This window comes from Shewanella frigidimarina (genome assembly GCF_003797125.1).
GTDB lineage: Bacteria > Pseudomonadota > Gammaproteobacteria > Enterobacterales > Shewanellaceae > Shewanella > Shewanella frigidimarina.
This window is the reverse complement of the sequence record NZ_RKKE01000001.1, coordinates 115,344-173,014: the sequence shown is the minus strand read 5'-3', so window position 1 is coordinate 173,014 and position 57,671 is coordinate 115,344. Positions and strand designations below refer to the sequence as shown.

Sequence of the window (57,671 nt, the reverse complement as noted above, 5' to 3'; positions counted from 1 at the left end):
TTGTTGATTAATGGAAGTTTCAATTATTGGTTCTGGCACAATGGCTACAGGCATTACACAGGTGTTATGTGTTAATGACCAAGTAACTAAAATTAACCTTATAGCAAGAAATGATAATAAAGCCTTATTGGCTAAAGCTGTTTGTGAAAAAAGTATCTCCCGTTTGGTTAGGAAAGGTAAGTTAACTGAAGCACAATCAATAAATGCGTTGGAAAAAATTTATCCTAGTTCATTGTTATCGAGTGTAATAGCTTCTGATTTAGTAATTGAAGCAGTTGCTGAGGATTTCATTATTAAAATGGAGTTGTTCTCTGAGCTGTACAATTACGTTAAAGGTTCAACAATTATTGCATCTAATACATCGTCTTTGTCTATAACTGCATTTGGTAGTGTTTTACCTAATTCCAAGAATGTAGTTGGTTTACACTTTTTTAACCCTGCACCTGTAATGGAGTTGGTGGAAATTGTCGTTGGGCATGAGACATCAGAAGACGTTGTTCAATACCTCAAAGTTTTCACTCAAAATTTAGGTAAATCCCCCGTGGTAGTTCAAGAAGCCCCTGGTTTTGTCGTTAACAGAATGCTTATTCCAATGATTAACGAGGCCGTAAGTATTTTAGCTGAAGGCATCGCTACCGCTGTTGATATAGATAAAGCCATGAAATTTGGTGCTCACCACCCTATGGGGCCACTAGCACTAGCAGATCTAATTGGTAATGATGTAAATCTTTCTATTATGGAAACGCTTTATTCTGAAACTGGAGATCCTAAATATAGAGCTCACCCTCTTTTAAGAAAAATGGTAAGAGCAAATCATTTAGGTCGTAAAACTAAAAAAGGTTTTTTTGAGTATTAATATATGTTAAACACCCCATTTTCTCCATGGCCTAGCTTTACACAGCAAGAGGCTGATGCGGTTAGCCGTGTTGTATTATCGAACAAAGTAAATTATTGGACCGGCTTAGAAGGTAGAGAGTTTGAAAAAGAGTTCGCTCTATGGGCCGGAACGGATTACGCCGTTGCATTAAGTAATGGCACTCTTGCTCTTGATGTTGCACTCAAGGCGCTCAAAGTAGGTATTGGTGATGAAGTCATTACTACTCCGCGAACTTTTTTAGCATCAGCTTCTTCTATTGTTACTGCTGGCGCTGTTCCTGTATTTGCGGATGTTGATTTAAATAGCCAAGCAATTACGGCAGAAACTATTAAGGCAGTACTCACACCTAAAACTAAAGCTGTCATAGTTGTGCATTTAGCGGGAATGCCTGCTGAAATGGACGAAATAATGGAGCTAAGTAACGAGTATGGTTTTTATGTGGTCGAAGACTGCGCACAGGCCCATGGTGCTAAATATAAAGGTCGTTCAGTAGGCAGTATTGGCCATGTTGGTGCATGGAGTTTTTGCCAAGATAAAATTATGACTACCGGCGGAGAGGGCGGTATGGTAACCACTAATTCAAAAGAATTATGGTCTACTATGTGGAGTTATAAAGACCATGGTAAAAGTTTTGATGCCATATACAACCGTGAACACCCTCCTGGTTTTAGATGGTTGCACGAAAGTTTTGGCACAAACTGGCGTATGACAGAAATGCAAGCCGTACTAGGACGAATTCAACTAACAAGAATGTCTGATTGGGTTCAAAAACGTATTAATAATGCTTTTAAAATCGATAATGCAATTAAAGATTTGCTGCTAGTTCGTTTAGTTAATGTACCTGAATATATCGTCCATGCAGAATACAAACATTATGTATTCATAAATCCTGATAATCTTAAAGAAGGTTGGACACGAGATTTAATTGTTGAACAGATTAATGAACAAGGTGTACCAGCTTTTCAGGGAAGTTGTTCCGAAATATATTTGGAGAAAGCGTTTGATAATACTTCTTGGCGACCGAAGGAACGCTTAAAAAATGCGGTGGAACTCGGAGAAACTAGCCTAATGTTCTTGGTGCATCCGACACTAACATCATTAGAAATAGAACTAACATGCAGTGTAATTAGAGGCGTATTGTTAAGCGCTAGTAAAGTTATAAAATAAATAGTTGTAAAAAGAGATATATAATGAAAATAGCTATTGCAGGTACGGGTTACGTAGGGCTTTCTAATGCCATGCTTTTGGCTCAGAATCATGAAGTTGTTGCAGTGGATATTATTCCTGAAAAAGTTGCAATGTTGAACAATAAAAAGTCTCCGATAGTTGATGCTGAAATTGAAGATTATTTAGCTAATAAAAATCTCGATTTTACAGCTACATTGGATAAAAAATTAGCTTATAGTGATGCAGATTATGTCATAATTTCTACTCCAACAGATTACGATCCACAAACTAATTACTTTAATACATCTTCAGTTGAAGCTGTAATTAAAGATGTTTTAACTATTAGCCCATCAGCTGTAATGGTGATCAAATCGACCGTCCCAGTTGGGTACACCAAAAGTGTACGTGAAAAGTTTAATACCGATAATATTATTTTTTCTCCAGAATTTTTACGTGAAGGTAAAGCGCTTTATGATAATCTTTATCCTTCTCGTATTATTGTCGGTGAGCGTTCTCAGCGTGCTAAAGTATTTGCTAACCTTTTACTTGAAGGTGCTGTAAAAAGTAACATTGAAGTCCTGCTTACTGATTCAACTGAAGCAGAAGCTGTTAAATTGTTCTCTAATACCTATCTTGCGCTTCGTGTTGCATATTTTAATGAGCTTGATACTTATGCAGAAACACATGGTTTAGATGCTCGTCAAGTTATTGAAGGTGTTGGATTAGATCCGCGCATAGGTAAACATTACAACAATCCATCATTTGGTTATGGTGGATATTGTTTGCCTAAAGATACCAAACAATTACGAGCCAACTATGCTGACGTACCAAATAACATTATAAGTGCAATAGTTGATGCTAATACGACTCGTAAAGATTTTATTGCCGAATCGATTGTAAAGCGGAATCCTAAACGTGTTGGGATTTATCGATTAATCATGAAATCTGGTTCTGACAATTTCCGATCGTCTAGTATTCAGGGGATAATGAAGCGTATAAAAGCAAAAGGAATTGAAGTGGTTGTATACGAGCCTGTGCTTCAAGAAGATGAATTTTTTAACTCTAAAGTCATTAAGTCTCTTGAGGAGTTTAAAACTAGTTGTGATGTTATCGTATCAAACCGTATGGTTGACGAAATTCGTGATGTTGCGGATAAAGTCTATACACGTGATTTATTCGGTTCTGATTAATCGCTTTCATCAGCTTTTTAGTATTACATAATTTTTATCAATAACGCATACTCGTGCTAAACTCGATGTTTTAATGGGTCTAGAATACCTTTTAACGCAGTTAATATTTTTATTAGTATGAATGTTATTAATTTGGAGCGCGAAATGGATTTTTTGCAACGTATTTTCTCTTTACCTCGTCCTCAGAAACGTATGGTAAGTCTTTTTGTTGATTCATTTTTTTTAGTTTCTGCTTTTTGGACTGCTCTCTTGGTTCGACTTGATGATATCAGTGTGTTGAACAATGCTACCTTTTGGATGGTCATTTCAGTTGTTCTTCCTATAAGTTTAGTGTTATTTGCCAAATTAGGCCTTTACAGAGCTGTTCTGCGTTACATGGGCTTACAAGCTCTTGTTGCCATTGTCATTGGGGTTGCGGTTTCAACCATTACATTAGTGTTAGTTTCTTTTTATGCTGAAGCTAATATTCCTCGCACAGTCCCGTTAATATATGCTGCATTTTCATTAGTTTTTATTGGAGGTTCACGCACGATTGTTCGATCTATTGTCGGTTCTGGAATGAAACGTACTGGTGAACCTGTGATCATTTATGGTGCAGGTGTGAGTGGCCGCCAATTATTGACTTCGTTGGTTCAAAGCCATGAATATCATCCTTTTGCTTTCGTTGATGACGATGTGTGCTTACATGGTACGGTTATACAAGGGGTTCATGTTCATTCACCTTCAATTATTCGTAAGTTGATTAAGCAAAAATCAGTGACTAAAATTTTACTTGCTATGCCAAGTGCCACCCGCGCTAAACGTCAAGCGATATTGACTCGGTTAGAACCTTTGGCTATTCAGATATTAACCATTCCTGCGATGGCTGATTTAGTTAATGGGACTAAGCTTTACAGTGATATTAAAGAAGTCGAAATCGATGATTTACTGGGGCGTGATGCTGTGAATCCTCGCGAAGATCTTTTGTCTGCCAACATAAAAGATAAAGTGGTTATGGTCACTGGTGCCGGAGGCTCTATTGGTTCTGAGTTATGTCGACAGATTTTGAAACAGTCACCAAAAAAGTTAGTGCTTTTTGAGTTATCTGAGTTTGCTTTGTACGCCATAGATCGTGAATTAAATGCAACGGCTAAAGAGCTCGGTTTAAATGTCAGAATTTTACCTATAATGGGTTCAGTACAGCGCGAAAATCGTGTGCAAGCGGTTATGGAGTCGTTTGGTGTGCAAACGGTTTATCATGCTGCAGCTTATAAGCATGTACCTCTAGTAGAGCATAATGTCGTTGAAGGTGTTCGCAATAACGTATTTGGTACTCTCTATACTGCTAGAGCTGCCATAGCGGCCAAGGTTGAGACATTTGTGTTGGTTTCAACAGACAAAGCGGTACGTCCAACGAATGTAATGGGCACCACTAAACGTATGGCAGAGCTAGTTTTACAGGCATTGTCACGTGAAAATAATAAAACTCGTTTTTGTATGGTTAGATTTGGCAATGTACTTGGTTCATCGGGTTCCGTTGTGCCTTTGTTTAGAACTCAAATTGCTAATGGTGGCCCTGTAACTGTTACCCATCCCGAAATTACCCGCTTTTTTATGACGATACCAGAAGCATCCCAGTTAGTGATTCAAGCAGGGGCTATGGGTAAAGGCGGTGATGTATTTGTGCTAGATATGGGCAAGTCGGTAAAAATTGTTGATTTAGCTAAAAAAATGATTCGTTTAAGTGGTTATGAAGTTCGTAGTGAGAAAAACCCTGAGGGTGATATAGCGATTGAGTTTAGTGGATTGCGCCCTGGTGAGAAATTATATGAAGAACTGCTTATTGGAGATGATGTCACAGGTACTGAACATGAACGCATCATGACAGCAAATGAGCTGTATTTAACATGGGCTGATTATTCTGTAATTTTAGACCGTTTAGATTTAGCTTGTCATCAGTTTAACCATGAAGCCATTCGCGATATTTTACTTAAAACACCTACAGGTTTTGCGCCGACAGATGGTATTTGCGATTTAGTTTATCAGCAAAAAGCTAAAAACTTTGATGCATCTAAGAAAGTCATTAACTTTGTATCATAATTTTTGATTATCAATACTTTTGGGTTTCCTAAATATTTTTCAATTAATCAATGGTCGGCTAAAATCTAATCATAGATTAGGCTCATTTCTACAAGGATTTTAAATGAAAGTAGTTATTCCCGTTGCAGGCCTAGGCACTCGCATGTTGCCTGCCACCAAAGCCATCCCAAAAGAAATGTTACCGTTAGTGGACAAGCCTCTTATTCAATATATCGTCAATGAGTGTGTTGCTGCTGGCGTGAAAGAAATCGTGCTAGTTACTCATGCCAGTAAAAATGCTATTGAAAACCACTTTGATAAATCCTACGAGCTTGAATCCACATTAGAAAAACGTGTAAAGCGTCAGTTATTGGATGAAGTACAAGCTATTTGTCCTAAAGACGTGACTATCATGCATGTGCGTCAAGGCGAAGCTAAAGGTTTAGGTCATGCGGTACTATGTGCTTACCCTTGTATTGGTAATAACCCGTTTGCGGTCGTGCTACCTGATGTTGTGTTAGATGAATATACTGCTAATCAAAAAACAGAAAACTTAGCCGCGATGATAGCGCGTTACAAAGCGACATTTGCTAGCCAGATTATGGTAGCTCCTGTACCTGAATCTGACGTCAATAAATACGGAATAGCCGATTGTAATGGTGTTGAGATAACACCTGGTGATTCAGCTAAAATCAAAAGAATGGTTGAAAAACCTGATGTTGGTGAAGCCCCTTCTAATCTAGCGGTTGTTGGCCGTTATGTGTTATCTGAAAAGATCTGGCGCTTACTGGCTAAAACACCAGCGGGTGCAGGTGATGAGATTCAGTTAACCGACGCAATTGATATGCTGATAGAACAAGATACCGTTGAAGCTTTTAACATGACCGGTAAGTCGCATGATTGTGGTGATAAACTGGGTTATATGAATGCTTTTGTTGAATATGGCTTACGCGATGCTAAGTTAGGCGCGGATTTCAAAAAAAGCATTGAAAAAATTATGCTTGAACAGTAAAAATTCATCTTTTTAACACCCAAACCAACTCTTTGTAGTTGGTTTTTTGCTATAGCCTAAAAGCCTAGAGCGCTGCGCTGCTAGGACGCTACGCGGCTAGAGACTATAAAAGCAAACAGCATAGCGAAGCGACTTTAGCAGGACGAAGTCCGCTCTAGCAGCGAAGCGATCTTAGCAGTGACGAAGTCACGCCCTAGGTACTTAATTTTTAATTTTGGAGTTTTTATGTCTCGTAAGTATTTTGGCACCGATGGTGTGCGTGGAAAAGTAGGGACGTTTCCTATTACGCCTGATTTTGCTATGAAGTTAGGTTGGGCTGCGGGCAAAGTCTTAGCCTCAACCGGTACCCAAGAAGTGTTGATTGGTAAAGATACTCGTAGTAGTGGCTATATGTTGGAGTCGGCTATTGAAGCGGGTTTATCCGCTGCTGGTGTGAATGTGGCATTAATTGGCCCTATGCCAACGCCTGCCGTAGCGTATTTAGCCTCTACGTTCAGAGCCGATGCAGGGGTGGTGATCAGTGCATCGCACAATCCTTTTTATGATAACGGCATTAAGTTTTTCTCAAATTCTGGCACTAAGCTTAATGACGAACAAGAGCTTGAAATTGAAGCATTGTTAGATCAAGCTCTTAATCATAATGCAATGCAGTGTGTTGCTTCTGAAGATTTGGGAAAAGTGCGCCGGATTAATGATGCTGCGGGTCGTTACATTGAGTTTTGCAAAGGCGTATTTGCTAAAGATTTAACCTTAGCAGGCCTTAAAATTGTCGTCGATAGTGCTAACGGTGCGGCGTATCATATTGCACCCAATGTATACCGCGAGTTAGGTGCTGAGGTGATTAGCATTAATGATAAGCCTAATGGCACTAATATTAATGACCATTGCGGTGCGACCCATTTAGACAGTTTGCAAACAGCAGTTATGGTACATGAAGCTGATTTAGGCATTGCGATGGACGGTGACGCTGACCGGGTGATGTTTGTTGACCATAATGGCCATGTAGTGGACGGCGATCAAATTTTGTATATTTTAGCTAAATCGGCCAAACAGCAAGGCACAATGACAGGCGGTGTCGTCGGCACGTTAATGTCTAACCTCGGCCTTGAGATTGCGTTAAAAGAAATGGATATCCCGTTTAAACGCGCCAAAGTGGGTGACCGTTATGTGGTTGAGCAATTAAAACAGACTGGATGGCGCATAGGTGGCGAAGGTTCTGGCCATATTTTACACCTTGACCATGCCTCTACTGGCGATGCTGTTGTGGCATCACTATTAGTATTACAAGCGGTATTACAATCTGGCGAGTCATTAGCTGAGATAGTATCGGGTATGAAAAAGTTACCTCAAGTACTGCTTAATGTGCGTTTAATCGCTAACAATGCTAATGAGATCCTAGCCTCTGCTGCTGTAAAGCAAGCAGTGATTGAAGCAGAAGCTGTTCTAGGTGATAAAGGTCGTGTGTTATTACGTAAATCAGGTACTGAACCACTAATCCGCGTGATGGTTGAATCAATAGATCCTGAAATGTCACAAGCACAAGCAGAGCATATTGCAAAAGCGGTTAGGGCTTAATTCAAAAATGATAACAGGTGAGTATTTACTCTCACCTGTTATCGTGTCAGCCGGACATCACTAAACTACCTCATTCAATTCAGTTACCCCCACTGATTCTGCTTCGACTATTTAGCTCTGTTGCCCAGGCACTTTGTACTCCCTATTCTTATCATTATTAAGATCAATAAAAGTAATAGGCTGTCCATTTTCCATTGTGTTGACTTGATTTTTGATAAATGGAATAACAAACAACTTTTTATGTCTGTCGTCACACATGATCTCAGTCGGATTACTGCTGACCATGTTATTCTCAAGCGTATTGTCATTATGTATTAACAATGGATTATTGTTTGGCTCTTTTAGCCAACTTTCTAATCGACCTAACGCGCTATTTGCCCAACTACCATTAAAAGGCATCGGGGTTGAAATTAACTCCACTTTAGCCTCATTAGCCACAATCTGATGTGAGCGACAATACTCAAATTGACGGTTCATCACAGATTGTGTTAATTCTTCAATTGCGTACTTTTCTGTATCTGTCCAGTCAAAACGACATACCCCAAATTTATAAATAACTTCTCTCGTTTGCGCGGTCTCAATAATGCCACTCCAGACATAAAAGATAATGTGTGTATGGGTAAATTTATGATAAACACGGCTGATCTTCTCTTCTGAAGGCAACAATAATGTGGGCTGCTCGACGCAGGGGATATTAGAAACGTTTCTGAGGTAGCACTGCTGACCATTGTTGTAGGTAATTTTGACATGGATCCGCTGTTTACCGGTGCTTTCTCTTTCACCGCGTTCAACCGTTGCCCATTTTACCGGGAAAGGTTTTAGCTTATTAGGTATTTTGTAAAGATCATTAATGATAAGGATATCGTTGCACATCATGTCTGTCACTTTTCCGCCTGGGTTTCTTTTTTGGAGTGAAGACAGGCATGTTCTGGCAATAAATCGATCTGCGATGACGATATCGATAGGGTATTTGTCTTTTTGCTTATAATCACATCGAAAATTATTGCGCTGTGACTCGGGGAAATATTCAGACGTATACACTTTAATGTCTGTAACAAATTCGCTGTCTCTGAACTTTTGCAGCTCATGGTAAACCTTTGCTTTAAAGTCGGTAATTTTTTCTTCAGTATCCATGTCTTGTAGATCATATGACAAAGCTTGGATGACCTTTGCTCGTTTGAGCAGTTTGTCAGAAGTATTAAAGGTACGCGCTTCGATTTTATTTCGTGCGGCTAAAAATTCTGCACTAAGGATAAAGTTGTAATCAAGCTTTGAGGGAACATAGTCGACTTTTACCTTTAATGACACCAGGTTTTTGTCATGTTCTCTTCTTGCTGCCAAAATATGATTAAGCTTACTTTGAAGCTTGTGTTGCTCCTTTAAGCCTCGATTTATTTTTAGTTGAGTAAAGGAACAAGGGCACAGTGTTAAATGACATTCTTGCATAATGAATTGAGCAAAAAAGCGTAATTGCCGAGCTTGCATTGATTGATAATCAGACAGCTCACCAGTAAACCCCAAAAAAAGTGCAAGCTCTTTATAACAAGCCTGATTTAGGTTAGAAGATGAACAGGGTATGGTTAACGGATATTTTTGAAAAAACTGAATAATGGTTTGAGATGAGATATTGTCATCAAACATATTGAACCATTCATCTTTGTTTAACGATACCGATGGCATTGCAAGTAATTTAGTCAACGAGAATGATGCTATTTCTAAATCAACTGCAAATTGTGCGTTAAAGTGTTCAGTTAATGAGCCCGTTAAGCCGCCATTAAAACAGGTAATACAAATCATAAATAACCCCTTGTTGATACAAGTTATTGTTAAATTAATTGGCCGCGTAAGGCGCGGCACAGATAAAGAGTGCTATTTTTCTGCTACCCCAAGCCTTCACTTCGCATTAACGAATCAAATGCACTGCCGTCAAGGCGTGAAGCGTTAGCGACATAGGGGGCATAGACATCAAACAGCAATCGGGTGTCGCTATGACCGAGCATTTGCGAAATGTACAAGGGGTTTTCGTGAGCAGCGATATGAAGCACCGCTGCGGTATGGCGCGTTTCATAAGGTCGACGTGGTTTTAGACCAGCGGCTTTTAAGGTGGGAAACCACAATTTACGGCTAATAAAATGCGTTGAAGGGGGGAAACCTGTTGGCGCGATGAACACGAAGTTAGAACGCCCTGTTTTAACGGCTTGAATACGTTTAAAAGCATCAAAGATAGTGTCGCACATTTTTAATTCGCGGCGAGATTTTGGTGTTTTCACATCACACACTTCACCATTGACCCAATTTTGACGAATTCGGATTAATTTGTGGTCAAAATCAATATGCTCCCATTCCAAACCATGCACCTCACAACTGCGCATGCCTGTCCAAAATCGGATAATAAAATAATCCTTCCACTTCTGCGGTACTTTATCGAGAAACTTGCGCACCTCATCAATGGTCATGGGATGTGATTCTGCCTTTTCTTCCTTAAGCGATTTATATCGTCTTAGTGGATATTCAAACTTACATTCTTCAGCGGCCAAACTCACCATGGCAACCAGAGGCCAGAGTAAAAAATTAATTCGACGATTAGACAACAAGCGTGAACCGTCTTTTTTCTCGCCTTCTTTCAGTGCCTGACGAAAGTAATCCACCTGTGACAAGGTGATTTCATTGACTAGGGTATTACCAAACTCTGGGATAAGGTATTTATCTAATGCCGCGCGAATAGTGGCTTGGTAACTATTTTTCCATGTCGCTTTCTTACGTTCAAACCATTGGTTGGCAAAGTTATCAAAGAAGGGATATAGGCGGTCTGGGTGAGCTGCGCGTTGCAGTAACTCAAACTTCGCCACTTTTTGGCTGTTAGGGAAGTAGTCACGATATTGAAAGGTGCCTAAGTCAATTTCGGCACTCATTTTTTTGAGTGTGGCTTTGGCGTGTGCAAGGTTTTTGGGGGTGGCCATCAGTTTGGTGCCTTCACGAAAACGGCAGCCATAAAGATGTATGTCGAACTGAATACGCCCATTGGGGCGAATGCGAATTTGAGCCATAAGAGGCCTCCATCAAATAGATCTATCCCTATCCGATGGAATTCGTTAGAATTTGGCCATCGGCTGGGTGCGGTTTAAAGGTCGTCGCAGCCGGTACGGGGGAGAGTGGTTGCCGCCACTCTCTCCCAACTGCTATTTTTAGGGTAACTCAACTTGCCAATCGCGCAAGTTAATCACCACATTGTGTTTCCCAATAGGCTGATGTTTTAGCTTATTAGTTAACCAACACTATTTATACAACTAGTACTGTGTATTTGTCCAGTGTTTTGTTGTACTTATCGTATTCAATTTGTCATTAGTCCTCTTCAAAACCATAAGGATCTTCTACCACCTCTTCAAATGCTAGCTGACCTTGTTTTTCAGAGGGTTCAGGCTGAATGATAAATCGGTTACCATGCGTTTCGTCGTACTTACGCTTGAGTGCTTGGTATTGCTTCAGTTTTGGTTGTTCTGGTTTTAATTCAATGCTGCCGTAAGGAAGGCGATCTTGTAAATCCCTATAAATATTGAGTTTGTATTCTCCTTGTTTGTCTTTTGTTAGCGTGGCTCGCGTCAGTGTCATATTGAGCATATTTTTGATATAAAGTTCAGATAATGCTTTAGGGCAATAGGCAAAGAGCAATGAACCTTTTGTGCTGATATTCGTTGCAATGGGTTTAAATAACTTACTATGGTCTAAAATAGAGCAGATAAACATCTCGTTTTCTTCGATAAACAACATGCATTGGTTCGCGGCTTTGATCTCCTGTTGTTTCCAAAGAGCATCATTTCTCATCTTTAATGCCCATAGATCTCCCTGAAAATCTAAAACCGTTTGAGGTTCGTAGATATCTCGTTGATAAAATAACTCAATATCACTGAGTATGCATGTCATTGACTGTTCGGGTGATTTAAATGAAATGGCATCACCTTCAACGCAGATTTCAATCTCAGAACCCTCAGTATTGTTGCAAATCTGTGTTAACTGCGTGGCGGCATGTTGTGTCAAAGCAAAAGAGAAAGGAGGTTTAATATGTTCAGGCATCATTTTTTCGTTCACTTTGCCATTGCGTTGATAGCGTAACTCTCTTTTTTCACTATTAAACTGAATAAATTCTAAAGGGATATAATGTTGTGTTTCATTCAAAATATATTGAAGTGTCGTAACGGATACAGGATGAAAAGCGCGTTGGCTATTGGCTTTAAAGTACTCAATATGTTTTTGGTGGGCGACGTCAAGATCAAATATATCCATCGGAAGATAGTCTTGGCTTTTCGTTAATGTATCTTTTGTTAAATACAGACAAAACTGAACAGTAGTGTAATGCCCATTCTCGTATGAAAGGTGTAAAATATGGGGTGTTATATATGCTTGACCGTACCCAAATTTGACGCTTTTCATGTTAATAAAGAAATCGCGAGGGATAGCGAATTCGCTGTTTTTTAAACCATGCCCAGGTTCTAATGCTACATCACATAGCATGTATTCTGGATAGATCCCGCCGATATAGGTCGCTTTATTGGCTTTCGCATTAATAAAGACGCTAATGCAGTTGTCACTCTCTTTTTTATTCAGATTATCAACGATGTCTAAAAAAATTTGACTCGATGCTGCCGGTATTATCAGTTGTGTCATAAAAAACCTCTATTTAGTTTGTTGAACGTGTTTGATATACATTTGAATATGTTTAAGGGCGAATTCGATATTGTTAACGCGCAATGCTTTCCTTTGAGTTTTGCTCTTGGACGGGGTGAACGTTGGCGTTAGAGTGATTGTTAAGTGTGAATCCCCCTCTGATTGCTTCTTTACCATGTACTTCTCTTGTGCTTTGACAAAATATTGTTTCAGTCTCGAAAGTTGGACATTTGTATCTGTTTTCCGGTTAATGATGAGTGTGAAACTTGGTCGTAACCATCGCCACTGTGGTTGCCTTAAGACGGTTTCAAAGTGCCGTGAGTTTTTGACATTACAAGCTAATGTCAGTGTTAACGCTTGACCGGTTTCATTTGTGGAAATTGTGGGTGCCGGTAAATTTGACAGTGCTGTCATTTGAGCTTTATTGATATTGGGGTGTAAATGTCGACCTGATTGGTGCCAAATTTGGCTAAGCAGTGGCCAGTTCAATTGCTTTGCTTTTCGCATTTCAAGGAAGAGATAAAATACAAAATTTTTGGGTGCAGTAGAGAAAGAGCCCTGCCAACGTTTGATGAAGTCGAAAGCCACTTCGTCATAGTTCGTGCTCCATACAATATTGTTTGGGATAGCGTTTAACGATGAACGCTTCGAACACAATAGGTGGCGACGTAATTGATTTTCGGTAAGCGATATTGCGCTATTTTGTTTTTGCGCTAGGGTTTTGTCGCGGTACTTAGGGCTTATGAGTGCTAATTGACGAGAAAGATCATTAGAGCTCGGTGTTAAGTTGAGTATGTATTTTAATTCTGCGTGTGAATATTCTCGTGGTTGCAATGCGCCATAACCAAGTCTGTAAAAGGGATACAGCCAGTCAATGCTATGCAGGTAGGACCAACGAGTCGTCGCGTAGTTTTCATGGCCGATTTGTTTACATACCTCATCAAACAGTAAATTGTCGTTGCATTGTGAAAAATGATGACCTTCTAACCAGTAGTCGAAACGAGCGTTGACGACTTCTTCTGTTAGTAATCGCTGAAGTGCAGCAGAAGTCGTTGTCAATTGAGGGGCTAAACCGTAAGCCATATGCAAGGCTTGCTGCATAAAAAGATGTACGCCGCTGTGACGTAAATGATGAAACCGTACATGATGACCAGCGATAGCTTTAATGGCTTTTGTCAGTGGTAAAAGGTAATTCAATTGGCGTGAATGATAACTTTCATCGGTAAAGCCAATCAGTGGCTCACTGACATCACACATTGCTTTATTTGCAAGTACGATGCGCACGAGTTTAGCCAGTTCCTCTGGAATAACCGTGTGTACTGTACGAGCTTTATGCTCTTTAGTCGTCCCTTCTTCTGTTTTTCTGATATAGATGCGAAAGCATTGTGGATGGTTTGGAAGACAATGAATATCTTGGATCCGTAAACGTAAGATCTCTCCGCGCCTTAACATGGCGAAATAAGCTAAAATGCCAGAAACCGCACAAAACAGCCGCTGTAAAGGATGTCCGTCTTGATGAGTGAGCAAGGCATCTGTTATGTCATGTAACTCTTCAAGACTCAGTCGATAGGCATCGACACTTGAACAAGATGTAGGTGCATCAAACTCTGTGAGGTCAATACCATCTGTGATGGCTTGATGGCGCATAAAACGAAAAAAATACAACATATAAAGTCGACTTCTATCATTTTCAAGTGAGTAATAGACCCGGTGTGCCCATAGTTGTAGTGCTTCTTCGTCAATGGCGTTTGCATAAGAGAGGGGGTGAGAGGTTAGCTTTGATTGTAACGTTGTATAATTGTAGATAGTGTTATCAGCCAATACTGACTTATTGACACCGCCGTGTTCAATAAGCTCCTGGGTATAACGGTAGAGCATGGCGGGTAAAATGTTGTGTTGTTCAAATTCACTTAAACGACAATCGAGTTGCTTATCTACATGCTTGTTGCTGAGCAACCGTTTGTGTGGCCAATCATTTTCTTGAGATTGAGACGTTGATGATCCACTGAGTGGTGCTCGCCAATCATATTCATAAATGGATTTTAATTGTTGTCGCGTATCTTTAAGAGTGGTTTCAATTTTAACGAATGCCACATGGCGTTCAGGATAACTAATATCTTTGAGCAACGTGGGTACGACATTATCGCGATAATTCCAAACCGCTTGAAAAAGATGTTGCCAATGCCAAACAGGTTTCGCGGTGAGGTAAAATGGCTCATCTTCGATGAGCTGGTTAAGGCGTTTATGAAGTTTTTGGGTTGTTAAACCTTTTATCGGTTCTTTTTGATAGTCGCATAAAAGGCGATACACAAAGAGAGGTAAATGATAACGAGTAAAAAATACATCGTCATCTTCACCCTTTTGTTTATTCAATCCACCTAAATGATCCACTTTGAGATAGGTTTCAGTATCTTCAATTATGACGCAGTTAGGATCATTAATAATGCTCGTCAGATAATGGATGGAAAATGGAGCCACTTCCATTGCGATCGCCAGAGCGACAAATTCAGCGGATGGCTGGGGACGTTGATTAAACAATGCGACCTTACTTTGTGAATATGCGTCAAGCACTTGAAAAGCTTCGTCAGCACAATGATTGATTTTACTAAACCAGATTAAGTCTTGATCTTCCCAGGGCAATTCTTTCACTTCTGGAAGTTGCCAATGCAGCACATCTCCGAGGTAAGTCACAATATTGACTAAGGCAAGTTTATAGTGTCTTTGTTTTCCCGTTGATACTGTTTTAATGAATTTGTTGATAGCATTTATTTCGTTGAGAGTGAGCGTTTTGATTTGTTCAGATGGCTTAGCGCTATCCATTAATGGAAGCCAACGTTCAAAGACCCATTTTAGGTCATCTTTTGTTGCGCATTTTGTGCTGTTGCGACAAAAATAATCACATATGTCTCGCGAAATGTGATCGATATTAAAACTAAACATATTTGATCTCTTTTAAATTAAAGCGCACAGGAAGTGTGTTTAAAAACGCACTCATCTGTCTTGTGCTGGCGGGAAACAAGTGGTCACTGCCTAAATGTTCGCCATACGAAGAGTGCCCCATGAGTCGATCGATTTGGTGATTCGTTAATTTGACAGGGGTAATACAAGTCAACGCACATTGGCAGAACCGGTGACGCAACATGTAAGGTTCTTTGTTTGGTATTCTTGCATGCATAAAAATTTTAACTGATTGTGCACTTAATGCAGTGGGGTTACCGTTGTGGTCGAGCAGATACCAAAGTAGCTCTGAGTGAACAGCTTTTGGTAGACGCGATATCAATGCTTGTTGAAGGACTAAATAGTGCTCAACTTGTTGCTTGAAGTAGTCACCAAGAAAGAGTGGACGTAATCGCCCTTTGTCCTTTATGCAAACCTGTTGATTGTTAAAGCTACGTCGTTTCTCGATGGAAATCGCATGATGAGGGCGAGCTCCAGACAGTAGAATGAACAATAAGGCGAGATGATTTGTGCAGAGGTTGTAGTAGTCAATGTGGGTTGCGAGTGTCGCACTTTGAGTTGGCTTAGATGCAAGGATTTCTTCGTGCAAACGTTTGAACCCGTCTGCAACCACATGTTCTTCGATCATTCGTATACTGCCTACCGTGATTTCTTCGTTAATGCCAATCTCACGATCTTCGTCATAGCTCGTATGGTGGTATTCATGTCTAATTGACTGACTCTTGAGCGCATCAGGAATACTATTTGAGTCAATGACATTGAGCAGGTGAACTTTACTTTTATAGCGTTGACTTCTTGAAGCGTTATTTTTTTTGATAGAGCGATCAAAAATAAGCAACTCGCTCCAACCGAGTGTGTTTGCCTGTTTAACGAGACGGCTTAAAAACCGCTCCTGTGCTTGAAATATTTGAGCCCGGATTTGACCACTGTCTAGCTCTTGATAAGCACTTGCACTTACATGGTGCAATTTATCAATAGGCAAAAGTACATTTTTAGCAATGTTCCGTAAATAATTATCAATGAGTACACAATGAGTAAAATACTTGAAAAAGCTCTGTTTTACTGCAGAAGGGAAGCCTCTGATAATATCTGGTTTTGACCATTTGGTGTTTATTAGCCCAAATAAGTTATTCTTATCTTTTGGGGTTAACCAAGGGGTGCCATATGACATCTTTGACAAAAAAGGGTTGAAAATATGATGCAGGCTTGGCGGGATGGGCTGCCACCGATAGATCTGATCATCATTTGGGGTATGGTAAAACTGTGCATATTCTGTCCATGACCGATTTCCATATTTCACATTGCGAAAAGTATGTGCTTTACATACAGCCTCTGCGGTGACCTTGATACAATCAGGAATAAAATCACTTTCAGCTTGAGCCTCTCCATCAGGCTTGACTCCAATATCATCAAGCTGATGTGTCAACCACAGATATAAGAACACAATAAAAAGTCTTTCTTGATTGTCGTATTTCGTACGGCTGCTTTTAAGCTGATGGCATAATTTGACTAATGTTGTGATGATTTTGATTTGATCAGGCATCACTCCGCCGGAATTTAGACGACGATTGCGTTTTGCTAATGAAGTTTTTTTAGTCATAGTGTTAAATCCTTATAGCGCTGGGAGACAGTTGTGCGAAATGGGCGAGTTGCTTTTTAGATAAAATGGGTATTTCAGCTTGTTTTGCGGCCTTAATTCGATGACAGAGTAGATTGGGGAGTTGTTTAAAGTCGATATATAACACCGACGGTTTGAGTATATTTAAGGTGCTAATGACGTGTCTAACCTGTTTTGGATCTTTAAAGTTTACGAGCGTCACTTCGAATTTATTGAAAAGCGGGTGCAGCCTTAAGTGATGTAAAAAGGGCATTGGCATAAGTAATAAGGAGTCACCATTCTCATCTTGAAAAACGGGTACAGGAGTTGTATCTAACAAGGTTTGAATATCTCCATAAGATAGGGTCGTGTAGTCTGGGGGCGCTGGTAACTTTCTCTTCTCATTCATTAGCAACGACGTAAGCAGTGGGTGTTGTTGTAATGTGAGTGAGTTGAGGGGCACTTTTTTAAATTTTTGATTTTTCACGATGAACTTCCTATGCAATTAAACTCTGTTTTATTTTTTTAGTCCGTTTCTGGAGCCTATTTTTTTAGTGAATATTACTCGTCTGGGGTAATGCTAAAAAATTTGCGTCACATGTTTTAAACACTCGATATGTCATATCGGTGCTCTGAAAGTTACGATACACTTCAACATTTCAACTTTTTCCCGTTTCAGGTGTCGTTTGGGACGCTGAACTAAATTTATTTTGTAAATCATTGAATTTAAGTTGTTTTATTTTTCTTGAAATCGGGTTTTTCGGCGGAATTTGTGAGCCGAGTCACAAATGTTGCCTTTTTGACGGGGGGAGTCTGAAATTGCCGTATTTCAATATCGGTGTAAGTCGTTACTTGTGTCTGACGAAATAAAAAGGGGTCGTGAATGTTCATTGATTAAAAACTGAGATGAGATGGCATCCTAGGAATCAACTTTCATTTTACTCTACAGTTTCATCTGGCTGATCCAATCTTTTGAGTCTTTCAATTGTTGTGGCACTCATGCTGTTTTACATCATTATCTATGATGAACTCGATAAGATTAGGTCGTTGTGAATGGTATATAAGTGTCCCTAACACAGATTTAATGAAGTTAGCTCCGTTTCAGGTGTCGTTTGGAACATTTAAACGATTATTTTAGTTTTTTGGCTTTGTGAGGAGTTGAGGAGCAAAGTGTCTATAACACAGATTTAATGAAGTTTGCCCCGTTTCAGGTGTCGTTTGGGACGCTGAAACAATTATTTTTCATTTTTTAGAGGTCATGAACAGTGTAAAAGGTGCACCTAACACATATTTTCTGTAGTTTGCCCCGTTTCAGGTGCTATTTGGGACATTGAAACGAATATTTATCATTTTTTAGGGCTGGTTTGCTCTGTTTAGGTAACACAACAAACTATCGACATTAACGATAATTGAATGAAATTGAAGGTTGATGTTATTAAAATAAACTTGTTACTTGAGACGGCGTTACCGTCAGGTGATGACATTGAACGATAAACTGGCAGGGCGAATTTTTGGTCATTTTAGTTGTGAGGGCAACGATGGTCATGAGTGTACAGAAATGGAAAGAATGTCGAAGGAAGTGCTTGGGAGCAATTTACCTAGTGATGCAAGTGACACTATAAATCAGTTAAAAGAAACCTTCGGCCCTAACAAAATAGATTGTTCTGTCTATCCAAGACCAATGATTTACGGCATTAGGAAGTAAGTATCGGTATTTTTGATTTGAAAATAGTTAACTTTTTTCAAATTAACTTTTATTAAATCGTTAAGTGACATCAAGTTCTTAATTTGATTGCTAGGTTTGCCCTAAAAAGTAGTCATTTATTATCTTCATACAGTTCTACAATAATCGCATAATCTTTTTAGTTGAGGTGTAAAAAGTGTAAAGTAGTTTAAGATTCAGTTGTTGTTCGAGGTATGCCATGACTAAATTTAAAAATAAAACCCAAGATTTTGAAAATGAAGTAAAAAACACACCTGAACGTGTTAACGTTCAACATGACGCTCTTACTGGACAAATTGAATTATCGGTAAGTGCAGTGCCTCAGGCTATAGCTTCATTCTATGCACATTCATTTTATACACAAAAGGGTGTCCCTCCGAGTTTTAGTGTTAATGATAATTCTTCCAATAGGCGAGAAAAACAAGTTAGCACTCGAATTGACAATTTAGAGAGAGAAAATCATTCTTTAACCATTCAAATTGAAAAATTGAAGATGAAACTAGAACCTTATGAGCGTGACATGAGTGAGCTAGAGCAGCTAAATGACATAAAAAATGCTTACTTAAAAAATATGGTGCAAAGCACTGTCCTTGGCGGCATGTTGAATTGCACCAGGCAAAATATTAATCGCCTTCGAAGAGAATATAAGTTAATCGCTGTAAATGGTAAAAATGGCCATTATTTCCCTACATGGCAGATAGATCCATCTGGTCAGTTATATGGATTTATTGATAAGGTGATTAGTATCATTGGTGTCGATAATCAATGGACGCAAATCCAGTTTTTTCATACCCCCTCCAACTTGTTAGAAAAAATGTCTCCAATAGCCTATTTGGCAAAAAGTGATGCAAAACATGATTTAGTCGTCAAAGCTGCCGAGCATTATAACGAACAGTCATATTAATCGAGATGATTAAGTTCAGGATTTTAAGTTAGGTTTCCAAGAGCTACATTTATTTCTAAAATATCCCTAAACAATGTTAAAACTGAAGCTTTAGAAGAGGGTGCATGCTTGTTTCGCTGCCATAAATCTGCATATCTATGGGGGTTATAATGATATTAAACTGGAGGTGGATTTAATGGTGGACTTCCAGTGCTTAATAAAAATAGGTACCCAAATATGAGATTAAAAATTTTGGTACATGTTACTTTGCTTTGTCAATTCAAGGCGGGGTGCGCGAACCCATTTTTCGCCATGCTCATTTGAAAACCGTTTTTTTTGTTGAAAAATCAATACTAATCTCTAGGAAAATGACTCTGCAGTGTGTTCCTGTAGGCACTCAATTAAATTGAGTAGATTTAGCAAATAGCGCAACACGGATAGCGTTAGGTACAGGTACACAAATTTTTAGTTCACCCAATTACAAAGCTTGTAACCTAGGAACCGTTATTTTATTTCCACAACGTTGATGGGATATTTTTTGCGTTTTTTATAAAGAAGCCAGTTAAGAACTAACATATTTATGCCCCTTTATTCGCTAAAGTGTAGTAAATACTCATTCACATGTTGTTAATGTGCATTTGCCATACTAAGAGTTATCTGAACTCAGCTCCCGACGAATTAATGCATCTCAGTGTCGTATCGAGATTATTACGCTTTTTATAATCCGTAATCTTTCCGTACAAGTTGAATGTGTTCAATGTTTGAACTATAATCTCTTCGTTACGGAATACGTCCGTACACTGGAGGAGTTATGGCAACAGCACGTTTAGATATCCGTCTTGATGAAGAGATAAAAGCGAAAGCAGAAAAGGCATCAGCATTGCTTGGTCTGAAAAGTTTAACTGAATATGTAGTTAGGCTTATGGACGAAGATGCAACAAACGTAATTGAGAAGCACGAAGGTATCGTGGTTCAAGATAGTGTCTTTGACGCATTTATGGCTGCTTGTAACAAAGCAAAATCGCCAAATCAAGCTTTGTTGAATGCTGCAAAATTCACAGATGAGAGCGGTATCAAGTGAGTTGGGGTAAAGAGTTCGTAGAACTTAGTAAATCATATCACGACCGCAATTCATTCGACTGTGGTGAGCAAGAGCTAAATACATTTATCAAAACTCAAGCAGCAAAGCATATGGAAGCAGGTATTAGTCGAACAATGATTCTCCCTAGTGCTCAGCCATTGCTTAATCAGAAGTTTGCAATATGTGCATTTTACAGTGTTGCGCCTAGCTCAATCAATCGAGAAACCTTACCAGAGCAACTAGCAAAGAAACTTCCTCGATACCCAATTCCAGTGTTTCTTTTAGCTCAGTTAGCTGTGCATAAGGAATTTCACGGCTCTGGGCTAGGAAAAGTCAGTTTAATCCGTGCTCTGAAGTACCTTTGGGAAGTTAACCACCATATGAGGGCTTATGCTATTGTCGTGGACTGTCTCACTGATCCAGCACAGGCATTCTATACAAAATTTGGCTTTGAAGTATTGTGTGAACATAATGGACGCATTCGCATGTTTCTACCAATGAAAACGATAGAAAGACTTTTTAACTAATGAGTTAATAATTAGGCAGTGCTTAATCCTGAACTCGTTGTAGATCAAGGCTGCATGACAGTAAGCTAGCGCGTCCATGTTCTGGTAAGAGCTAGTTAATCCTGTTAGCTCAAAAATGTCCAAAAGTGAGAGGGAAAATGATCAAGCTTTATTATCAAAAAATGACATTCGTTCTCAAATAAATTATCAAAGTTTTGGGTTGTTACCGTTGATGATGACATAAATTTTTATTATGGTCGTTCATAAGTGTCGAATGGCAGGCATCAAGGTCTACAGATTGTCACCTATAAAGTAACTTTGTGTAGACCTCGTGATTCTAGGCAACGCTCTTTTACAATCTCTGTGGTAAATACTGGGTGAAATACAAGGGCATCACGATATTGGTTTGCTCTAACGCTGATGAGCCTTGTGTGCCAGTTAACTTAAAGGTTTTATTTGGATCACATTTCTCAACGTAGGATGCCAATGATTTTGCTCTTGTACGTTTGCCACTTTTGACTTCAACAGGGATGATATTTCCTTCATCGGTTGCCAAAATAAATTCGATTTCGGCGCGGGCGTCATTCCATGAATAACTTGGGTCAACGCCAATGGCAGTGAGCTCTTGTTGTACAAAGTTTTCTGCCACATAGCCTTTGTATTCGTAGTTTTGTTGCTTAATCTCTTTATAACTGCTGCCCAGCATATGATTGAGCAGACCCACATCAAACATAAACAGTTTAACCATATTTACTTTTTTATAGGCCGCCAGAGGTGATTTCGGCAATCCTTCAATAGGGTAGTTTGGCAAGGCTAAGCGGCAACAGTTAAGCCAATGAATTGCGGTTTCAAAATCGCTATAACGAGATTTACGTTCATGCACATGTTTAAATTTAAAGCGTTTAACGGACTCATCGCTCCCAATTGATAACTGAGCTGGAATGCTATTAAACACAGATTCAATCAGTGTGGCATCGACCTTGCCCGCATACTTACCAAAATCTCGGCGATAACCTTCAACTAAATCGGCATGAATTTTAGTGACTTTTTCAACACGCTCTAAAATGCTTGAATCTTTTAACTGATACCAAGCCGAAACGGCTTCCGGCATACCACCGGTAAAAAAGTAGTCTGTTAGTTTATCCATCAATTTCGTGTGCACTGCCGGTGTGCTTGCTTGACTATCAAACGCTTTGATCAGTGCTTGCTCGCTTGATGCGTAAATAAACTCTTGGAAGGTCAGTGGTCGTAAATTGTATTGTTCAACCTTGCCCACAGGGAAGGCGTTGAGCAAACCAATGTTCGAGCCGCTAGCTGCGACAAAGTAGGACGGTGCTTTTTCGGCAAAATACTTAAGCGAAGTAACGGCACGTTCACATTCGCCAATTTCATCTAATATTAGTAGATCGGTTTCTGGGTTGAACACCTGATTGGTCAACAGCTCAATGTTCATTAATAGCTCATCAGGTGACAGTGAGCCATCGAACGCTTCTTTGTAGGCGGGATTTTCAAGAAAGTCGATACGCAGGATGTTGGCAAAGGTGTTACCAAACAACTCTTGCAGCAGATAGGTTTTACCCGTTTGTCTTGCGCCATCGATCAATAGTGGCTTGCGCACAGGTTGTTTTTTCCATGCTATTAGGGCGTTGAGTAAGTTGCGCTGCATTGTTATTTCTCGCCAATTAAGGTCGTTAACGACCTATATTATAACTCACTTCACACTTTTATGCGCATAAAAGTGTGATTTTTAACATTTTTATGCGCATAAAAGTGCTTTCTGGATCTATTTCATGCATGTTACTCTTTATTTAATTTTGAAAGAATGGATTTCATAGTAAGCGGTAAATGAAGCAGTGAAACATTAATCCAAATTGCTCAAATCAACATTCCACGGTAAGCATCCGGGCAAGTACATCTTCTGTAACCCGTATTGGTTTCCTATATTAACGACTGACTATTACATCAGGAGTTAATATGTCTAAACGTTCAGATGAGGATTGGGCTGCTTTGATACAGTAACAATCCGCCAGCGGCTTAACTATTTCACATTTTTGCCGTCAACATAAGCTTAGTCTAAGCAGGTTCTACGCCCGCAAAGCGGATATGGCTAAAACAAGTAGTCCAAAGGTTATGCCGTTTGTTCAGGCCACAGTAGCCTCGCCGACGGTGATGACAACTCAACCTAGTGCTTCATCCCAGGATATCCATTTTCAGCATCAAACTGGTTTATTGTCTTTCCCCAGCGCATTACCCCCACACTATCTGCTTGAGATTATAAAAGGCCTGCAAGTATGTTGATGTTTTGTGAGCTTCCCTGTGTTTATCTGCATCGCGCACCGGTGGTTTTCGTCAATCGATAAATGGCTTAGCCATCATCGTTGAGCTGTTACCGTCATGACCTTGTTTGATAGTTACATGACGGTAAATGAAGGTTTATAACCCTATGTAAAGGTTAATAATTTCCTACTCTATATTCTGAACCTGAATGTGGTGCAGGTTTTAATTTTAGATTTTATTCAATGGGTTATTGGTGTTTTGTTTTGTGGTAATTACATTTAGTCACCACTTTAGTACCACTTTGATTGGTCTGTAAGTTGATATTCTTATGGGCAAACTCCCCCTTGGTATTTTTTTTTATTCATTCATATTTTTTGATCAGTCTCTTTTATGGCAACACGCGTTAGTATGTAATTACATCTTTAACGCCTATAGCGTGTAAAGATTGTTTTAACGGTTGTAGCGTGTAAAACTTGATTTACCTGCTATAGCGTGTAAAGTGATATTGGAACTGTTTATATAGGTAAAGTGATTATGAAGGTGACGAACTCAAAGCAGCTTAGCGCGTATCTTAAAGATGTGCGGCTAAATATGAAGCTATCGCAAAGTAAAGCAGCTAGTAAGGTCGGCATTCGTCAGGATACGGTTTCTAGCTTTGAGCAGAACCCTGACTCTACTAAAATAGAAACGCTGTTTAAGATATTATCGGCATTAAACCTTGAGCTAGACATTAAGGTTAGAAACCCAGAGTTAGGGGGTGAGCTTGTAGGTGATAAAGCCATACCGACTGAGCAAGAATGGAAGGAGGAGTGGTAATGGCTATCCTTGATGTTTATATGAATGGTTACCTAGTCGGAGAGTTAACTAAATCGACCACAGGCTCCCATCTGTTTAAGTATGAACAGCAATGGTTAGATACCTCTAACAGTCGTCCCATCTCTTTGTCTATGCCACTGCGTAAGCAAGCGTATAAAGGTGATGAGGTTTACAATTTCTTCGATAATCTACTCCCAGATAATATAGAGGTGAGAAACAGAATTGTTGCTCGCCATAATGCTCAATCGACCCAAGCGTTCGATTTATTGGCTAAAGTCGGCCAAGACAGTGTCGGTGCATTGCAACTCGTACCGCATGATCAACAGCCGTTTGATATTAAAAAGATTGAGTCTAAACCCTTATCGGACCAAGAATTGGAAAGAGTGTTAAAGGGTTATCAGTCGGATATTCCACTAGGCATGTTAACCGATGAAGATGACTTTCGAATATCGATAGCAGGTGCCCAAGAAAAAACTGCCTTACTTAATCTAGATGGACAGTGGCGGCTTCCTATTAAGGCGACCCCGACAACGCACATCATTAAGCTACCCATAGGTTCAATACCGAGTCATTCACATACTCTTGATATGTCTGACAGCGTTGAAAATGAATACTTATGTATGATGATTGTGAGGGAGTTTGGCTTAGATGTACCGCAATGCTCGGTCATTAAAGTGGGTGATGTTAAAGCGCTTGCTGTGGAACGCTTTGACCGTAGGCTCTCATCTGATGGTAAATGGATTATGCGTTTGCCCCAAGAGGACTTTTGCCAAGCATTAAACATTCCGCTAGCGAGAAAATATGAAAGCCACGGCGGCCCCGATATTGAGCAGATTATGTCATCTTTATTAGGCTCCACCAATTCAGAGCAAGATCGAGTTAACTTCATGAAGTCTCAGGTACTGTTTTGGCTATTAGCGGCAACCGATGGTCACGCTAAAAATTTCTCACTTTTTATTGAGGCGGGTGGTGGATATCGACTAACCCCTTTTTACGATATTTTATCTTTGTATCCTGTGCTCGGCGGTAAAGGGTTAAATATTCGCGATGCAAAGCTGGCTATGGGGCTCAAAGCGACAAGAAGTACCAAATAGCACAGATCTTCCCAAGGCACTTTATTCAAACCGCAAAAGCCGTTGGCTTTGATACTGCAACTATGGCGGACATCATGAATGAGATAGCCAATTCAGTTGACTCAGTCATCACTAAAGTTAAATTACAATTACCTCAAGATTTTCCAGTGCATATAAGGGATACAATTCTTGATGGCTTACAGGATAGATCTAGACGACTACTTAAATAGCAATTGGCTTCTTGTTTTAAAGACTAGGTTGCTTTTTTTCTCAGTTCCCACACCAAACTTTGATTACTAACCCAGAAATTCCACCAGGTGGAAAATGGCGCAGTGCTTGTCTTCACTGCTTTCAACCTTCCTCTTAGCAGCGACTGAAGGTCCTAGGAACTCGCAAGCTCGCCTGAGGACGGGCTTAGAAGTGAAGCGCCCTGCTAGATCCCTACAAATTATCATCCCGGTATGCTTTTGCGCCAGAACCATCAGTTGCGCTTTGATAACTGATGATTTCACCCTGTAAAAACTTATCTCTTGGTAAGACTAATAACTCCAGTCCAACCCCCCTTAGGGCTTTGCCTAAAACTAATGCGCTAGCTTTCGATTTATCTCCCTCAATCTCAGATAATGCCTTCCTTGTAATGCCAACCATTTTGGCATATTGCTCTTGATTAGCGAATAGCATTTCAGTACGCAACCTTTGCAAAGCCTTACCCGTCGTGATCTGACTGGTAATAAGCTCAATGCAAATACTTTTCATAAGCTCATCTTTGACAGAGCTCGGCAATTTTTTACGCTTAGCAGCAAGTGGTAGTCGGCCATGACGATTATCTTGGGCTAACATTTTGGCCTTTTCTGTCATAGTAGTTTCCAGGTTTTGAATTTCTTCTCTAAATTTTCATACCCCATACTTGGGAAAGAGAGAATAGACTGGGGAACACCTCGGTTTCCCAGCCTTTGCTTGAGTTCAACTAATTCTATTGCTGTTTGAGCCAATGCATCTAAAAGGGCTTTTGGCTCAATAAGATCTGCAAGACTATTAGCGATTTTAACAAAGTCATATTGTCCACCTAATTCAAGGCCCGCCCCCCATATAAAAGTCCTTGATATCACTTCTGGATCGGCTTTCATGGGGGCAAAGTCGTAGATAGGCGCGAGGGATACGCGATTGTTCTGCTTGATGAATGACGTATTACGACCGTGATTATCGGAATTACCAAAAGCAATATTAAGCAAGTCCCTGCGAACCCACTCGATAACAAACGCTGCTATTCCATCCTCTGCATCGAGAAACGTTGTTGTTTCACTGTTATCGCTTTTTAAAGTAAACACTTCTATCAAAGCGCGGATCACCTCGCCATGCTCCATCATAGTCGCTGGAGCAATATCTAAGACAGAGTAAACTGACTCCATACCAAGCAATTGCTGTTTATTGCCTATTGTTGCAACATCGAACCTTGGCAACCAAAGTGATGGACCTCGCTCGCTCTCTATCAACCGCATTTCATCAATGGGTATAGTATCGAAACCAAGCGCGTTAAGTTCGTGATAGAAGTGAAACTCAGCCCTTAAAATATCGTGGTCGATACTTGCGCTTCCTCTTGGAAATTTAACTAAGTATCGGGTGTCTATATTGCTTGGATTATCTTGAAAGGTATCGATCCACACTCTGTCATCTGGATCACAACGAAGAAGTAATTTAGGCGCCGCACCACCAGCACCAGACGCACCGCCGGCAGCGGCTCCATTGGCCTGTGCGTATTCGATAAAGTCGACTTCAAGCCTACAGACATCCTCAACGCTAAACGTTACTGGTATTGGGTTAATAATAATAGCAGGTACCGACTCTTTCACCCTGATATTGCCTATCGGTGCGATAGTACCTTGAGATAACAGGATAAAATTCCTGGTAAGCTTATCTTCATCGAGCAAGCGCAGTGTTCGTAGCCAATATTTACGACTTGAGCCTGCGGGAATAATGTCATCTAAAAAACGAAACCAGTTTGTATTATTTCGATAGGGCATGGTGTCGTTTGGCAAAGTGACGCTGGTTGCGGTTTCTGCAAAATCATTATAGTGTGCAAACACATGATCTGTTTCATAGTCCAGTCGACAAAAGCTTGAATCAAGGTGTTCTGCAAACTCGATAGTCGCAACATCATGCCACTCAAAAGCGTAGTTAATTTGAATTGTAATTGCTTTAGGCATAATGCATCCATTTCGGTTCAATAAAGAGTGTAAAACTAATTTATTGAAACAATATTAGCACATAAAATAGCTATTACACTATTTATTGACACGATTTATGCTCAAAAAGTCAAGCGCCATTTTGTGACCACAGAACGCCCTAAGTAAAAGAGCGTGATCCTAGGAACTCGTAAGCTCGCTAGAGGACAAACTTCATCTGCTAGGCCTTTTCCTTTGTATAATCTATCAGGCAGCTAAATGTTATAACGTGCTTGAGTAATACACTGCTGTGAGGTTCTCTAATTGTCAAAAACGGATAGTATATTGATGGGTTGCATTGCCGACTGGACAAGCAAAATATCCATCAGACCAAAAAGTTTTCTCCAACCAAAAATTGCTTTTTAAGGTTCGGATATCTACTCCAATTTATCTGTTGGTTTGCTGCTTAATTCTTCTAACATGCTGCCCAACAGCATATCTTGGCGATATCCTCAAAAGAATATGTATATAAACTCGCCAACTTCACCATGCAGTAGTTGCTTTCGATATTAGACGTCAATTAAGTTGTTCTTTGAGTCGAAAAAACGATTGGTGAGTTGATGATGTATTTTAACATATCAATGTTGAGTCACTTCGCCTTTCTTGATGTGGTTTGATATATATTAGTTGATTTGTGATATATCAAGGCGTATCAAATATGAATGATGTAACTGAACAAATACAGAAAAGCTTATGAGAAGCGAGTGCACGCCAAAGGGGTAGTTAAAGAGAGCTAAGTGCCAGATCTGGTGTCCTCAGCTCTAGCTCAAGAATTGCTCTTCATACTGGCAAACAATGTCAACTAAATTATCTAGTTCATTTCCCAGTCCTGTATCAGGTTTTGCATTCCATAATTGTTCAATTCGCTTCAAGGCTAGCTTATGCTCGGCAGCATTCGAGATCTGGCATGCAGTCAAAATATCTCTGACACCAATACACAAATCTGAGCTTTTTTTGAGAAAAATCGCTTTATCTTTATCTACTACTTCAAAAATATTATCGAACATTAACCCCTCGCAAGCACCTAAGTCTGGAGCATTTGCTATGTTACTTCTTAACGTGTCCTTAGGTATCGGCTTTTTGTTCATGATTAGGTATACCCATTTAAAATGTGTTTTTCATCCCGTAGTGACATTGTCATTTTAAGCATGATCTAAAGTGATGTTAACCACTGTCCAGAAGTGAGTTTGATGCCAAACGAATAGTGACGATGACTCACCCCTCAGGGGTATTATTGACTTCTTTGTGACTAATCGCTTGTTTCGCTTTAAAGGAATTAAAAGTGACGATGTGGTAGATCCCCATGAGTAAACCACCGATGATAACGATCCCTATTGAGATAAACGGCATCCAATAACTGAGCGTGGCGTTCATGAGTGAGCCCTCTTTATGGCGCGATAAGTGATGAGATAATGTTAACACATTGTCGATTATGGCGTGATAAATTGTGTGAATAACGAGCAAAAAAGTACCGTTTAAGAGCCAAGAAAGGGGGGATGGACTTGAAATGATCCGCATAAAGCAGGTGATAGTGACTATATTCCTCTTTTTACCTCAGACAATAGTGTCTCATTGGAGGACGTTTTGGCGGTTTTCAGTCTCAATCATTGATTGATAATGATAAAAAGTTCAATAAAATCAGTTAAATAGTGGGAGCTCAAGAAAATCGGTAAAATAGCCCCAACCTATTCCATGTAAGCTTTTGATTTTATGGGTTTTTTCTATATCATAGTTTGAATTTTTATATTTGCCGTTTTTAATTGTTCCAATAACGATAGTGTAGTTAAAATTTTTCAATCGATTTTTGGTTATGTTGATTTAAATTACTACCTCACAGCATATAACACTTCATATAACATTAGTTCTTGAGCATAGAACAGAACAAGCAAGCGGGGATAGAATCAATGCACAGGATCCTCGATGCAAGGATGAGTGAAGATGCTTTCCTGATATACAACGATCACGGAGCAAATAATCTGTCCTGCCTTAGTCACATGAGCTTGAATATATTACGAGTTGCGGTGTTTTTCAAAAATAAATGTGTAATCAATATCTGTTATTTTCTGCCAGCTGTGAATGTTGCCAACCTAAAAATCAACTTACAAATATAAATTGGGCCTAGCCCGCTGATATGACATCAGCAGTATTCAACAAAATATGAAAATCATATCAGCAGGCCGAATCTGAATATATTTAGTAGAAAAAGTACGCAAGGATGGCAATCATTACGGATATATATTTAATGTTGAATCGAGTATTCGATCCAATTTGTAAAATATAATTATAAAGTATAAATGTTTAAAACACTTCATTTTCTTTCAATAGTTTTGTTAACAGCTTTAAACGTTGCCTATTTTCTTCATCATCTCTGAAAGCTAGCACTAATTCTTTTTCCATAATTATAGACACAGTTTCTATCTTGGAAGACCATTCTTGTTTAGACAAATATTGCATGACTATAGGATCGGTAATCGCCACATCTCCTCGACCAGCTAATAGTTTTTTTAACAACGATAATTCATTCGACGCACGTTCTACGTTATGTGGATATTTTTTAATCGCGTTATCAATAATTTTTGGATAATGGTATGTGCTAACAATTCCGACTGAATATTTTTCAAATAACTCATCAATACTGTCAAAACTAACGACTTTGTCTGGGATTTTTAAGATGGCTATTTCTGACCAATCAACTGCCGGAGAAATTATAGCCCCATCAAATACATCTTCAGGCCACGCAGGAAAAATTCCGATATATTCATTATTGGTTTCTACTAAATATTTAGACCTTTTCCAAGGATAAAACTCAACGATAAGAGTGATATCTTGCTTTTGTAACAGTTTTCTTAATTTCTGAATTGAATGTCCCTGATGTTCTACTTTTGATCCAGCATAAGGAGGCCATTCTAGTGATGTTATCTTCCAAGTTTCTCCGGCATGTAACGTGGGCATAAATACCATTGAACACAATAAAATAAATTTGATAATCAACATCCTTGTTTTCCTCAATTAATGTTTTTAACTGTTCCAATAACTATAGTGTAGTTAAAATTTTTCAATCAATTTTTGTTTGTGTTGATTTAAATTATTACCTCACAGCATATAACACTTCATATAATATTAGTTTTTTAGCATAGTACAATGAATAGCCTTCAGCGCGCGCGCGGATAGAATCAATGCACAGGATCCTCGATGCAAGGATGGGTGAAGATGCTTTCCCGATATACAACGATCTCGGAGCATTAATAATCTGTCCTGCCATAGTCACACAGGGCAACCGCATGAGTGTGCGTTTTTTGCTCGCAATAAATAATTTAAATACTGAATCACTTTCAATTATTCATGAAGTGATGGCGTACAGAACAAATTAAGTTTTAAAAACATACTAACTCTGCATGTAAAACGTTCGCGATCTCCCCCCCCCCCCGCTTAGTCACATGAGCTTGAATATATTACGAGTTGCGGTGTTTTTCAAAAATAAATGTGTAATCCATATCTGCTATTTTCTGCCAGCTGTGAATGTTGCCAACCTAAAAATCAACTTACAAATATAAATTGAGCCTAGCCCGCTGATATGACATCAGCAGTATTCAATAAAATATGAAAAATCATATCAGCAGGCTGAATCTGAATAGATTTAGTAGAAAAAGTACGCAAGGATGGCAATCATTACGGATATATATTTAATGTTGAATCGAGTATTCAATCCAATTTGAAAAATATAATCATATATAATTATAAAGTATGACATGTCAAAATTACGTCAAAATAGGAAGTCATAAATTTAATTTTTTTGTTTTTGTTGTGTAGTTAAAACATCCTCATTATTAAACTGTATCGGTTAACGCTATTTGAGTAAGATTACAGCCATAAGTTTAACAAATTGTAATCCTAAATTGAGTCAACTTGGTTTTCGTCACTGTTTTCAGGTAACTTTGGACTGAAAGTCATCGTGAATAGTTCTGATTGAGTATGAGATGGCGGTAAAATGGAAAAAATAACACTATTGTCGGAAAGCGAACCCGCTCAAAGCAGGTTTCTGGCAGATAGTATTCTCAATAGCATGAAGCCTCCTTTTGCCGAGCATGGCTTCGCAGGATTCTGGTTCCAGGGAATCGCCATTAGTGCCTATCAAGACTATCTACAGAACAGCCGAAAGAGCTTGTTGACCCGAAGGATACTTCGAGGTCGTGGTGGTGTGTTCGCTTCATCACCAAAGGTTCAGCAGCTACATGAACAATACGTGACACGCGTCGCGCCTACGGACATTAACTTTGGCGAAGCCTTGCGACTCGAATCCCCTTATTGTTATATTCTGTGCGAAAATGGCCAGCCGAATAAAGCTCAAAAACTCTTTAATCGTTATGGCGTCAACACTGTCCTGAGTTGGCCGCTGAAACACTTTGCATCGGATGCCTGGGCTGGTAGGTTTACCCTGCTATCTAAACACACCTACGATGAAATAAATGTTACTGGTTTAGAGACCACACTTAAACAAGCTCAGATGAGTCTATTTGAGCATTTTCATAATGAAATAAACCCTTTTCGGCAATGTAACTTATTTAACCAAACGGCAATCAAGGCACTGAAAATGGCAGCGACGGGACTCCATAATCATGAAATCTCACAGGAGCTTCATATTACTGTTCGCGGTGTGGAATATCATCTTGAATCCATAAGAAATAAATTGTCTGCCAGTAACAGGGCTAATTTAGTTCATATAGCACATCAACTGGAAATTATATAGCGCATGTTAGTTCTCCTCGTCGAAGATAATCGCTTGCTGGCCAAGAATATTATTCATTATTTGGAGCTCAATGAGATCGAGTGTGATTATGCAGAGACACTCACTCAAGCTGAACAGATCATATTCGGTCTAACTTTCGACGCGATAATTCTCGATCTGAACTTGCCCGATGGCGATGGTATTACCGCATGTAAAAAGTGGAAAGATCAGTGCATAATCTCACCGATCATTATGCTTACCGCGAGGAGCACACTACAGGATAGGTTGTCAGGTTTTGAGGTCGGCGCCGATGACTATCTGGTTAAACCTTTTGCCATGGCTGAGTTAGTTGCGCGTCTTAGGGTCGTATCTCAGAGGCGTCCGTCACCGAAAATACTTACCATCGGTGATCTTGAATTTGATTTTGCCAGACATCATGTGCACAGAAAGGGACAGTTATTGTTATTATCTCGCACTGGATGGCAGATCCTGACTCTATTGGCCCGTCGGAGTCCTGAAACTGTCGAGCGGGAGGAGATCGAACGGATGCTGTGGCCCGATAGTTTGCCAGATAGTGATAGCTTGCGTAGCCACATTCATCTGCTGCGGAAAATTGTCGATAAGCCATTCGAGCAAAAATTTATCCATACGATTAGGGGAATAGGCTTATGTTTGAAGGTAGTCACAGATGAAGCCTAAACTCAGTTTGAAACGTGTTTATCAGGTGTATGGCTTATGTTTTCTGGCGATAACCTTAATCATCAATAGTTTTATCCCCTTGTGCATGATGTGTACAGGTATGTTCAGCATGCATGAAATTACCATGAGAAATGCTGCTCAAGCGGCTGAGCTCTATACCACTCCCAAAAATAAAACATTTCAAACAGACAATCTCACAGTATTTCCCAGTTGGGAGTCGGTACCTAATAGGGTTAAGGCGATTAATGGAGGCGTTGCTCCTGATGCTCCACAAAATGTAAAACACCAGCATACAGATGGGCAGTTTATCGATGCCCTGATGTTGCATCAGGGAGATAACGGTAAAGAGAGCTATGTTTGGCTACATTATAATGCAACACACGATCTTGAATTTGCGCCGAAAAATATGGCTGCTATCTGCCTGCTAGTTATCATGACATTCACCGTAAACGCTATTCTGGCCTGGTATCTACAGAGCCGCGTGATTTCGCCGGTTCATCAGATCAGCCGCGCGATAAAGCAGCATGATTGGCAAAATATGCAGCAATTGCGTTTTCCTAAACAATGCTATGCCGAACTTCAGTCGATAGTCGATGCCTTGGATAGTTCAATCAAACAGCTCAAAGAGGCACAACAGCGGGAGCTCTCTTTCCTGCGTTTTGCAAGCCATGAGCTCAGAACTCCTATCGCCATATGTCAGTCTTCATTCGATATTCTGACCCTGCAACAAGGGAAACTCACAGGCCCTACCTTACATGCCAGTCAGGCAACAACTCAGATGCAATCGATTACCGAGACACTACTTTGGTTAATGAGTTCTGACTGTAGCCCGATGGACAGCAGTAATGTGAAGTTGGCAAAGTTGTTGGAGAGTATCATCTATGATCAAAAGTTCGCTCAAGGGAGTGATGTCCCGGTCGATCTAAAGTGCGATGAAACCGAACTGTTCGTACTCAAGGAGCCGCTGACTATCGTTTTGAACAACTTGGTGCGCAATAGTTTAGAGCATGGTGCTAAAGGTATCTCTATTGTTCAGGCTGGCAATCGAATCGATATTATTAATCCCTTGTCCCTGCATAACTCCAGCGGCTTTGGTCTGGGATTGATGTTGGTAGAACGGTTAGCAAAACAGCTCAATTGGCACTATTCAACCAGTAATGACCATAACTCCTTCAGGGCTACGCTCATCATACGGCCCACTTGATCTGAGTCTTATCTTGATTATGACAGTTTGCTAGTTGGCATGGAGTGTCCACTATATTGAAGTGAGAGTCTCTAAACGCACTTCATTGTCTTAACACCCTCTCTAAAATTTTATTCTTATCACTGACTGTTAATTCCATATTTATTCTTATATTTAGATTTCAATGTTACTTATTTAATAAGTGACTGAATTTTTATTTATGGTTTAGATATATATTTATGACGCTCGATATTTTGACGTAATTTTCACAAAGTAATATTTCGATGCTTTTTATTTTTACGTAATTTTCACATAGTTATTATTTATATATTTTCATTTTTATATTTAAACGTATTTTTGGCAGTTTTACTTCTCTAACCCACACACATTACATGAACTAAAACTATTACAAGATCTGGCTCACAAAGAATATTAATTATTCATTTATCCTATATGGAAATCTTACAAATAAGGAATATTTTGATGAAAAAGCAACTTGTCACAGCATTAGCCGCTTTAGTGATAGCACCTGCAATGTCAGCAACATCAGTCGATTTGGGATATAAGGCGTACACCTCTGATACTAAGTCTGATAACGGTGGGGCATATGACCAACCTTTTGTTAAATTGACGCATTTCAATAAAGCAGACTGGGGCACGCTATTGGCTTATGTGAAGCTTGAGAACCCGGGTGAGGTGAAAGAAGCTCAACACGGTGCAGATGGAAAGCTGACCGTAAAGTCCCTGTTTATTATTGATAAGCAGATCTCTGATACAAGTTACAACTTATGGGGACAGAATTTCTTGGTCTCTAACCGTACAGTGATGGAAGACAACCTATATCTGGGTGTGACCACTAACCGTAAGTATGGCGATCTCTTTATCAATGCCGGTATCGGTCTGAACTACTCTGTTGCTCATTTTGATCCAACCGGGGAAAATTTCGATGGGATTAGTGGTTATGCCGCGGTGATTAATGCCAGTTACCCATTTTCTGCAATGGGGCTTAAGCATTCGTTATCTGTCAACTATGAAGGGCAGATCGACCGTGATGAAGACCATATGAGCACCTTAGGTTATGACAGCTACGGACATCAGCTCATCACCACATTAAAGACAAGTATGACGGAGTCATTCTATACCAAGTTGCACATGACCCATTTCGATAGCTGGGGTTCAGCGCCTAATGATGGCATCGAATATGGCGTAGCGGTTGGTTTTACCTTCTAATATCGGATTGATCTAATAGGAATAACAAAGTGATTAAAAAAACAATTATCGCCAGTGCAATTGTCGCTCTGGTCATGGGCTGCTCACTTAAAGAGAGCGACCAGTTAACGAAGAGCGAAGGTTCTGCATTCGGTAAGCATGGAGAAATTCAGGTTCAGACCGAAACTAAAAATGGCAAGTTGGTCGATATCAGTATCCTGAAACAGAATGAAAATAAGGTATTGGCGGCGTCGGTATTTACCGAAATGAAAGATGCAATGATTGCCAATAACAGTACCGAGGTCGATGGCATCAGTGGCGCGACGATCACCAGTGGTGCATTTAGAAAGGCTGTTGAGAGCTCTCTTACCACAGCTGGCGTTACCTTAGTTGCCGGTATGGTCAAGAGCAGTGATAAATCGGCAGAACTAGTTGCCAGTGAACAAAATTTCGATGTCGTTATCATAGGTTCAGGCGGTGCAGGTTTCAGCGCCGCGATCACGGCTAAAAATGCTGGTGCTAGCGTAGTGATTATCGAAAAAATGCCAACGGTTGGTGGTAACAGCTTGATCACCGGTGGTCAGATGAACGTGCCAGGTAACTGGGTCCAGAAGAAGATGGGCATCGAAGACAGTATCGATCTGTTTGTCAAGGATACCCTAAAGGGAGGTGATTATTTGGGTGATCCTGAGATGGTACAGATTTTGGCCGAGCAAGCATTACCAGCCGCAGAGTGGCTAAGGGATTATATTAAGGTCGATTTTTACAAGGATCAGCTATTCCAATTTGGTGGTCACAGCGTTAAGCGTGCACTGATCCCACGTAACCATACTGGCGCGGAGTGGATCAGTAAGTTTATGGCAAAAACCGATGAGCTGCAGATCCCTATCCATACTCGTACGACAGCAACAGCGCTGATTAAAGATCAAAATGGACGAGTGATCGGTGTTGAAGCTGAGAAGAATGGACAGCAACTCACTTATTACGCCAAGCGTGGTGTGATCATGGCAACCGGTGGTTTCGGTGCTAATGTTGCGATGCGCACCAAGTATGTCCCCGAACTGGATAGCCGCTACGGTACAACTAATGCTCGTGGGATCATGGGTGACGGTATCGTGATGGCCGAGAAGCTTAACGCTCAAACACATAACATGAAGTCTATCCAGACTTATCCTATCTGTCATATCGATAGCGGAGCGATCTCTTTGATCGCCGACTCGCGCTTCTTCGGTGCCTTGTTGGTGAATAAGGAAGGTCATCGTTTCGTCGAAGAACTAGAGCGTCGTGATGTTATCAGCCGTGCAATTCTGGCCCAGACCGATCAGCAGACTTATGTACTTTGGGGGAGTGAGATTGAAGAGATTGCCGGTGTTGTCGGTGTGCATAAGGATGAGTTCGCCGAGCTTAACCGTAAAGGCATGATGTTTAAGGCAGACTCAATCGAAGAGTTGGCTCAAAAGTTCGGTGTTGATGAAAAAGCGCTGATGGCTCAGGTTGGACGTGTAAATCAGTTTGCTAAAGCGGGTGATGATAAAGAGTTCCATCATCGTGGTGGGCTAAAAACTATCATGAAGCCTCCATTCTATATGCTGGTGGCTAAGCCCTCTGTTCATCACACTATGGGTGGCTTGATGACAGATACCCATACTCGTGTACTAGATACACAAGGTAAGGTTATTGCTGGTTTATTCGCAGCTGGTGAAGTTACCGGTATGACCCATGGTTCGAACCGCTTGGGTGGTAATGCCATTACCGATATTACCGTGTTTGGCCGTATTGCAGGTAAAGAAGCTGCCGCACAATAATCGATAGCTTCTGCTTAAAATAAGTATTCCGTTCAACTTAGTGAGCGGAATATTTTATTATGAGTATAGGGAATGTTTTGAAGGCTAATATGAAACTTTGTGTGAAACTCCTAACGATGTGCTTGTTGGTGTCATATATGTTCCAGTCTCGGGCATGGGCGCATATCAATATCGAGCAGATAACCGGTAATACGATGGGGACGACCTACACGATACAGTTGCGCCTGCAGAATAATCTAGCGACGAAACAGCAGATAAAGGCATTCGTGGAGCAGGAACTGGAGCGAGTGAATAGCGCTCTGTCAGTTTACCGTTCAGATTCTGAAATATCTATATTGAATTTAAATGATACTGGAAACCCTATTCTGGTATCTGAGCGTCTAAGGGATGTATTACAGATTTCAAAGACGATATCTTCACAAACCTATGGGGCGTTCGATGTGACATTAGGGCCAGTGATTGAGTTCTGGGGGGTTGGTGTTAAGGCCAGAGATCTGCAGAATAAAGATCGTGGTCAGCTGGAGTTGGCTCGATCGAAAACAGGCATGGATGGATTTACCCTGAGCTCGAAAGCCATTACGAAAGTGATTCGAGGGCTAGAGATAAATCCTTCGGCTGTGGCGAAAGGATATGGCGTAGATCGTGTTGCCAAGATACTCGATGGTGCGGGTGTACTTAATTATCTGGTCGAGATAGGCGGAGAGGTGCGGACTCGCGGAGTTGGTGTCAGAGGTAGAGACTGGACCGTTGCTGTTACTCGTCCAGAGAAGTTTAGCCTGGAGATACAGCAACTGACCAATCTTAAAGATATGTCTATGGCGACCTCGGGTAGCTATGTTAATTATATCGAGAGCGGTAGTACTGTATACTCAATACCTAATAAACCCGAATAATAGTCGTTTAGATGCATGCAGTAAAGCGCAACAAGCCCTTATTTAATGATTAAAAAAGTCATTACATTCGTTTTAGCCTAAGCCGATTTCAGCGTCTGTAAAATACTGCAATCCTTGATCTGATGGCTTTTACAGCAGCTCGCGAGTGCGGCTAATGATTGTTCTAGTAATGCCAATTCTCGCTGGGTTTGTTGGATGCGGGCAAGTTGTTCGGCAATGATGTTGTCGACTAATGCGCACGACGATTTCGGGTCTTGTTGTGTATCAACTAAGCGCTTGATGTCATCGAGTCCGATGTTTAATTCTCTGCATCGTCTTATAAATACCAATGTCTCGATGTCTTTTTCTTGGTAATGACGATAGCCATTACTGGTACGGATTGGCGGGGAGAGTAGACCAATTTGCTCATAATATCGGATGGTTTTAACCGATACCTGGGCAATTGATGCCAATTCACTTATTTTCATATTGACCTTCCAGTGGCTGTAACCTTTAAGCTTAAGCATATCATTTTTCGATAATGTGTTGTTAAAAGGAAGTTGTATGTTGAGTTATTCCGCGGCGTCATTAATTTTGTCGCTAGGTGTTATTGGGGTGAGTGAAGCCAGTATGGTGGATGACTCGATAAATACGTCTGGGCAGAGTGCAAATTACAGTAAGAATGACAGTGAGAGCCACAGTGAAAGTCACAGTAAAAATCCTGAACATTCTGAGTATAATGCCCCAAAAGCGGATGTGGATGAACACGAGCATGAACACGAAGAAGAAATGGAAACCATTGTCATACAAGCTACTCGCTCTGGGCGGATTGCCGATGAACAACCTATTCGAGTTGAGGTGATTAACCGCGAAGAGATTGAAGAAAAAGCAGCGATGAGACCAGGTAATATTTCTATGCTGGTGGCTGAAACGGGTGGGATAAGATTACAAACAACGTCTCCGGCGTTAGGCAGTGCCAATATTCGCCTACAAGGCTTGTATGGTCGTTATACCCAATTACTGGCAGATGGTTTACCGCTGTACGGTAATCAAGCAGGGTCGATTGGTTTGTTGCAAGTGCCGCCGACTGATCTAAGTCGCGTTGAAATTATTAAAGGTTCGGCATCATCACTTTATGGTGGTTCAGCACTCGGCGGGGTAATTAACCTTGTGTCTCGAACGCCTGGCGATGAACTCAGTGGTGAAGTGTTGGTCAATGCAACCACGCGCGATGGTCAGGATGTGACCACCTATTTTGAGTCGCCATTGAGCGAGAATGTAAAAGGCTCGGTGACGGCAGGAGCTCATTATCAAGACAAGCAAGATATTGATAATGACGGCTGGATCGATTTGGCAGGTTATGAGCGATACACTGTTCGTCCGCGATTATTTTGGGAAGGACAAGAAGGACAAACACTGTATGTGACTAGCGGGTTTATGACCGAGCAACGTACTGGCGGTACTTTAGGTGATAACACGGTCGCTGATGGTACTTCGTTTGAACAATCGCAAGATTCCGATAGGCTTGATGGCGGCCTGGTGTTTAGTATGCCGTTATTAGAGTCGTTGACGTTTAATACACGCGCATCGGCGATGGTACAAGATCATGTGCATGTATATGGTGCCGATGTAGAAGAAGACCAACACGAGAGTTATTTACTTGAAAATAGCATAGCGGGTTATACCGATAACAGTGATTGGGTTGTTGGTTTAGCGTATCAGTCTGAAATCTTTGCCTCTGACACGTACCCTGAGTTCGATTATTCTTATAAAGTGCCGGGTGCATTTGCTCAACTTGATTATGAGCTGACAGACCAAATCACCACATCTTACAGTGCGCGCATTGATGAGAACAGTGAATATGGTACTCAATTTAGCCCAAGAGTATCGGTGCTTTATCGCCCAAGTGACTTAACCATAAGAGGCTCTTATGGGGAGGGCTACTTTGCCCCTACGCCGTTTGTTGAAGAGATTGAGGCCGCAGGATTATCAAGATTAGCGCCGATTGACAACTTACAAGAAGAGCGCGCTAAAACGGCATCGCTTGATGTGAGTTATACCTTTGATGATGTGGAAACGAGTTTGACTTTGTTTGGCTCGAATGTGGATAACGTCACGGGGTTAGAGGCTTTCTCTGTCAATAATGATGGTTCCTTAGACGCTGTTAGGTTAGTTAATGCACCCGGCGAAAGTCAGATCCGTGGTTCTGAAGTGTTGCTGCGTTACTATTTGGGCGATGTTAAGTTGACCGCAAGTTACTTGTATTTAGACGCAACTGAAGTGTCGCCCGATGGCCAAGGCCGTAGAGCTATTGCCTTAACACCACGTCATTCTGGTGGTTTTGTCGCTATGTGGGAGCAACATGGCTGCTTTAGAGCTGGCTTTGAAGCTTATTATACCGGCACCCAAAACGTTAACGATAACCCTTATATTGATGAAACCAACCCTTATTGGCATCTTGGTTTAATGGGCGAAATTACTGTGGGCAGAGTCAGTTGGTTTATTAACTTAGAAAACTTACTCGATGTAAAACAAACCGATGAACATCCAATGTTACTGCCTAATAGATCGCCTAGCGGCCAATGGACTACCGATATCTGGTCACGTAACGATGGCTTTATTGCTAACGCAGGTGTAAGAGTTAAATTTGGTCATTAATCGCGTTTTGCTCGTGTAAGTTGGCCCGCCACAAAACAGATAAACCGTCAGTCTAATACCGGCGGTTTCTATTTCATTTCAATTTTCACTGCATTGCTTCTTTATCCACTTCCTCTAGCGAATTCACTTATCCTTGTTAATCAATGATCCGCATATACAAAGGGCGACAATTATTGATACACAAAAAATATGCATTTATCGGTCAGTTTTGTCACACTTGCATAAAGAATCAATAAAAAAAGCAACAATAAGGACAGGTAATGAAAACGTTTTCTCTGGTGTTAACCAGTTTAGCCATTGCAATATCGGGCATGGCACATGGGGTAGAAATTGACGCTAAGTACATTCAGCGAATAGGCCCTGTGGATCAAGTATCAGCAGCGCCATTATCGAAAAGTGCCCATGCAGATCCGCTGCGTGCTAATTTGGTTGCTCAGCTCAGACAGGCTAATCACGCCAGTAAGGTGACGGTATTTAATCAGCCACTGTCTTGGCAAGCTGCATCAACTAAGGTTGAAGGCGATGGCTGGTTAGCATATAAAGTGCCAATGTCGACAGATCGTTTTACCCAAGGCACATTAACCGTTAACGGGCTTGAAAATCCTCAAGTGTATTTGAATGGGCAACTGGTTAAATCTGCCGATAAAGTCGAACTTGAGCTGACAAATGGTGACTACCACCTTGTGGTATTGGCCGATGGCCAAGCGCAAGGTAGCGAATTTAGCCTTGATTGGCAGGGCAAAAGTGAAGTTGATAATATCGACTTTGCTGTACAAAAAACGCAGCGTGTATCTGCCCAGCAGTTATTCGATTCAAAAGTGATTAGTGGCTTAACCCTGTCACCTAATGGCAAGTATTTACTACAATCGACCATTGAATACCAAGCTAGCCAAGGCGATACGCCGATTCAAGTGACCGAGTTACGTAAATTATCGGACTACAGCGTGGTGTACCGCTGGCAAGATAACCGCCCAAGCAGTGCGGTTTGGTCAAGCGACTCTTCACAACTCGTTTTTGTGGCTAACAAACAAATTCAATTATTCAATGTTGCTGATTTGAGCATTAACGTAGTCGCGACTGATATGGACAATGTCTCTGGTTTGCAGTGGTTTGGCGATACCCTACTCTTTAGCTGGGAAAAGCCCTTTAAAGCCGATGAAAAAGCCACCTCTAAGCGTTTTCAAGCATTAGAAGACCGCTGGAGTTATTGGCGTAACAACAGTCAACTCTATCAAGTAGATGTTGCCTCGGGCTTTATTCGTCAACTGACAGACAACAAAGTCAGCAGTTCTTTGTTAGACAGTAATGCAGATAAAGGCAAACTATTGTTAACGCGCTCGCCAGTGGATTATGCACAGCCAGCCCATGGAATAACGCAGCTTATTGAGCTGACATTAGCTGATTTAAGCGAAACCATGATGGGTGAATATCGCAGTTTTAATAGTGCACTATATGCTGATGACGGTATGTATATTACCGCTGGGCCGCGTTTTATGGACGGCACAGGAATACAAGATCCTAACCTTGAAGTGAACGATTATGATGGTCAGTTATATTGGCGTGATGCTAAAGGCAATGTCAGTGCACTCAGTAAAGAGTTTGATCCTTCCATAGGCAGCATCACCAAGCTTGAAAATGATGATTTAATTGTGACGGTAACCGAAGGCGACCGTGCACCTTTGTATTTATTTGATAAAAGCAAAAAACACTTTAATCGAATAGACACCGGTGTGGATATGATAGACGGCTTTAGTGTTGCCATTGAGCAATCTACACCCACATTAGTATTTGCTGGTACCTCAGCCACTGCGCCGCAAAAAGCCTATAAAATGAAGGTTAATTCAAGCCGTGAACAGTTGCTGTTTGATAGTCAACAACTTAGCTATGCCAACACGCGTTTAGGTAAAATTGAAGATTTTGATTTTACTAATACCCATGGGCATAACATTGATGGCCGTGTTTATTTACCTGCCGATTTTGATGCCAGTAAAAAGTATCCCGCATTAGTGTATTACTATGGCGGTACCTCACCTGTAGGGCGTCACTTTACCGGGCGTTGGCCATTTAATTTATGGGCAGCCCAAGGTTATGTTGTGTATGTTGTGCAACCAAACGGTGCAACCGGATATGGCCAAGCCTTTAGTGGCCGTCATGTTAATGCCTGGGGCAAGTACAGCGCTGACGATATTATTGAGGGTACTAAAGCCTTCTTAAATGCGTACCCATCAGTTGATGCTAAACGTGTGGGAAATATGGGCGCATCTTATGGTGGCTTCATGACCATGTATTTGGCTACAAAAACCGATATCTTTGCTGCGTCAATGTCGCATGCGGGGATCAGTAATTTATCGTCTTACTGGGGCCATGGCTGGTGGGGTTACGGTTATTCTGGCGTGGCCAGTCGTGGCAGTTTTCCGTGGAATAATCCAGAGCTCTATGTAGAGCAAAGCCCGCTATACCATGCAGATAAAATTACCACACCGTTATTGCTTATTCATGGTAATGCCGACACCAACGTACCAGTAGGTGAAAGCCATTACATGTACACCGCGCTTAAGCTATTAGGTAAAGAAGTTGAGTTGGTTGAGTTTAACGACCAAGACCATCACATCAATAGCCGCCAAGCCCGCTTTGATTGGTGGAATACCACCATGGCATGGTTCGATATGAAGTTAAAAGATGAACCACAGTGGTGGAACAGTATCTATCCTGAGACAAAAGAAGAGTAGTTACTTAACCTCAACTCGGGATAATAAACATTTATCAAACAGCAATTTGTCTCGCTAACTGTGTTGCTTTGGCTTGTAATTGGTTAGCTATTGACGCGTCGATGCGCCTTGTTAGCAAAACAAATGACAAGTTTAATATGAAATAGGCTGAATGTTGTCATTTTGCCTTACATATCCCACTTCTTAACCCGAGTTGAGGTTATTTAAGCCCAAACAGCCTCGCAATGCGAGGCTGTTTTTTTTCGTTTGGGCAACGTGCGGAAAAGGACCTAATCAAAATAATGTGGTCATTGGAAAGTTTGACGTTGAGCGACCACTTACATAGGTAAACTGTTGCACCAAGATACCGTGGTTATCATCAATAACAACGAGGTTAAACTGTCCACATTCAGTCCCGTGACAGCAGGGGGGAACTCTCAATATACTGGGTAACGTATAAGCTTAGCACTCAACTTTTAGCCATGGCAGTAGCGCGTTGATAGTGTTGATTTGGGTTGCTGCTGATTCTGACTGATAGCCATAGACTCGGATGCCGAATGTGACGGTCATAAGTTGAGCTGCATAGGCTTTAGCTGTTTCTGGCTCATATAATTGGCTCAGGTAATGTTGATATACATGCTCAATCTCAGTTAATTGTGATGAAGCAAATTTGTATAGCTCGTTACCTTGAGAGGCGAGTTCAAGTTGAGTTTTGATTAAGAAGCAACCGCAGTAATCACAAGACTTTGATTGCTCAACAATGTTGTCGAGGATCTGTCTAATACCTGCTTTGACATCGTCAGCTTGTTGCATTAGTTGATGAATCGCCTCAATCGAAAAGGTGGCATAGCGTGCTAAGGCTGCTTGGAATAAGCCTTCTTTGCTATCGAATTCATAATATAAGCTACCTGGTTTTAATCCGGTGGCTTTAGTGATTTGCTGAATGCTCGATGCGGCATAGCCATTTTGCCAAAATAGGGTGATGACCTTATCTAATACGTCCGCTCGTTCAAAATTTTTCTTTGCCATGACATCGATCCTCAATCGTTACTGACGCTATAATAGCACCACTTGAATGATTGTTCAAAAACTACTTGCGTTGTTGTTATGATTTGATTATCTTGAATGAATATTCAAGATAAAATGAGACGCTATCATGTCATTATCCACCCAGCTGACTGAAAAACGAGATGCCAACGCTGCCAATTTACCTCCTGAGGTATTGGCGATCATGTCGGATGCGACGTTAAACCTGAAGTTATCCGGCATTATCGATAGCGCGCCTAAAGCGGGTGATAAACTGGCTGCGTTTTCGTTAACCAATCCATTGGGCGTTACCCGTCATTTATCCGAGTTGTTAGTTAATGGACCGGTCGTGGTGACATTTTATCGTGGTAGTTGGTGTCCATATTGTAATTTAGCGCTGCGCGCCTATCAGCAGCATCTTGCTGAGTTTAAACAGTTAGGGGCAACGTTTGTGGCTATTACGCCTGAGTTGCCTGATATGTCACTTTCAACCGCAGAGAAAAATGAACTCGAATTTGATGTCTTGTCAGATGTGAATGCAGAGTATGCCAAAGCGCTTGGTTTAGTCTTTTCGTTACCCGATTCTATTCGTGATCTGTACCAGAAATTTGGTGTAGAAGTAGAAAAGCATAATGGTGCGGATCAATTTGATTTTCCATTAGCGGCGACCTTTGTGGTTGCAAAAGACGGCACCATTGTCAAAGCATTTGTAGATGCTGATTATACTTACCGTCTTGATCCTGAAGATATCATTAGCTCATTAAAAGCGCTGTAGGGATCTAATTTATGATGTTTAAAAGTTTATTTGAATCTACAACCGTTATGGTACCTAGAATGAACATATTACCTAAAAAAGTGTTGTTATCTAAAACGCGAGTGATTGCGTCTTTAGTGTTACTGAGTAGTTTATTTACCAGTACTGTATTTGCTGCAGATTATTCAGTGTTCCGCGAGTTAGACAGCCAACATCCCCCTGGTAATGTGGCCGTGTCATCTACTGGGCGAGTTTTCATGAGTAATCATCATTTTTACGGTGTTGATTCGAGAATTGTCGAGCTTAAAAAAGATGGATCTATCGTCGATTACCCTAATACAGAGTTCAATCAAAATCTTAATCCTGTTTTGGGCGTGGTGATTGATGAACAGGGCATTTTATGGATGCTTGAAACTGCTTCTACTGACGGTGTCGGGCGACTTATCGGTTGGGACACTCAACAAAACCGTTTATATAAAATGATTTCTTTAGCGGCACCAGTATTGCCGGATAATTCATTTTTGAATGATCTTGCAGTTGATAGGCAACATGAAGCGGTATATATATCCGATCCTGCTGGTGGCAGTAATGCGGCATTAATGGTGGTTGATTTAACGAGTGGCACAGCAAGACGAGTATTAGATGGCAGCGTTTATACCCGTCCTGAAAATGTTGATACGGTGATTAATGGCAATACTTTATCTATCGGTGGCCAGCCTATTCGTATTGGGGTTGATTCACTGACCATAGACCCTAATAACGAGTGGGTTTATTTTGGTGCATTAAGTGGTGAGAAGTTATATCGGGTGCACACTCAATATCTACTAGATGTTAAATTATCGGCCAATATGTTACGCAGCAAAGTGGAGTTTTATGCTAATAAGCCTGTCAGCGACGGCATAACCATTGATAATGGCGGCAACATTTATGTTACTGATATAAGCCATAATGCTGTCGGTTATATCGACACAGATCGTCAATATCATATTTTGCATCAAGATAGTGACAAGTTCAGTTGGTCTGACGGTTTTTCAACTACGGCCGATGGTAAGTTGTTAGTTACGGTGAATAAGTTACATCAGTCTCCAGCGGTCAATAACCAGCAAGACAAAAGTGACGGCCACTATTATATCATTCAGTTTGACGCATTAACCGAAACGACAGTTGGGCGTTAGAGCGGGATAGCTTGGAATTAGAAGCTAGATGACTAGATCGCTAGATGCTATAAAAGCAAAGCCTAGATGACTAGAGCGCTACGCTGCTAGATACTATAAAAGCAAAAGCCTAGATGACTAGAGCGCTACGCTGCTAGATGCTATAAAAGCAAAGCCTAGATGACTAGAGCGCTACGCTGCTAGATGCTATAAAAGCAAAAGCCTAGGTGACTAGAGCGCTACGCTGCTAGATGCTATAAAAGCAAAAGCTTAGACGACTAGAATCTAGCTGACTCGGTTCTATAACATCTTAACTGCGCAGCTGTCCCTCGCAGGACGTAGTCCGCCCTAGAAGCGCAGCGCACTATCCGCGTAGCAGTCTAGATTCGTAATCAATTTCGGAAACACTATATTTTTCAATGTCTAGCTTGTAAAAAAAGCATTTGTCGTCCAAAGTTAATGTCTGTGACTCTTAACTAATGATAAAAATGACCAGACTATATAGTTATAAAAATGCGCTTAAATTGGGTATTGGAGTATTTTCTTTTGGCTTAGTCATCAGTTTTATTACTGCTTTAAGTGTTAATAATCAAAATAACACCATTATTACTCAATCTCTTGAAACGGTGACAGAGCAAGTTGCTAACAATATTATTGATCGTATCGTATTGTATCAATATGGTTTAAGAGGTGCTCGAGGGGTTATTTATACCGTTGGTGAAGATAATATTTCTCGTGATTTTTTTAAAAAATATAGCTTAACTCGCGATTTTGAAAGCGAGTTCCCCGGTGCGCGAGGGTTTGGTTATATCCGCCGTGTACCAGCCAACGATGAAGCGAGTTTTGTTGCCAAAGCTAAACTTGATGATTGGCCCGATTTCAGCGTGCGTCAACTTACTCCTCATGATGATGAACGGTACGTGATTGACTATATCGAACCCATTGATCGTAATCTCGCCGCTGTCGGTTTAGATATTTCCTCTGAACAAAACCGCAAAAATGCCGCACAACAAGCATATTTAACGGGTGAGACACGCTTAACCGGTCCAATCACGTTAGTGCAGGCGACTGGTCATCCGTTACAAGCCTTTCTTATTTTAATGCCTATTTATCGTACTGGACTTACTCCAGCAACCCCGGCGTTAAGGGAGCAACAAGCTTTTGGTTGGAGTTATGCGCCACTCGTTGCCAATGAAGTTTTTGAACAGATTAATTTATCGCGTAAAACCACTAAATTATTGGTCAATGATGTGACCGATGCTCAAAATAATGTCATGTTTTATGAAACACATGTTGATGAGGTAAATCCATTAACATCTTTTGTTGTTACATTAGATCGAGAAATATTTGGACGTAAATGGCAAGTAACGTTAGTGGCTTATCCTGAATTTGTCAGCGGTTTACATTTAAGTTCACCGAAAATTGTATTTAGTTATGGTGTGATTGTGAGCTTGTTATTGGGTGGGCTTATTGGTTTTTACGGCTATGCATTAGGCCGTAAGCGTATCATTTTGGAAGATAATGAAAGACGAGCCAATATTTTAGAGCATTCGCTTGATGCGATTATTAGTTTTGACTGTGATGGTGTTATTACCAGTTGGAATGATGGTGCGGTAACAATGTTCGGTTACGAGAAACATGAGGTGATAGGCCTCAAGAAAACAACGTTTATTGTACCAAACGACGGCTATGATGCTGAAAATGAAAAATTTAATCAGGTACTAAGTGGTAAATCGTTATTAAACTTTGTCAGCCAACATAAACGAAAAGACAATGAACTACTGTCGACGTCGATGACGTCATTGGCTATTTATAATGAGTTTGGCAAAATTATCGGCGTCAGTCAGACTATCCGAGATATTACAGTACAGCTAAATGCTGAAAAGCAAATTTTGAACATTAATGCCAGTCTTGAACGTAAAGTTACCGAACGTACTCAAGCGTTACAACAAGCCCTGTCAGAAAATAAAACCTTACTTGATAATATTAATCAGCAGCTGCTCTATTCTGAAACAGATAAAAATGGCGTTATTTTGGTGGTAAATGATAATTTCTGTCAAACATCAGGGTTCACTCGCGAGCAAATGATTGGTAAGAAACATTCTATTTTAAAATCCAATGAACATGATCGTGCCTTCTGGCAGCAGATGTGGCAAACCATTCATGCAGGCGAGACTTGGCATGATGAAATTTGTAACCGAGATAGACAGGGCAATATTAAATGGCTTGATACGGTAATTGCCCCAGTGATGGACGAAAACGGTCATCTTGTTCGCTGCATCGCATTGAGGATTGACATTACTGAACGTAAAAATACCCAGTTAGAAAAGAATAAACTCGCGTCTTTACTCACAAACGTGCTTGCCGCAGCAACAGAAATTGCGATTATTTCAACCGATAATGATGGCATTATTAACATTTTCAATCGTGGTGCAGAGTTGTTACTTGGTTATAAGGCTGAGGAGATTGTAGGTAAGCAAAGTCCTGCAATATGGCATCTACCTTCAGAGGTCCGCCAACGCAGTGAAGAGTTAACAGAGGAGTTTGGCGAAGATATTAGTACTTTTGATGTGTTTGTGTATAAGCCTAGAACACAAGGGCCTGAAACGCGTACCTGGACGTATATCCGTAAAGACTTATCTCAATGCCAAGTGTCGTTGTCGGTTTCGGCTATGCGCGATCAAATTGGAGAGATTGTAGGGTATTTAGGTGTTGCGGTGAATATCGATCAAATGCTCAAGCAACAAGAGGAGTTAGTGTCGGCCAGTAATCAACTGAGTAAAGCAGCCGAAGTTGCTGAGTTAGGTATTTGGAATTTAGATTTAGACACCGACGACTTACAATGGAACGATCGGATGTTTGCTATGTATGATTACCCAACAGCGCTTACAGAAAAGGGCTTAAATTACCAGCATTGGCAAAAACGGATTCATCCAGATGATATTGAAATGGCTGAACTCGCTCTACGACAAGCCATTGACTTGAATATTCCTTATGAACCGACTTTCAGGATCATTACCAGCTCGAATCAAATTCGCTACATTCATGCCGGGGCCCAAATTAGTTATGACAAAACAGGTAAACCTTTGCGCGTGGTTGGGATTAACCGTGACATTACAGAGCAACGCGAGTTAGAACAAACTTTGCGTTTAGCTAAACAAGCCGCAGATGCTGCGAGTGCCGCTAAATCAGCATTTTTAGCCAATATGAGTCATGAAATTCGTACTCCAATGAATGCTGTGCTAGGCATGCTACAACTTATTCAGCATTCTGATATGAGCCGCCAACAAGCTGATTATGTCACTAAAGCGGAGATTGCAGCGAAGTCATTATTAGGGCTATTAAATGATATTCTAGACTTTTCGAAAATTGATGCTGGTAAGTTAGAACTTGATTTGCATCCGTTTCAACTCGAAACGTTAATGCGCGAATTAGCGGTGATGTTAGCGGCCAACGTACACAGTCAACATTTAGAAGTCATTTTTGATTTAGATCCTGCCATTCCGTACTTGATTGAAGGTGATGAACTTCGTTTGCGACAAGTGTTGTTAAATCTTGCGGGTAATGCGATTAAATTCACCTCTGAAGGTCATGTTATTGTTGGGGTACACTGTAATGAGTGTACTGCGAATCAAGTGAATTTAACTATTTCAATTACTGATTCTGGTATCGGAATTAGCCCTGAACAAAGCAGCAAAATTTTCCAAGGTTTTGTTCAAGCAGAGTCTTCAACGTCAAGACGATTCGGCGGCACAGGACTGGGATTAGCAATCACTAAAAGTTTAGTTGAGTTGATGGGGGGGGAATTATCATTATCGAGCCATGTTGGTGAGGGAAGTCGTTTTTGGTTTGAGTTGACGTTTAATATTGTTGAAGTGAAGAATAACGATCTAGATATCGATTTACTGGGTAAGAATATTCTGATTGTTGATGACAGTAAAATGAGTCGTAAAATTTTATCCAAAACCTTAATGGCCCATGGTGCTTATGTTAATGAAGCTCATAATAGTAAACAGGCTATCAATCTTATAGAGCAAAGCTTAAATGCCAGCAGTCACTATGATGTGATTATTATGGATTGGCGGATGCCCGATATGAATGGCTTAGAAACCGCCAATCATATTCAAGCGATGTTTCCGGCAGGTAAGGCACCAGCCATTATTATGCTGACAGCATATGGTGCAGAGGTGATGGAACAAACTAAACAATATCGCCAGCAACCTTTTGTGAGTATGTTAACCAAACCTGTTACTGCCAACTTAATGCTTGAGGCCGTTTACCGAGCCATAAATGGTTTAGTTCAGCCTGTGCAACCTAGAAAAATAACCCATTTAGTCTTAAAAGGTATCAGGGTGTTGGTGGTTGAAGATAATCAGCTTAACCGCCAAGTTATTGATGAATTATTACGCCTACAAGGCGCGGTAGTGACATTGGCTAAAGACGGTATTGAGGGAGTTGATTGGGTTACTAAGTCAAATAATCAATTTGATATTGTCATTATGGACATGCAAATGCCAGTAATGGATGGACTTGAGGCTACGCGCCTTATTCGTGCCGATGGCCGATTTAATGATTTACCCATTTTAGCGATGACGGCTAATGCATCGCTTGCTGATAAAACATTATGCTTAGAGGCGGGTATGGATGACCATATCGGTAAACCGATAGACATGACTCTTTTATTACCTTGTATGCTTAGTCTATTGGGCCAAGATAATAGTGCTTATTATCATTCAACTGTCAATAATTCACCTATTGCGTTACCAGAGATGCTTGATGATGGTGACGATGAAGCGATTATCGAAAACCCAGATTCTATTCTGCGTCGTTTTGGTGGTGAACTTGCATTTTTCATTGATGTGAAGCATCATTTTGCATCAGAAATGTCAGAACAATTATCATTACTTACTCAAGCGTTCGCACAAAATGATGACAATGTTATCTGTAGTATTGCTCATACGATTAAAGGTACTGCCAGTAATATTGGTGCTAAGCGACTCGCAGCTTTTGCTGCCACACTAGAGAAAAATATAAAGAATGCTGTTAATATCGATTCATTAGCTTGCTTAAGCCAAATGCAAGGTCAGATTAATGATAGCTTGCATATGTTAGATACTCTTTTTCCAGATGAAAGTGCAGTATTAACAACTAATGCGCTGGATAATAATGCAGTATTGCCGATACAAAGTATAGAACCCGATAAAATCAACCTATTAATGGAATTATTGGTTGAGCAAAATTTAGATGCCATTGAGTACCTTGAACGCCTGTTAAGCGACGTGGTGCCAGATAAGCAGTGGTTAAGATTGAAAAATCAAGTGAGCCAACTTGAGTTCGTGGATGCTGTCGATACATTAAAATCGATAATTAAGGAGTGATGCGTGTTCATAGATGAGTATATTTCTGGTGTTGCGCCAGTTAGAGGTAAAATACTGTTAGTTGATGATCAAGTTGTGAACATCAAAATATTGCATCAACTATTGCAAGCGGATTACGATATTTATATGGCTCGAGATGGTCATCAAGCCATTGATATGTGTAAAAAAGTCAAACCAGATATCGTATTGTTAGATATCGAAATGCCGATGCTTAATGGATTTGATGTGTGTGCGCATTTGAAAAAAGACCCCGATACCGAGGATGTGGCGGTTATTTTTGTGTCGGGCCATTTTGATGAAGATAAAGAGGTTAAAGGGTTCCAGTTAGGAGCTGTTGATTTTATTCATAAACCCATTAATCCAGTTATTACTAAAGCACGCATTAAAAATCAGATGATGGCTAAATCTCAAACTGATTTATTACGCTCTATTGCACTGCTAGATGGATTAACCGGTGTGGCTAATCGGCGTAAGTTTGATCAAGTGCTACCCGTTACCTGGTTACAATGCGCACGTGAAAAACAGCCATTGACCATTATTTTATTGGATATCGATTTCTTTAAGCATTTTAATGACACCTACGGCCACACCGAGGGTGATACTTGTTTACGTGTTGTTGCACAGAAGATACAAGACACTGTTAACCGTCCTTATGACTTAGTCGCGCGTTATGGTGGTGAAGAGTTTATCTGTGTACTACCAAACACTGATGTAATTGGTGGGACTTATGTGGCTCAGCAAATTGTTGACAGTATAGTGTCATTGAAAATAGCCCATATAAACTCACCAATATTTTCTTATGTTACTGTAAGCGCTGGGGTTTCGACCATAGTGCCAATGTATGATATGCCCAATAAAATCTTAGTTGAAGCGGCAGATAAACAATTGTACTTAGCCAAAGACCGTGGCAGAAATAGAGTGCTAGGTTGTTTAGTTGAAGAAAATACCTAGGTAACTAGAGCAGCGCGGCTAGATGCTATAAAATCTTAGCAACAGCCTAGATCGCTGCGCTGCTAGTACGCTTCGCGGCTAGATGCTATAAATGCATAGGCTTAGAGTCTGGATAACTAGAGGTGCTACGCACTGGAATCTAACTCGCTTGATATCGCTTTTCATCGCTTGCTATCCATTTTCTATTGTAACAACGCAGCAGTCCCTAGCAGGACGTAGTCCGCCCTAGAAGCGCAGCGCTCTAGAACCTAGGATCTAAAATTTATGCCGATAACCTAATACATAAGCTATATCAGCACTGTTATCCATGTTTAAAAAGTTCTCAACCATAGTGAATTCGATGGCGCTGCTATTGAAGTAATAGCGATAACCCAATAACGCTTCATTAGACGCCTCTGAGAAGTTCTCATCCCAACTTACCATGCCATCATAGCGATGGTATTCAGCTAACCAACCGTGCCGACCGGTACGATATTCGTAACCCAGCCCCAACGTTAGGTAATGAGATTCGAAACTATTTTGCGATAGCGGCGCTTTACTGTGTAGGAAACTGATCCCTAGAGTAGAGTTCAAATGGTGATTGCCATTGTGGTAGCCGTAATTAATTTGCACGCTTTGCTGGAAGCTTTCATCAGCAAATGGGCCTGAATCGACAGATTTGTAGTACAGCGTGCCTCCAACCGAAATACCATGGTGTTCATTTTGCAGTAATTGATAACCTAAATATGCTGTAAATGCATTATTGAGGGTTTCACCATTAAAGTTTTCAACATCAATATCGTATTTTTCTGAACGCATTTGACTTTGGTGTTTAGCTTGCTGGTTACGACCATTTTGGTCAAATCCAAAAGCATCGTGGAACCACATTGTTAATGAATCCAAATGGTTGTCACCACTAAATTGCCAAGTGTAATTAGCATCAAACAGTAAATCCTCTGTAATTTGCCATTTTAAGCCGCTGCTAATCGCATTTTGGTAGTAATCTGCCAATAACTCATCGGATTCGGACCAGACGCTGGCAGCGTTTGCTGTGATGTACCATTCTTTTTGACCTTGGGGTAACGAAAAGCCAGAACGTAACAATGGGCTGAGATTAATAGATTGCATCGGTGATTGTGCATATACCTGTAACGGTCCGTAATCATTAAAGCTGACTACTTGCGCTTGTGCAGGCAAGATGAAAGAAATACTCACAACGGATATCAGTTTAAGGTTGGTCTTCATTACAATTCCCTGAGTTTACTGTCCAGTTAATTTATCAGTGTCTGCAAATTACAAAGATAAAATTAATACTCGTGTCAGCCAATATTTAGTCATTTTAATTGATAGGGCAGTGCGCATTATGATGGTATGAAAACATAATTTAAATATCCAAAAAGGAACACGTAATGATGTTCAGTTATATAACCACTCCTATGCTAACAACAGTATTCACTTTTTTAAAGATTAAGCCAGCCAATATCGCTGAATAATTGAACTGTTATTGTGTTTGTAAGGTCTTGATTGTTATCTAATAGCAACATGTAAATTTATTGTTGATTATAAATTTATACAACAGTGTTAATATTGGTTTGATATTTTAATCTATTACTTTGCTATAAATTCTAGTTGCTGTTCTCATGTTGCTGCTATATTTAGGTATTGTTTGTTTAGTGTGTTATTTGTGATGTTCAGTTATCGGTTTACACAGTGTTTTTTAGTTGTTTTTTAGTTGTATTTTTTAAGCGTTATTTTCACCAAAATGTGTAATGGATACGCATTAATAAAATGGATTTGTAATGAAACAACTTTCTTTTCGATTTACTCAGTTATTGTTTTTCGACATTTTTTATATCCCCCATATATCCGCAATACTTCATCGATTAATTTGCTCTGTTCTAGCTTTTATTATTGTCATTTATGACATTGTTATTGATGATATGATTTTAAGTGAGATTGATTTTTTTGAGAGTATTTATATCACGATAGTTTTCTGCAATATTAGCGTTTCAGTTCCTTACAGTCCGATACAGAGGTTGTGATGGATTTCATTTGGTTGTTAGGTTTACTAGCCATATATATTCCAATTCAAATGTGTATTGATGCGTATATTGTGTATCGAACTGACGTACAGCAAAAGGGTTGTGATTACCTGTTGGCATTTATTCCGTTGCTGACGTTTGCCTACCCAGAACACTATTTGTATAGTTTTATCTCTTTAGTCCTCATTGTATTGTATGGGATCTCGCTGCGTTATTATGCAGCATTTAATGACTGGCTTGATTTTGATCAAGACCGTTTGGCTGGATTGTGTCTCGGTGGACTGGGAGTCGGTGGCATAATGATAACAGCGAGCTTGATTTACCAATTTTTACAACATTAACATTAGATGATCTAGGTTTGACAATTTTGTAGCTGAAAGGAGTTAAGCTTGAGCGACAATTTTTTGATGAAGATTATCCCATTGTTCAGGGAACTTCCCATCCAACATATACACAAATGCAATCAATTCAGCGATTAATAGATACAACTCTTTCGGTACTTCATCACCTAATTCTAATAGCTGCAAAAACTCACTTAAGTGTGGGTCCTGATGGATATGGATCCCCGCTTCCTTAGCGATTAATATCATCTCCTCGGCAACTAAGTCCTTACCAGTAGCAGTAATTTTTGGGGCACTTTTACCATCAAAACTGAGTGCGACTGCTTGCTGTATTTTTTTCGAGTCATCTTTCATAATGTTCTCTATTAAGCTCTTGTTTTGACTAAATAGTGATCGCCAGGTAATAACGTCGCTGGAATTTGGGCTAACTGCGTTGTGAGCTTACCTGGTGTAAAACCAATTTGAGTAATTTTCTCTGACAGTGCTTGGTTAAAGCGTTCTACTTTTGTAAGTAGCATTTGATTGTTGCCTTTAAATTGGATATCAAGCACCTCTGCTTGCTTATGAGCACAAATCAATAATGATCCTTGGGCTAAATTAAATTTGAGTTGTAGTTTCCATCCTGCTTTTTTATCTTTGTCTGAATCATTTTCTTGTTCAAATTTACCTTCAAATTGTTCATCGCGTTGGTTAATTGAATATGGTAGCGCAAAGTACCAAGTCATGGCTTGATTGGGATCGGTGCTCGCATGTTGATACAGCGCAATACTGTTAGCCAATTGTGCCAAAGAGTCTGCGCCTCCTAGCTTATCTAATGCTGCTAATAGACCTGAATTCGCACTGAGTTTACTCAAGGTTCGTTGTTGCAACTGCGCAAGGTGCGCTTGAAGTTTATCGCTGATCCCTGAGCCTGTTGATTTTGTTTTTACCCCTAATAATAACTGGAATAAGGTTGTGATAGCACTACCTGAAAACAGTGGTGAGGGCTGTGCGCTAGTTGAGTGACCTAGTTGGGTATGGGCAAGATTAAGCGCCGCTAAACTGTATAGCTCACTGCTGAGTAATGCCGGATCACTCAATGCACTTAATGGATGTGGGCTAATTTGTGGTAGGTGCTTAAACAGTTCGCTGGCTAGATTATGTGGAATTTGTTGGTTTAACTGCTGTTTGATTGGCATCGCGCCTGCTTTTGATAACGCTTTATTCAGCACTTCTATTGGTGCAGGGTCACTGTCACTGTTCATTTTGTTTGATGCAGGGTTGTTTGGTGGATTGTTCTTTGCGCTATTGTCTATCGCAGAAGCGGTGTTTACTTTGGGAGTGTTTTGTTCCGCTACTGATTTAGTTGGTAATGCTGTTTGCTCTACAGTGTTGTTAACAGCGCTTTTGGCTAGATTGGCTTGCTGTGCCATATTGCTGCCAGTTTTAGCGAGATTCGATTCTGCTGATAGTCCTGATGAGTTTTGCTGTTGTGTTACCGGAGTCAAGGTTTTTACTGCAGTACTATCGTGGCCGACTTTGGCAGAAGACGATGTTAATTCATTAGGCGTTTTTTGTTGGGCATCGCTTCCTTTTACCGCATTATCAATGATTGGCAGCGGTGTAGACTCTAGCTTTTTTAGAAATTGACTGAGAATTTGTGCTGGTTCATTTTTAGTTATGATGATGTTTGCCGATTCAAGCGTCTGGGTCGCTTGAGGTGGTGCCGGAAGTTTCGTTAAATTAACGCTTATTTCTGCAATGACTGGCGTGAGCGCAAGTTGCAATTGCTGATGTTGTACTACGACCTTAGCTAAATATTGGCCTGAGTTTAACGCGGTATTGGGCGATAATTGAATGCTTGTGCCACCAGAAAAGGTCAATTTCCCTTGGTCTATTATTGCAGTTGGCAGAGGATAACCTTGAACTCTGGCTGCCAATGATGCGAGTTGTTGTGTTGAAACACCATTTTGTTTTGCTAGCTCCTCGAGACCTTGTGGTAAGGCAAGTTGAATAGGTTGTGCCAAAAGCACTAATTGAGTCGCCACCGTTTGGGCGGGTGGTGTGGCAGTTGAGCCTGCAGAAGCCGTTGGAATTGCAGGCGAGGTACTTTGGCTGTTGATGACTTCTGCTTGGGCTACGGGTAAATTTACGCTGGAAACGGCACGAGCCACAAGCTTAGCTTGATCGCTTGCTATAACGACTTGCGCTGTCTGTTGTAATAACTTTTGCAGTTCAGCGGTCTTGTTAAGTTGATACTGTTGATTTTCAATACTGACGTCGAGTTGTGCGCTTGCTGGTGGTTGCACCACTTTTACAGGCAATAATACTGCTGCTAAATCTGATTTTGTGGTCGACGAGTTGGATACAACGGATTTTTCATTTGAGGTTTTTGCTGGCAAAGAAGTACTATCGGTTTGAGTTTGTTTACGCTCAGTCACCGCCTGCGGACTGACATCGACAGGTTTGATTGTGACGGTATTGACCGGTTTTTGAGGGAGCGTTGTTGGTACAGCCATAGAAATCCTAT

Annotated in this window: 42 protein-coding genes and 3 pseudogenes (1 of these 45 only partly in view); 28 read left to right on the top strand and 17 right to left on the bottom strand. The window is 40.5% G+C overall.

All coding sequences use genetic code 11. The annotated features are described in order from the left end of the window. The 7 genes from EGC86_RS00710 to glmM all read left to right on the top strand — a co-directional run. Positions 1 to 11, top strand: partial view of an acetyltransferase gene (locus EGC86_RS00710; protein WP_123776330.1) — the final stretch only. It extends 622 nt beyond the left edge of the window; the window shows 11 of its 633 coding nt (coding positions 623–633); its start codon lies beyond the left edge, outside the window; the stop codon is at positions 9 to 11. After that, entirely contained in the window at positions 11 to 856 is an 846-nt protein-coding gene (locus EGC86_RS00705) for a 3-hydroxyacyl-CoA dehydrogenase NAD-binding domain-containing protein (protein ID WP_123776329.1), read from the top strand. The genes EGC86_RS00710 and EGC86_RS00705 overlap by 1 nt, the downstream gene beginning before the upstream one ends. 3 nt (positions 857 to 859) lie before the next feature. Continuing rightward, positions 860 to 2,044 (top strand): DegT/DnrJ/EryC1/StrS family aminotransferase, encoded by a 1,185-nt coding sequence (locus EGC86_RS00700; RefSeq protein ID WP_123776328.1) that lies wholly within the window; start codon positions 860 to 862, stop codon positions 2,042 to 2,044. Between the two features lie 23 nt (positions 2,045 to 2,067). Beyond that, positions 2,068 to 3,234, top strand: a complete 1,167-nt coding sequence (locus EGC86_RS00695) for a nucleotide sugar dehydrogenase (protein ID WP_123776327.1) — start codon at positions 2,068 to 2,070, stop codon at positions 3,232 to 3,234. A 144-nt stretch (positions 3,235 to 3,378) separates the two neighbouring features. Further along, positions 3,379 to 5,313: a polysaccharide biosynthesis protein gene (locus tag EGC86_RS00690; protein WP_123776326.1), complete on the top strand. Its 1,935-nt coding sequence runs from the start codon at positions 3,379 to 3,381 to the stop codon at positions 5,311 to 5,313. Between the two features lie 103 nt (positions 5,314 to 5,416). Then, positions 5,417 to 6,304 carry a UTP--glucose-1-phosphate uridylyltransferase GalU gene (galU, locus tag EGC86_RS00685; protein WP_123776325.1) on the top strand — a complete coding sequence of 296 codons (888 nt, stop codon included), beginning with the start codon at positions 5,417 to 5,419 and terminating at the stop codon, positions 6,302 to 6,304. 225 nt (positions 6,305 to 6,529) lie between these two features. Then, positions 6,530 to 7,879: a phosphoglucosamine mutase gene (glmM, locus tag EGC86_RS00680; protein ID WP_123776324.1), complete on the top strand. Its 1,350-nt coding sequence runs from the start codon at positions 6,530 to 6,532 to the stop codon at positions 7,877 to 7,879. A 111-nt stretch (positions 7,880 to 7,990) separates the two neighbouring features. On the opposite strand, the gene EGC86_RS00675 is transcribed toward glmM, so the two are convergent. The 6 genes from EGC86_RS00675 to EGC86_RS00650 form a co-directional block, all read right to left on the bottom strand. Then, entirely contained in the window at positions 7,991 to 9,676 is a 1,686-nt protein-coding gene (locus tag EGC86_RS00675) for a hypothetical protein (protein WP_123776323.1), read from the bottom strand. Between the two features lie 83 nt (positions 9,677 to 9,759). Next, positions 9,760 to 10,926 (bottom strand): Arm DNA-binding domain-containing protein, encoded by a 1,167-nt coding sequence (locus EGC86_RS00670; RefSeq protein ID WP_123776322.1) that lies wholly within the window; start codon positions 10,924 to 10,926, stop codon positions 9,760 to 9,762. 295 nt (positions 10,927 to 11,221) lie between these two features. Next, positions 11,222 to 12,541, bottom strand: a complete 1,320-nt coding sequence (locus EGC86_RS00665) for a hypothetical protein (protein WP_123776321.1) — start codon at positions 12,539 to 12,541, stop codon at positions 11,222 to 11,224. A 9-nt stretch (positions 12,542 to 12,550) separates the two neighbouring features. Continuing rightward, positions 12,551 to 15,361: a site-specific integrase gene (locus EGC86_RS00660; protein WP_123776320.1), complete on the bottom strand. Its 2,811-nt coding sequence runs from the start codon at positions 15,359 to 15,361 to the stop codon at positions 12,551 to 12,553. 112 nt (positions 15,362 to 15,473) lie between these two features. Further along, positions 15,474 to 17,099 (bottom strand): hypothetical protein, encoded by a 1,626-nt coding sequence (locus EGC86_RS00655; protein WP_123776319.1) that lies wholly within the window; start codon positions 17,097 to 17,099, stop codon positions 15,474 to 15,476. A gap of 4 nt (positions 17,100 to 17,103) precedes the next feature. Next, positions 17,104 to 17,583, bottom strand: a complete 480-nt coding sequence (locus EGC86_RS00650; protein WP_123776318.1) for a hypothetical protein — start codon at positions 17,581 to 17,583, stop codon at positions 17,104 to 17,106. Positions 17,584 to 18,579: 996 nt separating this feature from the next. Here EGC86_RS00650 and EGC86_RS00645 point away from each other — a divergent pair. The 4 genes from EGC86_RS00645 (at position 18,580) to EGC86_RS00630 (ending at position 21,310) form a co-directional block, all read left to right on the top strand. Continuing rightward, a complete protein-coding gene (locus EGC86_RS00645) occupies positions 18,580 to 18,801 on the top strand; it encodes a hypothetical protein (RefSeq protein ID WP_123776317.1) in 222 nt (73 codons plus the stop codon). 217 nt (positions 18,802 to 19,018) lie between these two features. Continuing rightward, positions 19,019 to 19,723: a hypothetical protein gene (locus EGC86_RS00640; protein ID WP_123776316.1), complete on the top strand. Its 705-nt coding sequence runs from the start codon at positions 19,019 to 19,021 to the stop codon at positions 19,721 to 19,723. A 790-nt stretch (positions 19,724 to 20,513) separates the two neighbouring features. Beyond that, positions 20,514 to 20,783, top strand: a complete 270-nt coding sequence (locus tag EGC86_RS00635; protein ID WP_123776315.1) for a type II toxin-antitoxin system TacA family antitoxin — start codon at positions 20,514 to 20,516, stop codon at positions 20,781 to 20,783. After that, a complete protein-coding gene (locus tag EGC86_RS00630; protein WP_123776314.1) occupies positions 20,780 to 21,310 on the top strand; it encodes a GNAT family N-acetyltransferase in 531 nt (176 codons plus the stop codon). Before EGC86_RS00635 ends, EGC86_RS00630 begins: the two co-directional genes overlap by 4 nt. Positions 21,311 to 21,641: 331 nt before the next feature. Here EGC86_RS00630 and EGC86_RS00625 read toward each other — a convergent pair whose 3' ends face one another. Then, the gene (locus tag EGC86_RS00625) at positions 21,642 to 22,955 is read right to left on the bottom strand and encodes an ATP-binding protein (protein WP_123776313.1); all 1,314 of its coding nucleotides are present in this window, start codon (positions 22,953 to 22,955) and stop codon (positions 21,642 to 21,644) included. Between the two features lie 368 nt (positions 22,956 to 23,323). On the opposite strand from EGC86_RS00625, the pseudogene EGC86_RS21195 reads away from it, so the two are divergent. The 3 genes and pseudogenes from EGC86_RS21195 to EGC86_RS00610 form a co-directional block, all read left to right on the top strand. Next, positions 23,324 to 23,587 (top strand): annotated as a pseudogene (locus tag EGC86_RS21195) (IS66 family insertion sequence element accessory protein TnpA); the annotation flags it as partial. A 513-nt stretch (positions 23,588 to 24,100) separates the two neighbouring features. Then, a complete protein-coding gene (locus EGC86_RS00615) occupies positions 24,101 to 24,382 on the top strand; it encodes a helix-turn-helix domain-containing protein (RefSeq protein WP_123776312.1) in 282 nt (93 codons plus the stop codon). Then, positions 24,382 to 25,685, top strand: a pseudogene (locus EGC86_RS00610) (type II toxin-antitoxin system HipA family toxin). Before EGC86_RS00615 ends, EGC86_RS00610 begins: the two are co-directional and overlap by 1 nt. A 211-nt stretch (positions 25,686 to 25,896) precedes the next feature. On the opposite strand, the gene EGC86_RS00605 reads toward EGC86_RS00610, so the two are convergent. The 4 genes from EGC86_RS00605 to EGC86_RS20835 form a co-directional block, all read right to left on the bottom strand. Next, a complete protein-coding gene (locus EGC86_RS00605) occupies positions 25,897 to 26,313 on the bottom strand; it encodes a helix-turn-helix domain-containing protein (RefSeq protein WP_123776311.1) in 417 nt (138 codons plus the stop codon). Further along, a complete protein-coding gene (locus EGC86_RS00600; RefSeq protein WP_123776310.1) occupies positions 26,310 to 27,659 on the bottom strand; it encodes a type II toxin-antitoxin system HipA family toxin in 1,350 nt (449 codons plus the stop codon). The genes EGC86_RS00605 and EGC86_RS00600 overlap by 4 nt, the downstream gene beginning before the upstream one ends. A gap of 779 nt (positions 27,660 to 28,438) precedes the next feature. Continuing rightward, complete coding sequence (locus EGC86_RS00590) at positions 28,439 to 28,765, bottom strand: hypothetical protein (protein WP_123776309.1); 327 nt, start codon at positions 28,763 to 28,765, stop codon at positions 28,439 to 28,441. 127 nt (positions 28,766 to 28,892) lie between these two features. Next, positions 28,893 to 29,051 carry a hypothetical protein gene (locus EGC86_RS20835; RefSeq protein WP_165872315.1) on the bottom strand — a complete coding sequence of 53 codons (159 nt, stop codon included), beginning with the start codon at positions 29,049 to 29,051 and terminating at the stop codon, positions 28,893 to 28,895. Positions 29,052 to 29,542: 491 nt separating this feature from the next. Between EGC86_RS20835 and EGC86_RS21190 the strand changes: the two are divergent. After that, positions 29,543 to 29,692 (top strand): annotated as a pseudogene (locus EGC86_RS21190) (ISAs1 family transposase); the annotation flags it as partial. A 283-nt stretch (positions 29,693 to 29,975) separates the two neighbouring features. On the opposite strand, the gene EGC86_RS00580 reads toward EGC86_RS21190, so the two are convergent. Then, positions 29,976 to 30,671, bottom strand: a complete 696-nt coding sequence (locus tag EGC86_RS00580) for a type 2 periplasmic-binding domain-containing protein (protein ID WP_123776308.1) — start codon at positions 30,669 to 30,671, stop codon at positions 29,976 to 29,978. A gap of 994 nt (positions 30,672 to 31,665) precedes the next feature. Here EGC86_RS00580 and EGC86_RS00575 point away from each other — a divergent pair. The 6 genes from EGC86_RS00575 to EGC86_RS00550 all read left to right on the top strand — a co-directional run bounded on the left by EGC86_RS00575 (position 31,666) and on the right by EGC86_RS00550 (position 38,192). Further along, entirely contained in the window at positions 31,666 to 32,424 is a 759-nt protein-coding gene (locus EGC86_RS00575; protein ID WP_123776307.1) for a response regulator transcription factor, read from the top strand. Positions 32,425 to 32,427: 3 nt separating this feature from the next. Then, positions 32,428 to 33,102, top strand: coding sequence for a response regulator transcription factor (locus EGC86_RS00570; protein ID WP_123776306.1), 675 nt, complete (start codon positions 32,428 to 32,430; stop codon positions 33,100 to 33,102). Next, positions 33,092 to 34,306, top strand: coding sequence for a sensor histidine kinase (locus tag EGC86_RS00565; RefSeq protein ID WP_123776305.1), 1,215 nt, complete (start codon positions 33,092 to 33,094; stop codon positions 34,304 to 34,306). Before EGC86_RS00570 ends, EGC86_RS00565 begins: the two co-directional genes overlap by 11 nt. Before the next feature lie 462 nt (positions 34,307 to 34,768). Then, a complete protein-coding gene (locus EGC86_RS00560) occupies positions 34,769 to 35,515 on the top strand; it encodes an outer membrane protein OmpK (RefSeq protein WP_123776304.1) in 747 nt (248 codons plus the stop codon). Positions 35,516 to 35,544: 29 nt separating this feature from the next. Continuing rightward, on the top strand, positions 35,545 to 37,299 hold the full coding sequence (locus tag EGC86_RS00555) for a flavocytochrome c (RefSeq protein ID WP_123776303.1): 1,755 nt from the start codon (positions 35,545 to 35,547) through the stop codon (positions 37,297 to 37,299). A 137-nt stretch (positions 37,300 to 37,436) separates the two neighbouring features. After that, the gene (locus EGC86_RS00550; protein ID WP_245423080.1) at positions 37,437 to 38,192 is read left to right on the top strand and encodes an FAD:protein FMN transferase; all 756 of its coding nucleotides are present in this window, start codon (positions 37,437 to 37,439) and stop codon (positions 38,190 to 38,192) included. A gap of 77 nt (positions 38,193 to 38,269) precedes the next feature. Here the strand turns inward: EGC86_RS00550 and EGC86_RS00545 are convergent, their stop codons facing one another. After that, complete coding sequence (locus tag EGC86_RS00545) at positions 38,270 to 38,659, bottom strand: Cd(II)/Pb(II)-responsive transcriptional regulator (RefSeq protein ID WP_011638267.1); 390 nt, start codon at positions 38,657 to 38,659, stop codon at positions 38,270 to 38,272. A gap of 76 nt (positions 38,660 to 38,735) precedes the next feature. Here EGC86_RS00545 and EGC86_RS00540 point away from each other — a divergent pair, with 76 nt between their 5' ends. Next, positions 38,736 to 40,829, top strand: coding sequence for a TonB-dependent receptor plug domain-containing protein (locus tag EGC86_RS00540; RefSeq protein ID WP_123776302.1), 2,094 nt, complete (start codon positions 38,736 to 38,738; stop codon positions 40,827 to 40,829). A 260-nt stretch (positions 40,830 to 41,089) separates the two neighbouring features. Next, positions 41,090 to 43,558, top strand: coding sequence for an alpha/beta hydrolase family protein (locus EGC86_RS00535; RefSeq protein ID WP_123776301.1), 2,469 nt, complete (start codon positions 41,090 to 41,092; stop codon positions 43,556 to 43,558). Between the two features lie 441 nt (positions 43,559 to 43,999). Here EGC86_RS00535 and EGC86_RS00530 read toward each other — a convergent pair whose 3' ends face one another. Continuing rightward, positions 44,000 to 44,566, bottom strand: coding sequence for a TetR/AcrR family transcriptional regulator (locus EGC86_RS00530; RefSeq protein ID WP_123776300.1), 567 nt, complete (start codon positions 44,564 to 44,566; stop codon positions 44,000 to 44,002). Between the two features lie 127 nt (positions 44,567 to 44,693). Between EGC86_RS00530 and EGC86_RS00525 the strand changes: the two genes are divergently transcribed. The 4 genes from EGC86_RS00525 (at position 44,694) to EGC86_RS00510 (ending at position 52,800) form a co-directional block, all read left to right on the top strand. Further along, entirely contained in the window at positions 44,694 to 45,338 is a 645-nt protein-coding gene (locus EGC86_RS00525) for a peroxiredoxin-like family protein (protein ID WP_123776299.1), read from the top strand. A gap of 11 nt (positions 45,339 to 45,349) precedes the next feature. Then, positions 45,350 to 46,492, top strand: coding sequence for an L-dopachrome tautomerase-related protein (locus EGC86_RS00520; protein ID WP_123776298.1), 1,143 nt, complete (start codon positions 45,350 to 45,352; stop codon positions 46,490 to 46,492). A 458-nt stretch (positions 46,493 to 46,950) separates the two neighbouring features. Continuing rightward, positions 46,951 to 51,849 carry a PAS domain S-box protein gene (locus tag EGC86_RS00515; protein WP_123776297.1) on the top strand — a complete coding sequence of 1,633 codons (4,899 nt, stop codon included), beginning with the start codon at positions 46,951 to 46,953 and terminating at the stop codon, positions 51,847 to 51,849. A gap of 3 nt (positions 51,850 to 51,852) precedes the next feature. Beyond that, positions 51,853 to 52,800, top strand: coding sequence for a diguanylate cyclase (locus EGC86_RS00510; RefSeq protein ID WP_123776296.1), 948 nt, complete (start codon positions 51,853 to 51,855; stop codon positions 52,798 to 52,800). Positions 52,801 to 53,055: 255 nt separating this feature from the next. Here EGC86_RS00510 and EGC86_RS00505 read toward each other — a convergent pair whose 3' ends face one another. Beyond that, the gene (locus tag EGC86_RS00505) at positions 53,056 to 54,024 is read right to left on the bottom strand and encodes a DUF3187 family protein (RefSeq protein ID WP_123776295.1); all 969 of its coding nucleotides are present in this window, start codon (positions 54,022 to 54,024) and stop codon (positions 53,056 to 53,058) included. Between the two features lie 796 nt (positions 54,025 to 54,820). On the opposite strand from EGC86_RS00505, the gene EGC86_RS00500 reads away from it, so the two are divergent. Then, entirely contained in the window at positions 54,821 to 55,162 is a 342-nt protein-coding gene (locus tag EGC86_RS00500) for a hypothetical protein (protein ID WP_123776294.1), read from the top strand. A 42-nt stretch (positions 55,163 to 55,204) separates the two neighbouring features. On the opposite strand, the gene EGC86_RS00495 is transcribed toward EGC86_RS00500, so the two are convergent. Both EGC86_RS00495 and EGC86_RS00490 read right to left on the bottom strand, forming a co-directional pair. Continuing rightward, a complete protein-coding gene (locus tag EGC86_RS00495; protein ID WP_041413136.1) occupies positions 55,205 to 55,516 on the bottom strand; it encodes an EscU/YscU/HrcU family type III secretion system export apparatus switch protein in 312 nt (103 codons plus the stop codon). Positions 55,517 to 55,527: 11 nt separating this feature from the next. Next, a complete protein-coding gene (locus EGC86_RS00490) occupies positions 55,528 to 57,660 on the bottom strand; it encodes a hypothetical protein (protein WP_123776293.1) in 2,133 nt (710 codons plus the stop codon). Positions 57,661 to 57,671: the final 11 nt, after the last annotated feature.

What these genes read in the sequence shown, in the direction of transcription:
- EGC86_RS00580 (WP_123776308.1), bottom strand. Translation starts at nt 30,671, where the DNA reads ATGTTGATTATCAAATTTATTTTATTGTGTTCAATGGTATTTATGCCC.
- EGC86_RS00625 (WP_123776313.1), bottom strand. Translation starts at nt 22,955, where the DNA reads ATGCAGCGCAACTTACTCAACGCCCTAATAGCATGGAAAAAACAACCT.
- EGC86_RS00505 (WP_123776295.1), bottom strand. Translation starts at nt 54,024, where the DNA reads ATGAAGACCAACCTTAAACTGATATCCGTTGTGAGTATTTCTTTCATC.
- EGC86_RS00700 (WP_123776328.1), top strand. Translation starts at nt 860, where the DNA reads ATGTTAAACACCCCATTTTCTCCATGGCCTAGCTTTACACAGCAAGAG.
- galU (WP_123776325.1), top strand. Translation starts at nt 5,417, where the DNA reads ATGAAAGTAGTTATTCCCGTTGCAGGCCTAGGCACTCGCATGTTGCCT.
- EGC86_RS00590 (WP_123776309.1), bottom strand. Translation starts at nt 28,765, where the DNA reads ATGAACAAAAAGCCGATACCTAAGGACACGTTAAGAAGTAACATAGCA.
- EGC86_RS20835 (WP_165872315.1), bottom strand. Translation starts at nt 29,051, where the DNA reads ATGAACGCCACGCTCAGTTATTGGATGCCGTTTATCTCAATAGGGATC.
- EGC86_RS00535 (WP_123776301.1), top strand. Translation starts at nt 41,090, where the DNA reads ATGAAAACGTTTTCTCTGGTGTTAACCAGTTTAGCCATTGCAATATCG.
- EGC86_RS00690 (WP_123776326.1), top strand. Translation starts at nt 3,379, where the DNA reads ATGGATTTTTTGCAACGTATTTTCTCTTTACCTCGTCCTCAGAAACGT.
- EGC86_RS00520 (WP_123776298.1), top strand. Translation starts at nt 45,350, where the DNA reads ATGATGTTTAAAAGTTTATTTGAATCTACAACCGTTATGGTACCTAGA.
- EGC86_RS00600 (WP_123776310.1), bottom strand. Translation starts at nt 27,659, where the DNA reads ATGCCTAAAGCAATTACAATTCAAATTAACTACGCTTTTGAGTGGCAT.
- EGC86_RS00525 (WP_123776299.1), top strand. Translation starts at nt 44,694, where the DNA reads ATGTCATTATCCACCCAGCTGACTGAAAAACGAGATGCCAACGCTGCC.
- EGC86_RS00640 (WP_123776316.1), top strand. Translation starts at nt 19,019, where the DNA reads ATGACTAAATTTAAAAATAAAACCCAAGATTTTGAAAATGAAGTAAAA.
- EGC86_RS00635 (WP_123776315.1), top strand. Translation starts at nt 20,514, where the DNA reads ATGGCAACAGCACGTTTAGATATCCGTCTTGATGAAGAGATAAAAGCG.
- EGC86_RS00675 (WP_123776323.1), bottom strand. Translation starts at nt 9,676, where the DNA reads ATGATTTGTATTACCTGTTTTAATGGCGGCTTAACGGGCTCATTAACT.
- EGC86_RS00570 (WP_123776306.1), top strand. Translation starts at nt 32,428, where the DNA reads ATGTTAGTTCTCCTCGTCGAAGATAATCGCTTGCTGGCCAAGAATATT.
- EGC86_RS00550 (WP_245423080.1), top strand. Translation starts at nt 37,437, where the DNA reads ATGTTCCAGTCTCGGGCATGGGCGCATATCAATATCGAGCAGATAACC.
- EGC86_RS00605 (WP_123776311.1), bottom strand. Translation starts at nt 26,313, where the DNA reads ATGACAGAAAAGGCCAAAATGTTAGCCCAAGATAATCGTCATGGCCGA.
- EGC86_RS00540 (WP_123776302.1), top strand. Translation starts at nt 38,736, where the DNA reads ATGTTGAGTTATTCCGCGGCGTCATTAATTTTGTCGCTAGGTGTTATT.
- glmM (WP_123776324.1), top strand. Translation starts at nt 6,530, where the DNA reads ATGTCTCGTAAGTATTTTGGCACCGATGGTGTGCGTGGAAAAGTAGGG.
- EGC86_RS00705 (WP_123776329.1), top strand. Translation starts at nt 11, where the DNA reads ATGGAAGTTTCAATTATTGGTTCTGGCACAATGGCTACAGGCATTACA.
- EGC86_RS00575 (WP_123776307.1), top strand. Translation starts at nt 31,666, where the DNA reads ATGGAAAAAATAACACTATTGTCGGAAAGCGAACCCGCTCAAAGCAGG.
- EGC86_RS00695 (WP_123776327.1), top strand. Translation starts at nt 2,068, where the DNA reads ATGAAAATAGCTATTGCAGGTACGGGTTACGTAGGGCTTTCTAATGCC.
- EGC86_RS00565 (WP_123776305.1), top strand. Translation starts at nt 33,092, where the DNA reads ATGAAGCCTAAACTCAGTTTGAAACGTGTTTATCAGGTGTATGGCTTA.
- EGC86_RS00515 (WP_123776297.1), top strand. Translation starts at nt 46,951, where the DNA reads ATGATAAAAATGACCAGACTATATAGTTATAAAAATGCGCTTAAATTG.
- EGC86_RS00490 (WP_123776293.1), bottom strand. Translation starts at nt 57,660, where the DNA reads ATGGCTGTACCAACAACGCTCCCTCAAAAACCGGTCAATACCGTCACA.
- EGC86_RS00545 (WP_011638267.1), bottom strand. Translation starts at nt 38,659, where the DNA reads ATGAAAATAAGTGAATTGGCATCAATTGCCCAGGTATCGGTTAAAACC.
- EGC86_RS00530 (WP_123776300.1), bottom strand. Translation starts at nt 44,566, where the DNA reads ATGGCAAAGAAAAATTTTGAACGAGCGGACGTATTAGATAAGGTCATC.
- EGC86_RS00500 (WP_123776294.1), top strand. Translation starts at nt 54,821, where the DNA reads ATGGATTTCATTTGGTTGTTAGGTTTACTAGCCATATATATTCCAATT.
- EGC86_RS00495 (WP_041413136.1), bottom strand. Translation starts at nt 55,516, where the DNA reads ATGAAAGATGACTCGAAAAAAATACAGCAAGCAGTCGCACTCAGTTTT.
- EGC86_RS00615 (WP_123776312.1), top strand. Translation starts at nt 24,101, where the DNA reads ATGAAGGTGACGAACTCAAAGCAGCTTAGCGCGTATCTTAAAGATGTG.
- EGC86_RS00655 (WP_123776319.1), bottom strand. Translation starts at nt 17,099, where the DNA reads ATGACTAAAAAAACTTCATTAGCAAAACGCAATCGTCGTCTAAATTCC.
- EGC86_RS00560 (WP_123776304.1), top strand. Translation starts at nt 34,769, where the DNA reads ATGAAAAAGCAACTTGTCACAGCATTAGCCGCTTTAGTGATAGCACCT.
- EGC86_RS00670 (WP_123776322.1), bottom strand. Translation starts at nt 10,926, where the DNA reads ATGGCTCAAATTCGCATTCGCCCCAATGGGCGTATTCAGTTCGACATA.
- EGC86_RS00665 (WP_123776321.1), bottom strand. Translation starts at nt 12,541, where the DNA reads ATGACACAACTGATAATACCGGCAGCATCGAGTCAAATTTTTTTAGAC.
- EGC86_RS00660 (WP_123776320.1), bottom strand. Translation starts at nt 15,361, where the DNA reads ATGGATAGCGCTAAGCCATCTGAACAAATCAAAACGCTCACTCTCAAC.